At 37.8% G+C, this 57671-nt stretch carries 58 protein-coding genes, 1 tRNA gene, 1 other RNA gene and 2 pseudogenes (1 of these 62 running past the window's edge); 4 read left to right on the top strand and 58 right to left on the bottom strand.

What is annotated here, in order from left to right; all coding sequences use genetic code 11:
• The 9 genes and pseudogenes from hslO to J2Z82_RS19715 all read right to left on the bottom strand — a co-directional run.
• Window positions 1-578, bottom strand: the 5' portion of a protein-coding gene (hslO, locus tag J2Z82_RS16720) for an Hsp33 family molecular chaperone HslO (RefSeq protein WP_209481954.1). 304 nt of this gene lie to the left of the window's left edge; 578 of the gene's 882 nt are visible here — the first part of the coding sequence; it begins with the start codon at window positions 576-578; its stop codon lies off the left edge, out of view.
• An 18-nt stretch (window positions 579-596) separates the two neighbouring features.
• A complete protein-coding gene (locus J2Z82_RS16715) occupies window positions 597-1379 on the bottom strand; it encodes a type III pantothenate kinase (protein ID WP_209481953.1) in 783 nt (260 codons plus the stop codon).
• Between the two features lie 284 nt (window positions 1380-1663).
• Window positions 1664-3727, bottom strand: a complete 2064-nt coding sequence (gene ftsH / locus J2Z82_RS16710) for an ATP-dependent zinc metalloprotease FtsH (RefSeq protein WP_209481952.1) — start codon at window positions 3725-3727, stop codon at window positions 1664-1666.
• Window positions 3728-3917: 190 nt separating this feature from the next.
• Window positions 3918-4466, bottom strand: a complete 549-nt coding sequence (gene hpt, locus J2Z82_RS16705) for a hypoxanthine phosphoribosyltransferase (RefSeq protein ID WP_209481951.1) — start codon at window positions 4464-4466, stop codon at window positions 3918-3920.
• A 10-nt stretch (window positions 4467-4476) separates the two neighbouring features.
• A complete protein-coding gene (gene tilS / locus J2Z82_RS16700; RefSeq protein ID WP_209481950.1) occupies window positions 4477-5871 on the bottom strand; it encodes a tRNA lysidine(34) synthetase TilS in 1395 nt (464 codons plus the stop codon).
• Between the two features lie 88 nt (window positions 5872-5959).
• Window positions 5960-6898 (bottom strand): protein kinase domain-containing protein, encoded by a 939-nt coding sequence (locus J2Z82_RS16695; RefSeq protein ID WP_209481949.1) that lies wholly within the window; start codon window positions 6896-6898, stop codon window positions 5960-5962.
• A complete protein-coding gene (locus J2Z82_RS16690) occupies window positions 6861-7601 on the bottom strand; it encodes a VWA domain-containing protein (RefSeq protein ID WP_209481948.1) in 741 nt (246 codons plus the stop codon). Before J2Z82_RS16690 ends, J2Z82_RS16695 begins: the two co-directional genes overlap by 38 nt.
• A 601-nt stretch (window positions 7602-8202) precedes the next feature.
• Entirely contained in the window at window positions 8203-10653 is a 2451-nt protein-coding gene (gene spoIIE, locus J2Z82_RS16685; protein WP_209481947.1) for a stage II sporulation protein E, read from the bottom strand.
• A gap of 206 nt (window positions 10654-10859) precedes the next feature.
• Window positions 10860-10955: pseudogene (locus J2Z82_RS19715) on the bottom strand (DinB family protein); the annotation flags it as partial.
• Between the two features lie 211 nt (window positions 10956-11166).
• On the opposite strand from J2Z82_RS19715, the gene J2Z82_RS16680 reads away from it, so the two are divergent.
• Window positions 11167-11240 (top strand) — tRNA-Met (locus J2Z82_RS16680).
• Between the two features lie 349 nt (window positions 11241-11589).
• Here the strand turns inward: J2Z82_RS16680 and J2Z82_RS16675 are convergent.
• From J2Z82_RS16675 to metG, 26 genes are all read right to left on the bottom strand, one after another.
• Window positions 11590-11973, bottom strand: a complete 384-nt coding sequence (locus J2Z82_RS16675; protein WP_209481946.1) for a S1 domain-containing RNA-binding protein — start codon at window positions 11971-11973, stop codon at window positions 11590-11592.
• A 73-nt stretch (window positions 11974-12046) separates the two neighbouring features.
• Window positions 12047-12427: an FtsB family cell division protein gene (locus J2Z82_RS16670; protein ID WP_209481945.1), complete on the bottom strand. Its 381-nt coding sequence runs from the start codon at window positions 12425-12427 to the stop codon at window positions 12047-12049.
• A gap of 6 nt (window positions 12428-12433) precedes the next feature.
• A complete protein-coding gene (gene yabQ, locus J2Z82_RS16665) occupies window positions 12434-13042 on the bottom strand; it encodes a spore cortex biosynthesis protein YabQ (RefSeq protein ID WP_209481944.1) in 609 nt (202 codons plus the stop codon).
• Window positions 13039-13338, bottom strand: coding sequence for a sporulation protein YabP (gene yabP / locus J2Z82_RS16660; protein ID WP_209481943.1), 300 nt, complete (start codon window positions 13336-13338; stop codon window positions 13039-13041). Before yabP ends, yabQ begins: the two co-directional genes overlap by 4 nt.
• 59 nt (window positions 13339-13397) lie before the next feature.
• Window positions 13398-13655: an RNA-binding S4 domain-containing protein gene (locus J2Z82_RS16655; RefSeq protein ID WP_209481942.1), complete on the bottom strand. Its 258-nt coding sequence runs from the start codon at window positions 13653-13655 to the stop codon at window positions 13398-13400.
• Between the two features lie 5 nt (window positions 13656-13660).
• Window positions 13661-15109, bottom strand: coding sequence for a bifunctional methyltransferase/pyrophosphohydrolase YabN (gene yabN / locus J2Z82_RS16650; RefSeq protein WP_209481941.1), 1449 nt, complete (start codon window positions 15107-15109; stop codon window positions 13661-13663).
• Entirely contained in the window at window positions 15109-16689 is a 1581-nt protein-coding gene (locus tag J2Z82_RS16645) for a putative polysaccharide biosynthesis protein (RefSeq protein ID WP_209481940.1), read from the bottom strand. The genes yabN and J2Z82_RS16645 overlap by 1 nt, the downstream gene beginning before the upstream one ends.
• A 914-nt stretch (window positions 16690-17603) precedes the next feature.
• Complete coding sequence (gene spoVT / locus J2Z82_RS16640) at window positions 17604-18140, bottom strand: stage V sporulation protein T (RefSeq protein ID WP_209481939.1); 537 nt, start codon at window positions 18138-18140, stop codon at window positions 17604-17606.
• A gap of 136 nt (window positions 18141-18276) precedes the next feature.
• Window positions 18277-21801 carry a transcription-repair coupling factor gene (gene mfd, locus J2Z82_RS16635; RefSeq protein ID WP_209481938.1) on the bottom strand — a complete coding sequence of 1175 codons (3525 nt, stop codon included), beginning with the start codon at window positions 21799-21801 and terminating at the stop codon, window positions 18277-18279.
• A gap of 142 nt (window positions 21802-21943) precedes the next feature.
• Window positions 21944-22174: an anti-sigma-F factor Fin gene (gene fin / locus J2Z82_RS16630; protein ID WP_209481937.1), complete on the bottom strand. Its 231-nt coding sequence runs from the start codon at window positions 22172-22174 to the stop codon at window positions 21944-21946.
• A 76-nt stretch (window positions 22175-22250) separates the two neighbouring features.
• Window positions 22251-22811 carry an aminoacyl-tRNA hydrolase gene (pth, locus tag J2Z82_RS16625; RefSeq protein ID WP_209481936.1) on the bottom strand — a complete coding sequence of 187 codons (561 nt, stop codon included), beginning with the start codon at window positions 22809-22811 and terminating at the stop codon, window positions 22251-22253.
• 125 nt (window positions 22812-22936) lie between these two features.
• Window positions 22937-23566 (bottom strand): 50S ribosomal protein L25/general stress protein Ctc, encoded by a 630-nt coding sequence (locus J2Z82_RS16620; RefSeq protein WP_209481935.1) that lies wholly within the window; start codon window positions 23564-23566, stop codon window positions 22937-22939.
• 200 nt (window positions 23567-23766) lie between these two features.
• Window positions 23767-24720, bottom strand: coding sequence for a ribose-phosphate diphosphokinase (locus J2Z82_RS16615; protein WP_209481934.1), 954 nt, complete (start codon window positions 24718-24720; stop codon window positions 23767-23769).
• A gap of 14 nt (window positions 24721-24734) precedes the next feature.
• Window positions 24735-26114, bottom strand: coding sequence for a bifunctional UDP-N-acetylglucosamine diphosphorylase/glucosamine-1-phosphate N-acetyltransferase GlmU (glmU, locus tag J2Z82_RS16610; RefSeq protein WP_209481933.1), 1380 nt, complete (start codon window positions 26112-26114; stop codon window positions 24735-24737).
• A gap of 632 nt (window positions 26115-26746) precedes the next feature.
• Window positions 26747-27037: a septation regulator SpoVG gene (spoVG, locus tag J2Z82_RS16605; protein ID WP_092506310.1), complete on the bottom strand. Its 291-nt coding sequence runs from the start codon at window positions 27035-27037 to the stop codon at window positions 26747-26749.
• A 280-nt stretch (window positions 27038-27317) separates the two neighbouring features.
• Window positions 27318-28130, bottom strand: coding sequence for a pur operon repressor (purR, locus tag J2Z82_RS16600; protein ID WP_209481932.1), 813 nt, complete (start codon window positions 28128-28130; stop codon window positions 27318-27320).
• A 66-nt stretch (window positions 28131-28196) separates the two neighbouring features.
• Window positions 28197-29054: a 4-(cytidine 5'-diphospho)-2-C-methyl-D-erythritol kinase gene (gene ispE, locus J2Z82_RS16595; protein WP_209481931.1), complete on the bottom strand. Its 858-nt coding sequence runs from the start codon at window positions 29052-29054 to the stop codon at window positions 28197-28199.
• 588 nt (window positions 29055-29642) lie between these two features.
• Complete coding sequence (locus J2Z82_RS16590) at window positions 29643-29825, bottom strand: small, acid-soluble spore protein, alpha/beta type (protein ID WP_092506314.1); 183 nt, start codon at window positions 29823-29825, stop codon at window positions 29643-29645.
• A gap of 105 nt (window positions 29826-29930) precedes the next feature.
• Window positions 29931-30287 (bottom strand): SCP2 sterol-binding domain-containing protein, encoded by a 357-nt coding sequence (locus J2Z82_RS16585; RefSeq protein WP_209481930.1) that lies wholly within the window; start codon window positions 30285-30287, stop codon window positions 29931-29933.
• Between the two features lie 47 nt (window positions 30288-30334).
• A complete protein-coding gene (gene veg / locus J2Z82_RS16580) occupies window positions 30335-30595 on the bottom strand; it encodes a biofilm formation stimulator Veg (protein WP_092490955.1) in 261 nt (86 codons plus the stop codon).
• A gap of 315 nt (window positions 30596-30910) precedes the next feature.
• The gene (yabG, locus tag J2Z82_RS16575) at window positions 30911-31783 is read right to left on the bottom strand and encodes a sporulation peptidase YabG (protein ID WP_209481929.1); all 873 of its coding nucleotides are present in this window, start codon (window positions 31781-31783) and stop codon (window positions 30911-30913) included.
• Window positions 31784-32906: 1123 nt separating this feature from the next.
• Window positions 32907-33788 carry a 16S rRNA (adenine(1518)-N(6)/adenine(1519)-N(6))-dimethyltransferase RsmA gene (gene rsmA / locus J2Z82_RS16570; protein WP_209481928.1) on the bottom strand — a complete coding sequence of 294 codons (882 nt, stop codon included), beginning with the start codon at window positions 33786-33788 and terminating at the stop codon, window positions 32907-32909.
• The gene (rnmV, locus tag J2Z82_RS16565) at window positions 33778-34344 is read right to left on the bottom strand and encodes a ribonuclease M5 (protein ID WP_209481927.1); all 567 of its coding nucleotides are present in this window, start codon (window positions 34342-34344) and stop codon (window positions 33778-33780) included. Before rnmV ends, rsmA begins: the two co-directional genes overlap by 11 nt.
• A 71-nt stretch (window positions 34345-34415) precedes the next feature.
• On the bottom strand, window positions 34416-35621 hold the full coding sequence (locus J2Z82_RS16560) for a resuscitation-promoting factor (RefSeq protein ID WP_209481926.1): 1206 nt from the start codon (window positions 35619-35621) through the stop codon (window positions 34416-34418).
• A 240-nt stretch (window positions 35622-35861) separates the two neighbouring features.
• Entirely contained in the window at window positions 35862-36638 is a 777-nt protein-coding gene (locus J2Z82_RS16555) for a TatD family hydrolase (RefSeq protein WP_209481925.1), read from the bottom strand.
• A 121-nt stretch (window positions 36639-36759) separates the two neighbouring features.
• Complete coding sequence (gene metG, locus J2Z82_RS16550; RefSeq protein WP_209481924.1) at window positions 36760-38718, bottom strand: methionine--tRNA ligase; 1959 nt, start codon at window positions 38716-38718, stop codon at window positions 36760-36762.
• Between the two features lie 351 nt (window positions 38719-39069).
• Between metG and J2Z82_RS16545 the strand changes: the two genes are divergently transcribed.
• Window positions 39070-39348 (top strand): transition state genes transcriptional regulator AbrB, encoded by a 279-nt coding sequence (locus tag J2Z82_RS16545; protein WP_209481923.1) that lies wholly within the window; start codon window positions 39070-39072, stop codon window positions 39346-39348.
• A gap of 168 nt (window positions 39349-39516) precedes the next feature.
• On the opposite strand, the gene rsmI is transcribed toward J2Z82_RS16545, so the two are convergent.
• The 18 genes and pseudogenes from rsmI to tadA form a co-directional block, all read right to left on the bottom strand.
• Entirely contained in the window at window positions 39517-40395 is an 879-nt protein-coding gene (gene rsmI, locus J2Z82_RS16540; protein ID WP_209481922.1) for a 16S rRNA (cytidine(1402)-2'-O)-methyltransferase, read from the bottom strand.
• Window positions 40373-40666 (bottom strand): GIY-YIG nuclease family protein, encoded by a 294-nt coding sequence (locus tag J2Z82_RS16535; RefSeq protein WP_209481921.1) that lies wholly within the window; start codon window positions 40664-40666, stop codon window positions 40373-40375. Before J2Z82_RS16535 ends, rsmI begins: the two co-directional genes overlap by 23 nt.
• The gene (locus J2Z82_RS16530) at window positions 40653-41399 is read right to left on the bottom strand and encodes a tRNA1(Val) (adenine(37)-N6)-methyltransferase (protein WP_209481920.1); all 747 of its coding nucleotides are present in this window, start codon (window positions 41397-41399) and stop codon (window positions 40653-40655) included. The genes J2Z82_RS16535 and J2Z82_RS16530 overlap by 14 nt, the downstream gene beginning before the upstream one ends.
• 70 nt (window positions 41400-41469) lie before the next feature.
• Entirely contained in the window at window positions 41470-41778 is a 309-nt protein-coding gene (gene yabA, locus J2Z82_RS16525) for a DNA replication initiation control protein YabA (RefSeq protein WP_245251766.1), read from the bottom strand.
• Between the two features lie 50 nt (window positions 41779-41828).
• On the bottom strand, window positions 41829-42653 hold the full coding sequence (locus J2Z82_RS16520) for a PSP1 domain-containing protein (protein WP_209481919.1): 825 nt from the start codon (window positions 42651-42653) through the stop codon (window positions 41829-41831).
• 4 nt (window positions 42654-42657) lie between these two features.
• Complete coding sequence (gene holB / locus J2Z82_RS16515; RefSeq protein ID WP_209481918.1) at window positions 42658-43647, bottom strand: DNA polymerase III subunit delta'; 990 nt, start codon at window positions 43645-43647, stop codon at window positions 42658-42660.
• Window positions 43648-43669: 22 nt separating this feature from the next.
• Window positions 43670-44110, bottom strand: coding sequence for a YaaR family protein (locus J2Z82_RS16510; RefSeq protein WP_342453658.1), 441 nt, complete (start codon window positions 44108-44110; stop codon window positions 43670-43672).
• Between the two features lie 56 nt (window positions 44111-44166).
• The gene (locus J2Z82_RS16505; RefSeq protein ID WP_092490969.1) at window positions 44167-44496 is read right to left on the bottom strand and encodes a cyclic-di-AMP receptor; all 330 of its coding nucleotides are present in this window, start codon (window positions 44494-44496) and stop codon (window positions 44167-44169) included.
• Window positions 44465-45146: pseudogene (gene tmk / locus J2Z82_RS16500) on the bottom strand (dTMP kinase). The gene J2Z82_RS16505 and the pseudogene tmk overlap by 32 nt, the downstream one beginning before the upstream one ends.
• Before the next feature lie 5 nt (window positions 45147-45151).
• Window positions 45152-46573: an aminotransferase class I/II-fold pyridoxal phosphate-dependent enzyme gene (locus J2Z82_RS16495; RefSeq protein ID WP_209481916.1), complete on the bottom strand. Its 1422-nt coding sequence runs from the start codon at window positions 46571-46573 to the stop codon at window positions 45152-45154.
• A gap of 82 nt (window positions 46574-46655) precedes the next feature.
• Entirely contained in the window at window positions 46656-46847 is a 192-nt protein-coding gene (locus tag J2Z82_RS16490) for a sigma factor G inhibitor Gin (protein WP_209481915.1), read from the bottom strand.
• Window positions 46848-47584: 737 nt separating this feature from the next.
• Window positions 47585-47848: a pro-sigmaK processing inhibitor BofA family protein gene (locus J2Z82_RS16485; protein WP_092490973.1), complete on the bottom strand. Its 264-nt coding sequence runs from the start codon at window positions 47846-47848 to the stop codon at window positions 47585-47587.
• A gap of 70 nt (window positions 47849-47918) precedes the next feature.
• Entirely contained in the window at window positions 47919-48143 is a 225-nt protein-coding gene (locus J2Z82_RS16480; protein WP_209481914.1) for a YaaL family protein, read from the bottom strand.
• 93 nt (window positions 48144-48236) lie between these two features.
• The gene (gene recR / locus J2Z82_RS16475; protein WP_092490975.1) at window positions 48237-48833 is read right to left on the bottom strand and encodes a recombination mediator RecR; all 597 of its coding nucleotides are present in this window, start codon (window positions 48831-48833) and stop codon (window positions 48237-48239) included.
• Between the two features lie 11 nt (window positions 48834-48844).
• Entirely contained in the window at window positions 48845-49162 is a 318-nt protein-coding gene (locus J2Z82_RS16470) for a YbaB/EbfC family nucleoid-associated protein (RefSeq protein WP_092490976.1), read from the bottom strand.
• A gap of 41 nt (window positions 49163-49203) precedes the next feature.
• Entirely contained in the window at window positions 49204-50895 is a 1692-nt protein-coding gene (dnaX, locus tag J2Z82_RS16465; RefSeq protein WP_209481913.1) for a DNA polymerase III subunit gamma/tau, read from the bottom strand.
• Between the two features lie 194 nt (window positions 50896-51089).
• An RNA gene (ffs, locus tag J2Z82_RS16460) (signal recognition particle sRNA large type) lies at window positions 51090-51355 on the bottom strand.
• 67 nt (window positions 51356-51422) lie between these two features.
• Complete coding sequence (gene tadA, locus J2Z82_RS16455; RefSeq protein WP_209481912.1) at window positions 51423-51887, bottom strand: tRNA adenosine(34) deaminase TadA; 465 nt, start codon at window positions 51885-51887, stop codon at window positions 51423-51425.
• A 62-nt stretch (window positions 51888-51949) separates the two neighbouring features.
• On the opposite strand from tadA, the gene J2Z82_RS16450 reads away from it, so the two are divergent.
• Together J2Z82_RS16450 and J2Z82_RS16445 are read left to right on the top strand one after the other, a co-directional pair.
• Window positions 51950-52483 (top strand): cysteine hydrolase family protein, encoded by a 534-nt coding sequence (locus J2Z82_RS16450; protein ID WP_209481911.1) that lies wholly within the window; start codon window positions 51950-51952, stop codon window positions 52481-52483.
• 63 nt (window positions 52484-52546) lie between these two features.
• The gene (locus J2Z82_RS16445) at window positions 52547-53836 is read left to right on the top strand and encodes a glycoside hydrolase family 18 protein (protein WP_209481910.1); all 1290 of its coding nucleotides are present in this window, start codon (window positions 52547-52549) and stop codon (window positions 53834-53836) included.
• 116 nt (window positions 53837-53952) lie between these two features.
• Here J2Z82_RS16445 and J2Z82_RS16440 read toward each other — a convergent pair whose 3' ends face one another.
• From J2Z82_RS16440 to J2Z82_RS16420, 5 genes are all read right to left on the bottom strand, one after another.
• On the bottom strand, window positions 53953-54471 hold the full coding sequence (locus tag J2Z82_RS16440; protein ID WP_209481909.1) for a type 1 glutamine amidotransferase domain-containing protein: 519 nt from the start codon (window positions 54469-54471) through the stop codon (window positions 53953-53955).
• Window positions 54472-55079: 608 nt separating this feature from the next.
• On the bottom strand, window positions 55080-55916 hold the full coding sequence (locus tag J2Z82_RS16435; RefSeq protein WP_209481908.1) for a hypothetical protein: 837 nt from the start codon (window positions 55914-55916) through the stop codon (window positions 55080-55082).
• 199 nt (window positions 55917-56115) lie between these two features.
• Window positions 56116-56448, bottom strand: coding sequence for an NUDIX domain-containing protein (locus tag J2Z82_RS16430; protein ID WP_342453657.1), 333 nt, complete (start codon window positions 56446-56448; stop codon window positions 56116-56118).
• A gap of 161 nt (window positions 56449-56609) precedes the next feature.
• Complete coding sequence (locus tag J2Z82_RS16425) at window positions 56610-57065, bottom strand: GNAT family N-acetyltransferase (protein ID WP_209481907.1); 456 nt, start codon at window positions 57063-57065, stop codon at window positions 56610-56612.
• 124 nt (window positions 57066-57189) lie between these two features.
• On the bottom strand, window positions 57190-57671 hold a 482-nt coding region (locus tag J2Z82_RS16420; protein ID WP_209481906.1), incomplete at its 5' end, for a ribonuclease FAU-1 family protein.

Below are 57671 nucleotides of genomic sequence, written 5' to 3'. Positions count from 1 at the left end.
TCAAGACGAGTAATCATTTCTTCATCAGCTCCTGGCATAACCTGAATGATAAAACCACCTGAAGCTAATATTGTATGGTCTGGGTTAACTAATACACCAGCTCCTACCGCAGAAGGAACTTGCTCAGAGTTTGCGAAATAATAAGTGAAGTCTTCGCTAATCTCACCCGAAATAATAGGAACTTGACCGGTGAAATTATCTTTCAGCCCTAAATCTTTTACGACACTTATGTTTCCTTGTGTTCCAACGGCGCGCGCAACATTTAGTTTACCATGTTCATTCAAATCAAAATCAACATGAGGATTTGTGATATATCCGCGGACATCTCCCTTAGCGTTGCCATCAGCAACCATAACACCAATGGGACCATCTCCCTCGACCTTTACCGTAATTGAATCTTCACCTTTGAGCATTGCACCCATCATTGCAGTAACAGTGATAGTACGCCCGAGTGCTGCGGATGCAGTAGCCCAAGTATCCTGTCGTCGGCGTGCTTCTTCTATCGTGTTGGTTGAGGTTGCTGCATACGCGCGCACCATTCCATTGTAAGTTGTTGCTTTCACTAAATAATCCTTCATGTTGTATTCAGTCTCCTTCTAGGATTTTTCCTTTTGAATATTTCTCTTATAAATTAAATACAAGCCTTTTAATGTCAAATGCTTATCAACATAATCAATTGTCTCAGATGCATCTGAAATCAAAGTGGCCAATCCTCCTGTAGCAATCACCTTTGGCTCAGCTTTATTCTCTTGCTTCATACGATTTACTATGCCATCAACTTGTGAAACATATCCATAAAAAACACCTGATTGCATCGCTTCAACAGTCGTGCTTCCGACCACATTATGCGGGGCCTGAATTTCAATTTTAGGGAGCTTCGATGCCTTGCTGTATAATGCCTCCATTGATATATGTATACCTGGTGCAATCAAACCACCCTGATAGGCTTTATTTTCATTGATATAACAATACGTCGTTGCTGTACCGAAATCGATAATCACTAATGGTGAACCATATTCTTCGATTGCACCTACCGCATTTACAATTCGATCTGCGCCAATTTCTTCAGGATTTGGATAAGCCATATCTAAAAACGTGTGTACCGATTCTTTTCCGAGCACCAATGGCTGCAGCTTAAAATACTTTGTACACATTTTTTCAAGTGCAAACATAATAGGGGGTACAACAGAAGAAATGATTACCCCATCTACATCCGTTAATGAAATACTTTCGTGTTCCAATAAAGATTTAACAAGCATACCAAACTCATCTTCCGTCTTATAACGATCTGTCTTAATACGCCACTCATGTATTAGATTATCGTCCTCAAAGACACCTAAAACAGTATTTGTGTTTCCTACGTCGAGCACAAAAAGCATTTCCAACCAAACCTTCCCGTCTGCAGTTATTTTCTATCTTATTAATATACCATAATTCTGTAATGCAATAAAAAGCCTACGAACCTTATATTCAAAACATTGGCTGAATGAAATTCACTTCCGCCTAATGTATTCAAACTTCATCCACCTTTTTCAGTTTGCTAAAAGCAGAAACCCTTGGCTTATCGCCAAGCCTAAGTTGCCTTATACGGTAAGTTATAATTTCTCAACTGCAAAAAACAACCTCTCATTTTCATGAGAGGCTGTGCTGTATGATAGAGAACTTATTGTTTTTTATCATCCGAAGAAGTATTTGTATCATTTTCTTCTTTTTCTTCTTCGCGTTCATTTTCTTTCTTTTCTTCTGCTTTTTGTTTAGCTTCTTCATAGTTATCTGGTGATACATCGTCATCTTTTTTAGATTGGATATTAACTTTCATATCACTATCTTCTTCTGAAGCCTTTGTTTCATCTGCTTCTTTAACTTCTTCTTTCTTAGCTGCTTTATCTTTATCGTCCTCTTCCGGTTCAGGAAGTACACCATCTTCAAATAGTCCTTTAATTTGTTTAGCATCCAGGGTTTCTACATCAAGAAGTGTTTTGGCAACTAATTCAAGCTTATCTTTATTTTCCGTAAGAATAGTTTTGGCACGATCATAGCAATAATTGATAAAGTTTTGCATTTCCTGGTCGATATCATGTGCGATCGCATCACTATAGTTCTGATCGTTTTGGATATCACGGCCAAGGAATACTTCTCCACCGCCACTTGTGAATTGGATTGGACCAATTTTATCACTCATACCGTATTCAGTAATCATTTTACGAGCAATAGCTGTTGCACGTTGAAAGTCATTTGATGCACCAGTACTTACCTCACCAAAGATAATTTCTTCTGATACACGACCACCTAAAAGTCCAGTAATCTTATCAAATAACTCCGGCTTCGTCATAAAGTAACGATCTTCTTTTGGCAGCATAACAGCGTATCCGCCAGCTTGCCCACGTGGTACGATCGTAACCTTGTGTACCAGGTCTGCATCATCTAATACCATACCGATAATTGTGTGTCCACTCTCATGGTATGCAACAATGTTTCGCTCTTTAGGTGAAATAACTCTGCTCTTCTTAGCTGGCCCAGCAATAACACGATCGATTGCTTCATCGACAGCTAACATGTCAATTTTAGTTTGATCATGACGCGCTGCTACTAATGCAGCTTCGTTTAACAGATTTTCCAAATCAGCGCCAGAAAATCCTGGTGTGCGCATTGCAATTGTTTTAAGGTCCACTGTACTATCAAATGGTTTATCTTTAGCGTGTACCTCTAACACTTCTTCACGACCTTTAACATCTGGGCGGTCTACCGTTATTTGACGGTCAAAACGTCCTGGGCGTAACAATGCCGGGTCAAGAATGTCTGGGCGGTTTGTTGCAGCAATCATGATAATTCCTTCATTTGCTCCAAAACCATCCATTTCAACTAGTAACTGGTTCAAGGTTTGTTCACGTTCATCGTGTCCACCACCAAGACCAGCACCACGCTGACGTCCAACTGCATCAATCTCATCAATAAATATAATACATGGTGCATTTTTCTTCGCATTTTCAAACAAGTCACGTACACGGGAAGCACCTACACCTACAAACATCTCAACGAAATCAGAACCACTGATTGAGAAGAATGGTGTGCCTGCCTCACCTGCAACTGCACGTGCAAGTAATGTTTTACCTGTACCTGGAGGTCCTACCAGTAGTACACCTTTAGGAATACGTGCACCGACAGCTGTAAATTTACGCGGATCCTTCAGAAAGTCAACAACTTCAACAAGTTCCTGCTTTTCTTCATCTGCACCTGCTACGTCTTTAAAGCGAACTTTTTTCTTATCTTCAGTATACATTTTCGCTTTACTCTTACCAAAGTTCATGACGCGTCCGCCGCCGCCACCTTGAGCCTGGCTTAGAATAAAGAAGAAAAATAACCCTAATATTAGAAATGGAATCATCGTCGTTAGAAAAGTTACCCATCCGCTTGGTTGTTCCTCTTCTTTCACATTAAGTACACTTTGTTCAGTGGCTTGTTGTGTAATATTCGAGACAATTTCCGTATTATCAGGAATTTGGGCGACAAACTGTTCTCCTCCACCCAATTCACCAGTAATGCGTATTATTCCATTTGATGGCTGCATCGTCATTTCTTCGACGTCACCACTATTTAATACATTTGTAAATTCTTGCACATCATATTCTGTTGCTTCATCATTTTGTCCATTAAATACCCCTATAACGCCTATAACGACTAAGAATATGAGTAAATAAAAGATCACATTACGAAATATCCGATTCATTACTTACCTCCTCCCAAGCGGGAAAAACTACAAACAATATTACCATAGGAAAAAGTGCTAATACAACTAATTCCACTTACGCTTTTATATTAATTTAAGCATGCTTCATCCATATTCCATTCCGTGTAGCATATACGGAATTTATTACATTTTTGTGAAGAATATATCCCTATTGTGCCTGGCATTATTTTTATGATTCTTCTCCTCCATATATTCTCGGTTTCAACACCCCAATATACGGTAAGTTGCGATATTTCTCTTCATAATCCAAACCATAGCCTACTACAAATTCATTTGGTACTTCAAATCCAATCATATCTGCTTTAATATGTGCCGTTCTACCAGAAGGCTTATCAAGTAAGGTGACTATTTTAATTGATTTAGCTTTACGATATTTAAATAAATCGACTAAATAACTTAGTGTAAGACCACTATCGATAATATCCTCTATAATTAATAAATCCCGGCCCTCTACCTTCGTATTCAGATCTTTCTCGATTTTCACCTCACCGGATGAACGCATTTTGCCGCCATAGCTTGATACATCCATGAAATCCATTTCCAGGTGTGTTTCTGTACGGCGCAGAATATCTGACATAAATGGCATAGCACCTTTTAAAACGCCGATTGCTAACGGAAACTTACCGTCATATTCTTCAGTAAGCTGTTTACCAAGTTCAGCGCATTTTACCGAAATTTCTTCTTCTGTAATCAATACTTTTTCAATATCGTTATGCATGTTGCCCCTCCTACACATTACCTGCTTCGTAATTTAAATGAATATATGTGCCTTCTTTTGCTTGTTTTGGTGGTTGTCCTTTTTTTAAGCCGATCAGCCATAATACTTCTCCATCATCATCGGTTAACACTGGCCATGTATCTCGTTTATCCAACGGGATTTTAGCATCAATAAAAATATCTTTAACCTTTTTACTTCCTTCTAACCCTCTCCAGCTCATTCGATCACCATTTTGACGTGTCCTTATATGTAAGGGCAATGTGACACTGGCTTTATTACATATGTATTCTGTGTCACTATCCCAATCGGGGCAACCCGTAAAATTCGCAGTTACCATTATGCCATTTGGTAACTTAACTTCACCTGGGATATCTACAATTTTATGATAAGAAACAGGATGGGATTGTTCATTTGAGAAGCAAAACACTACTTTTCGATATCTTTTCCTGAGCTTTAAGCTGTCGGGAAAATCAATCTGGACATTACCACTATCACTTTCCAACAACGCAAAAAATTGTTCTTCGTGCACATAAGATAAACTTTTAGGCAATTCATTATATAGATAGTTTAATATTAGATGAAAGGCTCGCCTTTGTAAAGAACGTGGACTTGTTTTAAATGAGTCAATAGTAAAGGATGCCTCTTTATCCGTATCGGTAAATACGACAAGATCATTGACCAAATTAGCTGCTTTCTCTGCCAGAAATTGTTCATCCTCTTGAAGTGACTGACTTAGGTACTGTGTTGTTGTATGTATATTACTGTTTTTCTCCTTCAGTATCGGGAGCAACTCTTTTCTGAAATAATTTCTAGTATAGGTTGTTTGTTCGTTCGATGGATCTCTACGTGGTTCAATCCCATTGTTGTAACAGTAGTCTTCAATTTCATCTTTCGTAACACACAAGAAAGGGCGAATAATCTCGCCTGTCACAAATGACCGCTGTAACGGAATACCTGCTAATGACTTTGTAGTAGCTGAACGGACTAATCCCATCAGCATAGTTTCAACTTGATCATCACCATGATGCCCCAGTGCTAAATAATCTGCATTGAACTCAATCATTTGTTTCGCAAAGAATTCATATCGTACCTCCCGGGCGGCAACTTGAGTTCCAACCTGATTCTCCTGTTTATACGAGGGAACATCTAAAGAGGTTCCAATAAATTGTACGCCCCACTTTTCACAAATATGTTTAACAAAATCAAGGTCACCTCTCGATTCACCACCTCTTAACTGATGGTCAACAGACAGCACAATAAGCTTCAAATTCCATTTTTCCTGAATCGACTGAAAATAGTGCAGAAGTGCCATCGAGTCAGGGCCACCAGAAACACCAAGCAGGACGGTCGAATTATTTTTAAGCAATTGATTTTTTTTAATAAATGCATTAACTTTACTAATCATTGCTTGCCCATCTCCATGAATAAACTAATTTAACACCCCTTTATCCTACCATAAAAAAGCATCCTAACAAAGAGCAATACTACGCATCTTAAAGTAATAAAATTGATGAAAGGTAATAAAGTAATGCAACTAGAAAAATACCACCAGTTTCAACAAAAGTGTTACCTTTGGATACTGATTTACCCGTTCTTCTTCTAGACTTTCTTGAGGATTTTATCGTTTGTAATGTCTTTGTTATTTCGTCCTTCATCTGTCCGCTTGTCTTGTATTTGCCAAGTAGTGCATCTTTAAGACAATTCCGATACATACGTAACTGCTTTACATCGTCCAACCTTTTCAAAAGTGTTGATTTTGGATGCGAGCCTCGATCAAATCTTGTGGGATAGTATATGTTCAAAAATACCATAACAAAAGCAAATAAATCATAGCTTGGTTCTGCACGTCTTGAACCAAACCCCCAGTAACCCCGGTCATAAAACTCAGTATATTCCTTAATCGCTCTGCCGATTTGCGTTGTACCGCCAACATCAATCCAGCGAACCTTTGGCGGCGATGAAAGGACAATAAGATTCTCCGTTTTAAAATCCCCAAATACCCATCCTGCCTGATGCAGGCGCTCTAAATCGTCTAGTAATTGCAGCATAAACACGCCGACCCATTCATCGCCATTACGGTTAATAAAGCTTGACAACGGTTCTCCATGTAAATATTCCATAACATAAAAAGCATACTTTGAATTTCGCGAAATCTCCCAATCATCCACATCCAATAAACAAGGCCCAAGACGATTTCCTTGGACCTTCTTCAGCGATTTCAAAACGTTTACTTCCATTGTCATTGATGTGCTTTTATCACTTATCTTCAATGCAACTTGCTTACCATTCCTATCACAGAGATAAACCGATCCAACTGCACCTTGACCAAGCTTCTTTTTAATTACATAACGATGCTTATGCCACTTTCCACTAATAATTGTTCCTGGCTTAATATCAATTCCATGCTTCTTCCATGCCTGGTTCATCTTCATCCCTCAAGCTCCTTAGCAATCCTTTCTTTCCAAACTGATACATCGCTTCCCGTATAGCAGGACCCGTAGGCGTAATTCCCCCACTGCTTAACTTTGGAAATACTGTTGATATCGAGTCAAGTTTTGGTGACCAATCGAATACTTTTTGAATATCTTTTCGTTTGCCTGGAAAACTGAAAATACAGAATCTGTTCCTTCCAATTCGTGCATTTAAACTTATCGAAAGGTCAATTAGTGCCTCTTTTACTGTTGGAAGCTTATCATGCATGCTTGCACTCGTATCAACTAACACGAGAACTTCCAAATCACACGTTTCACCCATATCCTCCACAACCTCCATAATCTCCCCGCGTTTATCCGGTTCGATATCCTCGAGATTCTGATTTGGACCTAAAATTTGCTTTAATTCTTGATTAACAAATCCTTGTAAAGTTTGTGTCATTGCTTGTTTTGTAACCATTTGTACCGTCTGTGATAGTGACTGTTTATAGACAAGTTGACTTACACCGCCACCAGAAAGCGCAATATCTTCCACTTCCTCTAATCCTTCTGGCTGCTCAGTCTGATCATCATCTAAAATACCAATAACATTAACCGTCATACCTTGCTGATGTGCCAGTGCAGCCGTTGCAGCTGGATCCTCACCCTTGTTAGAGCAACCATCCGTAATCAATAGAATCTGTTTTAGCGTTCCTTTTTTCACTTAACATACCTCCCAGCTAATCCACTACCATCATCGCCAAAATCGTTTTAAAATATACGTTTACTACAGAACAAAAGCGCAAGCGCCTGTTCAGCGCCGTATGGACTGGACTGACCCGTGTGAGATAAAGGATACACGAAGAGCGTAAGCTACCCCACAGGACGTGGGGTAGTTCGACGTTGCCACAGGATGTGGTGGTTTTAGTCGAACATCCTTTATTTCTTATCGTAGATACGGGGAGGGAAGTCCACTAGGCGCTGGCCGGTGAGAACGCCACGTCCTGTGGCGTCACCGGCACTAGTACGTCCTGTACGTCGGAGCTGGACGTCGCTGAATCGGAAGTCCAGTTATTCGTAGCGCTTAGATTTTATAATTTCCTATACATAAAATAAAATAGATAAACTGGTGTACTGCCGGATCCTCGTTCCGTTATTTGTCTTTTTAACCTTATATTCCGTTGATTTTGTGCTTTTAGCGGAACGAGGATTCATATTGCTGATTTGTATTTGTATTTCACATTGCGAAGCCTAGCACTTATGCAGTATCTTAACTGCCATAAGAAAACTGATACTCCATAAGAGTATCAGCCTTCTAGCTCTCATTACTGTGCTTTTTCTGTATAAGACGGTATCGAAGCCCATTGTGGTGTGTTTTTAACGATTTTAGCAGCAACTACTGTCATGTCATCTTCAATTGCTCCCGACCTTGTTCGGACAACCTCCTCAAGTAGTAAATCTGCTATTTCCTGAGGATCATCCGTCTTCATTTCACGAATTTTCCGCTTAAGCCAAACATCCGTATTTTCAATATGTTTTGGACCATCAAATATACCGTCGCTCATCATAATTAAAATATCTTCTGATTTCAATTGCTCGCCAACAATATCAACATCAAATTCCTGTATAATCCCCATTGGCAGATTACTCGCCTCCACCTTGATCATTTCTTCCCCACGTTTGATAAAACTTGGAGTAGAACCTATTTTTAGAAAGCGAACAAATGCATTATGCATATTAATAACAGCCAAATCTAATGTTGCAAACATCTCATCGGTAGTTCGCAGTGCAAGGATTGAGTTGATTGATTTGATCGCAACTTTTTCTGGTATTCCAGTTTGTAAAATCTGCTGGAGAAGCCGTAACGTTTCTTTACTTTCTTCACTTGCACGTTGTCCATTCCCCATACCATCGCTAATAGCCATTGCATATTTTCCGGCACCAAGTTCTATAGTTGTATAGCTATCCCCCGAAATAAGCCCTCCACCTTTGGCAGCATTGGCAATGCCAGTATCAATAACGTATTCTTTGGCAGATCCAAATGCCAGATAACAATAGCCATTCGGAAATGGTGAAACCTCTTCCTGCTTAACAATAACCATTTCGTTTAATATGTCAGATAATACAGGTGCAATTATCTTTGCACCTTCACCATGATAATCATAAAAAGATAAAGTCATTTCAATATCTATATTACCTTTATCCAATTGATAAATATCCAGCTTCTCTAAATCAATACCCATATTTTTGAGTGTATGGATGATTTGCATTTCCTGTTTCTCATGGTGCTGGCGTTCCTTGAGAATCTCGTTAGCAAAATCCTCCATAACTTCCGATACGCCTTGTAATTGGTCAGCAACAAAACGCTTGCTTTCAAATACTTGTTTTTTCAATTTTTTATTCGCTTCAAATGATGAAATCTCTTCTTTCATGACGTCAATGACTCTTTTTGATTTGACACAATGGTTTTCAAATTCACGAATTGATTTATGACTCGGTTCATTACCTTCTGCAAGATCATCCTTCAGATTTTCCATTAGGGAATAAGTTTTATCAAACTGCTGCTCCCAGCAACGATCTTTCATAAAGCAGGTCTGGCACGTTTTCTCGGTAACCTGACTTAAAAAGTAATCTGTCTCGCGCCTGTCCTGAATATCCTCTTCTTTAAATTCTTCAGATGATATGAAACTTTTTGAAAGCGCTTCAAATACGTCGGAAAATTGCTCTACTCGTTTGGCGGTAACATTACGGACCTTTTGTAAGTATTGCTCTTGCTCGTTGGTATGTTCTTCTGTACCAGGAATATAACGTGATAATTTTTTAAACCAGCTTGCCGGTGTCAATATAAAGAATAAAATAGCAACTGATGTCTCAATAAGGGAAGGTACGATTGTTCCCACATCTACATAAATACCTACCAAAAATGTCCCTACCAAAAGTCCTAGGCTAACCCCAATTTTATTTCCTTCTTTCAACAATCCCCCTAACAACCCTGAAAAGGCAAGCAAGCTCATTTGATAGAGATTTGCAACATTTGCCAATGACAGGATAAGCCCTGCTACAACCCCTACTGTTGATCCAATTGCAGCACCACCAACAAATGCAAGTATCAATACAAAGTAACGGGACAATATTTGCTCAACGGATGCGTCATAAAATTCCCAGCCTATTGTTCCTGTCAATATCGATGCAAGCAAGATAATCATGCAAACAATTTCTTCATTCTTTAACGAAGGTTTATATCTATTTGGTGATAATAATGGAATACTTTGCATAAAGATTAGTACAAGGACAGCTCCAAGCACTCCTTCAACAACTATAAGCATCCATTCATACGATGAAAGCTGACCTGTAGCAGAATACACAAATAGCCTTGGTCCTAAAGTGGATAAGAACACAAATAGCGGAATGTACACTTGCTGTTTTTTAGCATGTTTAAATAATGCAGCCAAAAAAATAAAAACAATCATTGCTAACGTAATAAAAACACCATGAACAAGTGAAAAGCTTAATGATCCAGCCAGGACTGCAAGCATAACTTTCGGTGCCTTGTCCTTATGTATAAACCAAATGGTTGCCAAAAACGCAACAGCAAATGGTGAGACAACGGATAGTATGATAGCTCGTCCCAATAAAAAACCAACTATATAGAACAGCCATCCTTTTTCGAATAATAAAGATGTTGCCTGCGATGACATCCACTTACGAAATCTTTGCAACAGGTTTTTGTTAACGCCGATTGCTTCGGATTCCAACCTTGGAATTGAATCCATCATAGAATACCACTCCCTCTTTCAAACATTAAATCACAATATGCATTGTTTTTTTGTCAAAATAAGAGAGCAAGTCTAAAAAATCGTTCGACTGTATTCTATATGGACAAGCGGTATTCTACATAACCTTCCGTATTCTGTTTACTATTGTCTAAAGATTAGTAAACTTGGCATTCGCCTAGCCTTTGGGCGAATTGCCTTAGTTGCACTTATGCAGTAAGAAAGTTCTTATCTGCCAAAAAGACATGTCCAAGATTCCAGCGAATATTGTTGTTAAAGCCATTAGGGATTATGTCTGCCTGTCCCTCTGTGAGATCTTAGATAAAATATAAGATCCCTTGTCTATATGTTTCCAGTTGGTTTTATAGTATTAGTGTCGCTTCTCCATAAAATCACCTCATCATATATTTACTTAATAATATCTAGTAAAAAAAACGACAAACTCCTCCCTTTTTCCAAAATTACTCATTGACACATATATCAGGCTGTTGTATTATATCACTTGTGACTATTTTTGGCGGCGTAGCTCAGCTGGCGAGAGCGTACGGTTCATACCCGTGAGGTCGTGGGTTCGATCCCCTCCGCCGCTATCCTTAATAAAAAAGACCTGCAGAAGTGTTTTAAAATACTTCTGCAGGTCTTTTTTTGTTAGGCTTTTTTCGAGAGTGTTCGTTGCAAATAATCGTGAATCGGCTCAAACTGTCACAAATTTGGCTCAAGTTCACAACTTTCCCGCTCAAGTTCACAATTAATAATATCGTCGTGCACATGTTCCGCCCACTAAACGCTCAACAGCTTATCACCTCCTAGCTTTAATATAAATAAGCCTCAGCGGCACTTATGCAGTAAGTATTTAGAGCCAAAAAACAGGAATCGCTTCTACAAGCGATTCCTGTTCAGTTAATTTATATCATAGAGCATTATCATAGACAGCAGTTGCTATCCTCTTTTAGCACCTCGACCTCCACGTTTGGATTCTGTGTGCTTTTTCAAAGAGGCTAAACGGTCTTCTGAATCCTTAAGAAATTTATTCATTTTAGATTCAAAATTTTCACCGCGATCACGATTAATTTTTGGGCGTACTGGTTTATCCTTTGCCTTCTTAATGGATAAGCCAATCTTACCATCCTTTTCAACATTAATAACCTTCACCGTTACCTCATCACCAACAGTTAGGTGTTCATTAATGTCTTTAACATAGTTGTCGGCAACCTCACTAATGTGGACTAGGCCTGTTTTACCTTCACCAAGTTCAACAAAAGCCCCAAAATTAGTAATACCAGTTACCTTTCCCTGCAGCTTGCTGCCTACTTCGATTGACATAAAAAAAATGCTCCTCCTTAAAAGTTTAAAAAATATAGTTCTTATATATTATAGCTAAGCTTGTAAAAGTGTGTCAATAAGAGGGCTCCTCATCGGGAATTTTAAAAATTAATTCGCCTTCTTTTGATAGGAAATAGTTCGTCCGAGCTATCTCCAGTACATACTCTTCATTATTTAACAATTTAATCTCTTCACGAAGGTTTTCTTCCTCTTTTTCCATAGTAGTTAATTTCTCTTCCATTTGATTATATTGTTCTTGTTTTTCCTCTTGAAGTGAAATTTGTTTAAAGTGGTATGTTGCCATACTTCCAATCACAACTAATACGACAACAGAAAATAATACTAGACGGCGAACTAGACGCTGTTTCTTTCTCTTTTGTCTTTCTATATAAGCATCGTACTGTTCAACATAATTCGAATCCAATCTAGTTACTGTTTTCTTCTTTGTAGGCATTGGCAACTACCTCCTCTTAAACAAAATATTTTTCATCCATTTTATCCATTTCTTAAATATATTCTCCATTGTACTATAAAACCCTGCAATTTTGTGTAAATAATTTTGGATATTTTTTGGCAGCAAACGAAAAAGAGTCTGAAATACCCAAGATAATGGAACATAAATGAATCTAAACGTATATCGAATAATGGTGAATAGTACATTTAAGATGAACAAAAGAGACACTATCAGCAAGTGAACAATAAACTTTATTGGCGTAATAAGGAGTACTTGTACCAAATTTTTAATAAACTGATAAATCTTCTGCCCGATTCGAATTATATGTTCCAGCAATTGCTTATACGCGCTTGCAGTTGTCACCTGATAGACAGAAAAACCGAGTAAACAGGCAATAAATACATAAAAACGCAGCTCTCCGCTATTTACTCGGAATAACAGGTAGTACAGTAACATAGTCTGTGTCAGCCAGAAGCTAATTTCCATAAAATAAGAAAGAATTTTATTTTGCTTCCAGTGGATTGAAAACCTGCGATAGGTATCGTTTATTATACCCAAATAGAAGCCACCTAAAACCATAGTAAGCATGGTCAGGAATTGAACGCTAAGTGTCATTTGAATAGCTTGCTAAAGAATCCTTTAGCCTTCTCCTGCTGATGTTCATCCACATAGGAAAGCTCATATATTTTACCTTTGATAGATACTAAACCTTCCCCAACATCCAGATTTTTCAATTGTAAATTTTGACCTCGAACAATCAAGTAACCCAAAACAGTTTCTAATAAAAACTCTTCATTATCAAAACTATCAACTTCTTTAACACCGGTTATTTCCAATTCTTTTCGATTATTAATTTTCACAATATGTTCCTGCTGGACACGTGTAACACTATCTTTTTCATAGTAATTCATACATATCGCCCTCCTTATCATTATTACTGTATGATTAGAAGGACAAGTGTAGAACTATACTAATTAACTTTCTCTTCCTTGATTACTTTATAGAGCATTTCAGCCTCGTCTTTTTTAACAGCATCTTTTAAGGCGTTCACTTCAAGCGTTACCATTTTTTGTCCGAACTTGATGACCAGCTCATCGCCAACAGATACAGTTGATGATGCCTTAGCTTTGTTTCCGTTAATGGTGATTCGCCCTTGATCAGCTACTTCTTTTGCCATTGTACGACGTTTAATTAGTCTTGTAACCTTTAAAAATTTGTCTAAACGCAATTCTATCACTCTCTTCTTTTTGCTTGGTTCCAGTAGTAGTCCATTTCTTCCAAGGTTGTTTCATAAAGATCTTTCCCCTGGCTCTCCAATTGTTCCTCAATATAGGAGAATCGTGAATGAAACTTCTGGTTCGTTTGGTTTAAAGCAATTTCCGGATTTACTTTATAATACCTTGATATGTTTGCAAGTACAAATAGAACATCGCCTAGTTCTTTTTCAATTTCTGATTTGTCTTGGCTTCCAATGGCTTCTCCAACCTCATCCAGCTCTTCCTGCAGCTTCTTCCAAATATCATCTATATTATCCCAATCAAACCCTGTTTTAGCTGCTTTTTTCTGAAGTTTGAATGCTTTTGCTAAAGCTGGTAACCCAGCGGGAATACCATCCAGCACTGATTTGCGATAGTCTCCTTTTTCTTCCTGTTTTAGCGTATCCCACGTCTTATATACATCATCGATAGATTCGACAGTCTTGTCAGCAAAGATATGTGGATGCCGATGAATCATTTTATCCGTAATCGAGCGAATAACGTCATCAACTGTGAAGTATCCGTCATCCTCACCGATCTGACTATGAAGCATTACTTGCAAAAGAAGATCACCTAATTCTTCAACAATTCCTTCATCATCCTGACTATCAATTGCTTCAATAACTTCGTATACTTCTTCAATTGCATACTCTCGTAATGTTTCATGTGTTTGTTTTTTATCCCACGGGCATCCATTTGGCCCACGCAATATAGCAATTACTTCCTTTAATCTTGAAAAAGTATGGTTGAGCATAGATGCAGGAGCAGGAGGGATATAAACAGAAGTTAAATTATTTACCTCCAATGAATGATCTAGTTCCTCCAAAGGAATTGTTGTAATCTTCTCCTGATTACTGCCAGCTGCTTCGACAATCTTTACTTGGTAACTTGCAGGCAAATCCTCAAGCAATTCAAGTTTTACATTTGATGCAATAAACTGGTCATAGACCTGGCAAAAAATGATATGCTGCCGGTAATTTAACTGGCTGCGGTTAAACCCTGTTCCATCAACAAACTGAAACCCATCGATTGGGTCAATACGTAGTGATGTAAACAAATCATCCAGATAGCTTTGTCCACCAATGACTTCCACCGGCACTTCATCTTGATCCAGCAACAGTTGAACAGTTTTTTCAGCAAGCATAGGATGGCCAGGCACTGCGTATATAACGGGTGATTGATGGGACTCCTCAATTAATGAATCCACAATACGACGATATACTTCATCGAATTGTTCCGTTGTTTGATAGATTTTATCAAACGATGTAAATTTTACTCCATCATCCCGCAAGGCATTTATTACAGGGTGATTGATAGTTCGCGCAAAAATAGTAGTGCTTGTATTTGATAATTTTTTATAAATCCCGAGCGGCATCTGGTCAAGATCACCTGACCCAAGGCCGATAATTTCAATTTGGTTTCCCACTATTGTTCCCTCCCTCTATGGATTCTGGTCAAAATCGGTGCTAATGGGAGCATCGATATTTCTTGATTAGTAAATGCTTTGAACCTTACTAACAAAATAATGTAAAGAAGCGCTCCAGTTATTACGACAAATAATACATACAACAACAAACCAAGACGTGATGAATTTTCAGGTAAGAGGTAATCTATTAAAAGTATATAGAAAATCATTCCTGTTGCAGCTATGATAAATGCACGCCAATTTATATGCTTTTCAACCTTCAGTTTTGGGAGCTTTCTTTTCAATGCGAACAGCATGAGCATAGCAAGTATTGTCAGACTGAACACCGTAGCAATTGCACTGCCCATTATTCCAAACAATGGTACCAGAGCCTGATTTGTAATCCATTTTATGAAAAAGGCAACAAGTATAAATCCCGCTGTCCGTTTAATATACCCTAATCCTTGAAGAATGGATGCAGCAGTAATTGCAATCGAACTTAAGAAAATAGAAATAACTAGAATCTGTAAGCTCGCCGTACCCTTTTCGTTCTGAAATAACAGTGTATTCGCTTCTGGAAAAATAATAATTAACCCAATTGTCGCACCAACAGCTAAGTAAAAACTTACGACTAAAGCACTTTCAATATATGCGTGAAATGCTTTGGGGTCACGATCAAGCTTCCGTCTGGAAATCGTCGGTATCAATGCCAGAGCGAATGAAGATCCTAAAACAGTTCCAAGCTGTATTAAAGGCTGGCCTCGATCGAACACTCCTTTTGCCTCCATTGCATCTATATCTGACAATCCATATTCCATAAGTCCAGGTACTAGTGTGAACGTGTCGGCAAACTGAATAATAATTAATAGCATGTGATTTAATGCAGCTATCATGCCAAAGATTAATAATGTACTGATATAGTAATTCCATGGAATATCAAAATGCTGCTTCACTGTAGGCTTCATTCTTATAAAAAAGAAACCAAGTATGAGAATTGCAGCCAATGCTCCAAACAATGAAGCAATTGCTGCAGCTTGTCCAATGCTGTATACATTACTTGAATTAGCATAAATAAATACTGCAGCCAGAATAATCAGGAGTACACGAATGAATTGTTCCCCTACTTGTGAAAGAGCAGTGGGCTTCATTTGCTTCATTCCTTGGAACACGCCTCGTAACAGAGCTGAAAAAGGAACAAGCAAAAACGTAAAAGCAGCTAATTCGTATGTATCTTTTAAGTTCGCATCGCCCACCCACACAGCAATTTCCTGGGCATTAAAAAATAAGAATAAAAATATACCACAGCTAATGGAAAATAAAAGCAAAAATATGGGTACATAAAAACGGGTAAACGATGGCCTCATCCCTTGTGCTTTTAGATCCACAGTAATTTTCGATATAGCTGAAGGAAATCCGTATAATGACAAAATCAATGCAATACCAAGAAACGGATATACTTGCTGATAAATATAAAAACCCATATCCCCTGTCAAGTTCTGCAGTGGAATCCGGTAGCCGGCACTCAGCACCTTACTAATTAATCCTGCCAATGTAAGAAGCAATGCACCTTTTACTAATTTGTTGGTCTCATTCCCGTCCATGAAAAACGCCTTTCTATGGCAGTTAAGAAAGTATAAATCTTTTATCTTACTGCATAAGTACAACTAAGGCTTATCTATATTAAGGCTTGGCGATAAGCCAAGTTTCCTAACCATTTTTTAACCATTATAGCATACCAGCTATTCTACCATTCTTACTAGTACAATCGAATTCTGCGTATGAAAAGTGGCACTTGTAAGAAAATATTTTTTCTATAACAATGCCACTTTTGTTCATTCACAAACGATAGTAGGTGTAGAAGACCTACTAAGTAAAGGCTATTTTCTATAGGGTTGTTGCTTTCTCCAAGCAATGATCTTAACAAGTAGTTGATATAAACTGCGAACCAACTAGGGGAGTCCTATTGAAAGCATTTTGTGAGGCTTCCTAACGACGCAGCTGGAATATACTCGCTTTCCGTGGGCTCACCACGAGCCTTCGACGCATAGGACGTGCTAGTGCAGACATTGCCACAGGACGTGGCGTACTTAGTCTGCCTCGCTCGCAAAGAACGCTCCCTGTGGGGTCTCTTAGGATCGCTGTCCCACAGGAGTCTCGTATGTTCCAACTGCTAGTTAAGTGGTATAAGATCTTGTTTTTTAAAGTTTTAGTGAGCAATACCCAGCGGAGGAAATACACGTAGACTCCTGTGGGAGCTGAGGCCTAGATGAGACTACGCAGCGACGTAGGAGCAAGGAGGCTCATCAGCCGCCCTTGGTGCGCGAAGTGTATTTCCGTAGCGGTGTTACTGCACCCAACCATTAGTTCGCATTTTATATCAACTGCGTGGTTAGAGAGCCACAGAGAATACTATGAATCGGCTGCCCTTACTCTGTGAAGCAGTTTATAAAATTTGGACAAGTAAAAAAAAGAACAAAAACCAGTAAATTTGTTAACTGGCTTTTGTTCTTAACTACTATTCCATTTGCTTGGCCAAAAAGCTTGAAGCCGTTTCAGTACTTTTTTGTTCGACGTTACTAAGTTTTTTACCATCTCTTGAAAACATCATGACACAGCCAATCGGGTCACCATTTGCAATAATAGGGCTAATACAATACGAATCAATTTCTTCATCTTTTCCCTGGGTGATTTCTAGTGTAGCTTGTTCTGTTTCAAATACGAGTGAACGATCTTCCATCGTCTTTTCGAGTTGTTTCCCTATACTTTTATTTAAATAATCTTTTTTTGATTCACCAGCTACAGCTATAACCTCATCGCGGTCACAAATTAAGACAGGATAGTGCAATGAGTCAAATAATGCTTCTGCGTATTCCTTTGCAAAACTCCCCAGTTCATTAATAGGTGAATATTTCTTTAAAATTACTTCACCTTCACGATCAACAAATATTTCTAATGGATCTCCCTCTCGAATACGTAATGTTCGTCTGATTTCTTTTGGGATAACTACTCTGCCTAAATCATCAATTCGACGTACAATTCCTGTTGCCTTCATTATGAAGCCTCACTTTCCTATGATGATTGTCTCTGGTGTAAGTAATTTCAATGTTTACCTCAATGTGAAAAAAACACCAGTTGTGCCTATAGTATAAATCATCTTCTAAGAACTATACATCATACAGTGGGATTTTCTAATCTTCCCTATTGACCTCAGATAATTGTGTGATAAAGTTTTCGACTATTTCATAACGTTGGTGATGAGTATCACGTGTCCATTTGAATATCACTTTTAATTTGCTTCCTTCCGTCCCAAGCTGGACGTCGCGACCGAAATTATTGGCAAGCTCGAATAATTTCGACCCATCAATCTGCTGACTGCGGTCTCCATCTACAAGCAATTCGATTTTTTTATTCTTTTCACTAATCGTTTCGACTCGTTGTTGCTTCGCTAACCTTTTTAACGATGATACTACGAATAAATGCTCCACTTCTTCTGGATAATCTCCAAATCGATCGATTAATTCATCTCGTAAATCTTCAATGTCATCCGATGAATCGATTGTTTGAAATTGTTTATACATTTCAATTTTTTGTTTTTCATCCTTGATATACGTATCAGGAATATAAGCGTCAAGATTAAGTGTTAATTCTGGTTCAAATGCCTTAATATCATCGAGTTCTTTTCCATACTTTCGTGCGTCAATTGCATCTTTCAGCATTTGGGAATACATATCAAATCCTACTGAATCAATAAAGCCGTGTTGTTGTGAACCTAATAAGTTTCCAGCACCACGTATTGACAAATCACGCATTGCGATTTTAAATCCAGAACCAAGCTCCGTAAACTCTTTAATCGCTTGCAAACGCTTTTCAGCAATTTCAGTAAGTACCTTATCCTTCTGGTAGGTGAAATATGCATAAGCAACGCGATTTGACCTGCCTACACGTCCTCTAAGCTGATACAACTGACTTAATCCCATTCGATCAGCATCATTAACAATTAATGTATTAACATTTGGAATATCAACACCTGTCTCAATAATTGTTGTACTAACAAGTACATCATACTCACCTTCCAAAAAGGCAAATATAACATTTTCCAACTCTGTCTCATTCATCTGGCCATGAGCAACAGCTATTCTTGCATCATCAACAAGCATACCAAGGTCACGCGCTACACTATCAATATTTTCGACACGATTATAGAGGAAAAATACTTGTCCGCCACGTGACATTTCCCGTTCAATCGCCTCTCGAATGAAAATCGGATTATATTCCATTACATACGTCTGGATCGGAAAACGATTTTCTGGCGGTGTTTCAATTACAGATAAATCACGGACTCCTAGCATCGACATGTGAAGTGTTCTTGGAATCGGTGTTGCTGTTAGTGTAAGTACATCAACATTTGTTTTAAGCTCTTTAATCTTTTCTTTATGTTTCACACCAAAGCGCTGTTCTTCATCAACGACGAGCAGTCCTAATTCACGAAATTGAACATCTTTTGATAGTAAACGGTGTGTTCCGATTACTATGTCGACCAACCCTTTTCGAAGCCCATCCATTGTTTCCTTCTGTTGCTTTTTCGTTCGAAATCTACTTAATATACCGATATTTACGGCATGATCTAAGAACCGCTCACTAATGGTTTCAAAATGTTGCTGCGCCAATATTGTCGTTGGAACTAAGATAGCCACTTGTTTTCCATCCGCCACCGCTTTAAAGGCTGCACGAATGGCTACTTCCGTTTTCCCATAACCAACATCACCACAAAGCAGCCGATCCATTGGACGTTCTCTTTCCATATCATGCTTGATTTCCTCAATACACCTTATCTGATCGTCGGTTTCCTGGTATGCAAAGGAGGCTTCAAATTCTCGTTGCATTTCTGTATCTTCACTGAATGAATAACCTTTTCGTGCTTCACGCTCAGCATATAGCTTAATAAGGTCATCAGCGATATCTTCCACGGACGATTGTACTTTACGTTTTACCTTCGTCCATTCACTTCCACCTAGTTTATAGAGCCTAGGCTCTTTGCCTTCTGACCCAACGAATTTTTGTACTAAATCTATCTGATCAATCGGAACGAAGAGTTTATCATCACCAGAGTATTTAATAAGCATATAATCCTTATGCATGTCACTAACCTCGAGGGTTTCGATACCTAAATACTTTCCAATTCCATGGTTAGCATGAACAACATAGTCTCCAACTTTTAACTCCTGATAGTCCTTAATACGTTCTGCGTTAGAGATCTTTTGCTTTTTACGTGTACGTTTCATTTTCTTTTTAAATAATTCGTTTTCCGTAATTAATACCAATTTGTGCATCGGCATTTCAATACCACTGCTGATATTGCCAACTGCTATCGTTGGTTTAGTAACAGGAAGCTCCAGCTTACTCGAAACAACTGAATCAATATCATAGTCTAAAAAGATAGAATGAATTTTTTCAGCTCGTTTTTCGTTTGGCGCCAAAACAACAACAGAAAAGTCACCTTTTTCCCAACGTTTTAATTCATTTTGAAACAAATTCATTTGCCCATGAAACTCCTGCATAGCTCGAGAGGACAAATTTATAATATTCTGTGGTTGTGTATTCGGTATATGCCGCAAAAAAACCGACATATAAAGACGCTGTTGCGTCATGTTTTCCCATACCGTATGCCAGTCAAAGGAAAACCTACTACCTCGCACCATTTTGTTCGTCTCTAATAGGTTGCTGTACCATTCTGCTTCCTCTGAATCCAATTGTGTTGCAGTTTCTTGGATTCTGCTCATTTCATCCATAATTACCATACCGTCTGCAGGTAAATAATCTAACAAACTAGCAGGATTGTTATACAGAAAGCCAATATATTTATACATTTCCTGAAATCGTTCAAGATTCTTTAATCGTTCAATATCGTGTTCCATTACTTCAATCAGGGTTTCTTTCGCTTCCGGTTTTTTTAATTTCTTCAGCGATTCCGATAGTGCCTTTTCTACACGTTGTGCCCCCGTTACCATATCTTGTTCACTTAACAGAAGTTCAGTAGCGGGGCCAATTGTTATTTCCTTCTTTTTTTCCAAGGACCGCTGTGAGTCCACATCAAAAAAACGTATGGAGTCTACTTCTTCGTCAAATAACTCAATACGGACTGGGTTCAATTCCGTTACAGGATATATATCTATAATACCGCCTCGGCGACTGAATTCTCCAGGAGCTGTGACCATTGTTGTCCGTTCATATCCCATATCTACCAAAGATGATAGATATTTATCAACATCAATATCCTCGCCAAAGGTAAAACGTAACTGATAATCACGCCAATAACTTGCTGGCGGCAAAATACGTTTTAAGGCAGCAACCGGGGCAATTAAGATACCTGACTTTTTCTGTGACCACTCAGTCAACGCATCTATTCGCTGGCTTCTTAATTCAGGACTGGCAACAGCAATCTCTGATGCAATTAATTCATTGACAGGATACAAATGTATTTGTTCATCACCCATAAACTCTGCCAAGTCATCATACAACTGCTGCGCTTGTACAAGTTGATGTGTGATAAGTAAGACTGGTTTATGTAATGATTCATTAATAATAGATACAAGTAAACTTCTTGCAGAACCTGACAGCCCTGCAACAAGCTGTTCCTTCATCCCTCCGGAAATTCCGTTAATGATTGATTCAACATCTTCTTTTGAACGTAAATATTCATTAATCCCTTTCATTTTTCCCCACCTGCTTAAGTGCAAAAATGCCTTGGCTAGCGTTGAGCGGCATCGCCTAGCAACTAGTAGACTTTCTTCCCTGTACTTCCGTTGCTAATCGATTACTAACGTTAATGAAATAACCAAAGCTATTTTGCGTATGTTATTGTATGAAATAGTCTAACTCATGATACTGTGGATGGCTGCCAAGCGATTCTTCACAGTTTTCACAAATGGTTTGAATATGAACATCACCATTATTCTGATAGTGAATCATTTCTTGTTTATCCTCAGTTGATAATTCATTCCATCCCAGCATCGACGTATCTATTACTTGCTGATTTAATTTTCCAATTTCATGTCCACAATGTCTACATTTATAGACAATAGACATACAAAAAACCTCCTCGAATAAACATGGGGTACAATAAAGTTTATCCGAAAAGCATCTTTTTATACTATATGTGGTTTTAATTATTAAATTCATTCATAACTTCAGGAAACGACTTTTCTAACCATGCTTCACACGCATCGGCTGCTTTTTGAATACTGGAATCAACTGCTTCATGTTTTTCTTTTGGAAATGATCCAAGTACATAGTCAACTACTTGTATTGGCCCTGAAGGACGTCCAATACCAATTCTGAGCCGTTTGAATTCCTTGGTACCCAAATGTTCAATAGTAGATCTAATTCCATTATGACCGCCATGGCTGCCTTTTTGCCGTAACCGGATTTTTCCTGTTGGAAGATCGAGGTCATCATAAATCACAAGAACATCGTCAACATCAATATTATAAAAATCCATTAATGGACGAATTGATCCACCCGAAAGGTTCATATATGTTTGTGGCTGCAGGAGAATAACTTTTTCATCTCCAAGAAACTCAACCGTTGATTTTCCATTAAACTTGTCCTTCTTTAGCTTCCAATTGTGGCGATCAACTAATTCATCAATTACCATAAACCCAATATTATGGCGTGTTTTTTTAAATTTTCTTCCTGGATTTCCTAACCCAACGATACATTTCATTTTGCTACTTCCTTTATGGACTAGTTTATCTAACTTTTTATATTGTACTGTCTTTATGTCAGAAAATAAAGCAAAACCCTCCTATACAAAATAGGAGGGTTCAGATGCTTTTAATCGAAAACTATCTACTCTTCTTCATCGTCTTTCGCACCAACAAGTTCAGGTTCAGCATTTTCATCTACTTCCTCATCTGTCTCATCCAATGTATCTGGTGGTACTACCGTTGCAACAGTGGTATCTGCATCTTCTAGAAATTCATATTTACTTGCTTTTGGTAAATCAGCAATTGCAATCGTATCACCAATACCAAGTTCTGAAACATCAACAGAGATTTGCTCTGGAATATCAGCTGGTTTAGCTCTTACCTGTAATTCAAATAATGGCTGCTGCAGGACACCGCCTTCTTTAGCACCATATGCCTCACCCTCGAGACTCAATGGTACTTCAACGTCCATTTCTTCAGCCATGTTTACGATATAGAAATCAGCATGAATTAACTCATCTTTAAGTGAATCCATTTGATATTCGTGGAGCATTACATCTTCCGCTTTATCGCCCTCAATTTCAAGTGAGATTATCGCGTTTCTGCCTTCGTCACGAACAGTTTTTACTAAGTCAATGCTATTTACAGCAATCGCTTTAGCTTCCTTATCTTTCCCGTAAACAACGGATGGTACTTCTCCACTTTCACGGATTTGTTTTGTTGCAGATTTTGAATGATCTTCTCTTTTTGTTGCTTTTAGTTTTACTGCCATGTTTATCACCCTCCATTATTTAAAAACTTGGAACTTGACCAAGTTTATATGGCAAAAATCTTTCCTAGCAACTAAAGCTTTCGCCAGCTGGTAGCGATAAGCCAAATTTGCTAATCATCTCTTACTATTAAAACATAATTTTAGTAATAGACAAAATTTCTACGCATTTTTTATTCCCTTATTTTTATCATCCTAAACGTTTAATCGAATAGAATACTTACTGATTGCAATTCATGTATACGAATAATTGCTTCACCAATTAACGGCGCAACAGACAATTCGGTAATTTTTTCACTTTGTTTCTCTTCAGGAAGTGGAATTGAGTTCGTAATAATCAGTTCCTTGATTTTCGAATTATCAATTCGCTCAATCGCTGGACCTGACAAAACAGGATGTGTACAGCAGGCATAAACTTCTTTAGCACCATTTTCAACTAATGCATTTGCTGCCAAAGTAATTGTACCTGCAGTATCGATAATATCATCTATAAGAATAGCTGTCTTGCCTTCAATATTACCAACGATATTCATAACTTCTGCAACATTTGGACGAGGACGCCGTTTATCGATTATACCGATTGGCGCTTTTAGGCGATCGGCCATTTTTCGTGCACGTGTTACACCACCATGATCGGGCGAAACAATAACTAAGTCTTCAAAGTTCTTCGTTTCAAAGTAATTAGATAAAATTGGCACACCTTGCAAGTGATCAATCGGTACATTAAAGAAACCCTGAATTTGTGGCGCATGTAAATCAAGTGTAATCACACGACTAGCGCCAGCTGTCTCAAGCAAATCAGCTACAAGCTTAGCAGCAATTGGTTCTCTTGACCTTGCTTTGCGATCTTGTCTAGCATAACCATAGTATGGCATAACAATATTAATTGACCTTGCTGAAGCTCGTTTTAGTGCATCAATCATAATTAATAGCTCCATAATGTGTGTATTAACTGGAGCACAAGTTGATTGAACAACATACACATCACAGCCGCGAATACTTTCTTCAATATTAATTTGAATTTCACCATCACTAAAAGCAGAAACCGTGCACTCACCTAATGTTGTGCCAATATGGCTAGCGATGTCCTCAGCTAATTGACGATTTGAATTCAGTGAAAAGACTTTCAAAGATCGATCCTTGTAGCTAGATGCCATGAGATAACCCTCCGTTAGTTTTTATTTCTGTTTTTTATCCTTGATGCATAGCCCTCTTTATTCGTTTGTCTTGCACGTGCAACAGATAATGAATCTTCTGGCACGTCCTTCGTTATCGTTGACCCAGCAGCAACATAAGAACCTTTCCCGACTGTAACCGGAGCAATAAGGTTGGAATTACACCCAATAAACGAATCATCTTCAATTGTTGTTAAATATTTATTTTTCCCATCATAGTTAACCGTAATCGTTCCACAACCGATATTCACATTACTTCCAACCTCTGCATCGCCAATGTAGCTTAAATGAGAAACCTTACTGTTATCTCCGATGAACGTCTTTTTAACTTCAACAAAGTTTCCAATTTTTGCATCATTGCCAATTGATGCTTCTGGTCGAATATGTGCATATGGGCCAATTTGTACACGACTACCGATTTTACTATCTTTAGCGACGCTTTGTTTAATAATACTTGCTACACCAATAGAACAATTAATAATTTCACTATGAGGACCTATTTCAGCGTCAGTTTCTATAATCGTTTCTCCCTTGATAATCGATCCAGGATGTATTAAGACATCCTGTTCAATTGTAACATCTGGGCCAATATATGTGTTATCAGGGTCTAAAATTGTAACCCCGTTTTGCATATGTCTTTTATTGATACGCTTTTTCATTGTTGCTTCCGCCTGAGCTAATGCTACACGGTCATTAACACCAAGTGTTTCTTCAAAATCTGGAGTGATTGAGGCACTAACCTTCTCGTCCTGACCTCGTAAAATCTCAATTACATCCGGCAAATAATATTCACCTTGCACATTATCATTCGAAACTTTTTGCAGGGCCTGAAATAGTGCTTTATTATCAAAACAGTATGTACCCGTATTGATTTCATCAACTAGCAGCTCCTGGTCATCTGCATCCTTGTGTTCAACAATCCGCTCTACTTCGTTATTTTCATTACGAATAACCCTACCATAACCTGTAGGGTTTAGAACTTTTGTTGTTAAAATTGTCGCCTTAGCACCTTCTCGTTCATGGTGATCAAAGAGCGCTTGATATGTTGTGCTTGTAATTAATGGAGTATCTCCACAAACTACGATAGTTGTTCCCTCTTTATCTTTTAATAATTCCTCTGCCTGTATTACGGCATGTCCGGTCCCTAATTGTTCTTCCTGAATGACCAACTTGCTTTGATCTCCAATATGATCAGACACCTCTTCAGCGCCATGACCCACAATCGTAACCATTTCATCCAACTGTACAACATTTAATTGTCCTATTACATGCTGCAGCATTGGACGGCCTAATACAGGATGAAGTACTTTATATAGTTTTGACTTCATTCTTGTGCCTTGTCCAGCTGCAAGAATGATAGCATAACGGTTCACCATGAAGAATCCTCCATTCTAATTATCCATTATGAATATATCTCAAAAAAGAGATGATTTCAACAGATAGAAGCGTATGGAGATTAATAATTTTTGGAAAAAGGTTGCATTCTAGTAGATTGTTGTTCCTGATAATAAAATCGATATACTGCGAGGTAATACTTGTAATATTAGAAATTACATAAGAATTAGCATACATTTGGCCCCTATTGTAGCAGAACCATCTTTAACGGAATGAGGATCCGCTTCGATTGGTTGGCGGATCCTCGTTCCGTTATTTGCTTGAAAACACTGGTTTTAAGCATCGGGATGAATCCTCATTCCGCTATTTGTCATTTTTACCTCAAATTTGGTTGATTTTTTGCTATTAGCGGAACGAGGGTCCGTCTCACCACTACGAGAACACCTTTTCTGCTAAATAACGGAATGAGGATCCGCTTCGACCGTTTGGCGGACCCTCTCATTCCGTTATTTGCTTGAAAACCCTCACTTTATCCTTTGGTTCGGAAATAGTGTACTATCTATGTATTTCCCTGTAACTGAACCCATTAGGAAAAACACTCCTGCTTTTATATTTAATTGCAAAAAAAGAAGGCTAACCTGGTTGCAGATTAGACCTCTCGTTGATCATGTCTTTAGGAAGCGCCTGCTTCTTCATATCGCACTTCTTCTTCACCAGCACGACGGTATTCTTCTAGTACCGCATCCTGTATTTTTGCACGAGTATTAGAATTAATGGGATGCGCAATATCCCTGAATTCACCGTCTGGGGTACGTTTGGATGGCATAGCTACAAACAATCCATTATTCCCATCGATGACACGGATATCATGGACAACAAACTCCTGATCCAAAGTAATCGATGCAATTGCTCGCATTCTTCCCTCTGTGTTAACGCGGCGTAATCTTACGTCAGTTACTTCCATGATGTTTCACCACCTTTTCCCTTTTGAACTTATTATCAATAATTCAACAAAACAATGAGAATTCCTGCCTATTTTAAAAAAAAATTTAAAAAGACTAAAAAAAGCTTAGAAAACTTGGTATACGTTAAAGGAATTCTTATGAAAGCCTATTGATGCTTTCTCAGAATCCCTTATATTTTGGAGTTTAATCCTTTAGGCAAAATGCCTTAGTTGCACTTAAGTTTTTATACTTTTTTAACTGCAAAAAAAAATCTTTCGTAAATTGAAAGATTTTTTTGGTTCAGGCATGGAGATTACCAGGCAAAACCTCAATATTTTTCTGTTTAATATCTACATTGGTGATTTTAACTAATGAAGTATAATTTTCTACTACTCGTTCATCTTCTTCATCATCCGCTTCTGCCAGAACACCAATAGCTTTTACATTTGCATTAAATTCATCCAATAGGCTTGTCATCCCTGTAATTGTGCCACCGGCTTTCATAAAGTCATCAATTATACAAACGTTGGCATTGTCCTTTAAACTTCGCTTAGGGAGCACCATCGTCTGGATCTTCCGGGATGATCCGGAAACATAGTTAATGCTTACAGAAGACCCTTCCGTTACTTTTGGATCCCTTCTGACAATTACAACAGGAACATTCAAAAAGGATGCTACTGCGTACGCAAGCGGAATTCCTTTCGTTGCAACTGTTACCACTACATTAATTTCCATGTCTGAGAAGGCTGAGGCGAGTACTCGCCCTATTTGCTTAACCATGTTTGGATTACCTAAAATGTCACTCATATATAAATAACCGCCAGGAAGGATTCTCGCAGGATCCTCCAACGTATTACAAAGGTCCTGTATAAATTGCTTGCTGTTTTCTCTAGAAAGGTTTGGAATGTACCTGACACCACCTGAGGCACCAGGAAGAGTCTGCAAATGACCTATTCCTTCTTCCCGCATAACACGATCAACAATAACCAAATCTTCACTTACTGATGATTTGGCTGCATTATATTTTGAAGAAAAAAACGGTAATGACGTATGTTTCTTGGGATTCTCAAAAAAATAATTTGTTAATGAAACTAATCGTTCACTTCTTTTCATAAATACACCTCTAAAACCGAATAATTATTATCAAACATACCATAATTATACGTATTTAATCAAGTCTTAACGACGATCAAGAAGTTGAACAATATAGACTTCATCACAAAATCCCCTTAAGCCGTTATAGATGCGTTTAGCTTTACTATAGTGCTCGACAAGTCCGGCAACAGTTGGACCACTTCCGCTCATTAACACACCAGAGGCACCGGCCTGTACCATCTTTTCCTTAATATGTTGTACATTTGGGCACAGCGAAAATGTCACGGTTTCCAATGCATTACCAATATTCGCACATAAATTGGAGAAGTTTTTTTCTTCCAACGCACGAATGATTTCATTTGTGTCCGGATGTATTATTTCTTCTATATTTACTTTTTGAAAAATATTTCGCGTGGAAATTCCAATATTCGGTTTTGCTAATATTACAAAACAAGGCGGTGGTGCGGCTAATTCACGAATTTTTTCGCCATGGCCGGTTCCAATTGCAGTAGTACTATAAATACAAAAAGGTACATCAGACCCGATATCTGCTCCTAGCTCCGCTAATTCTTGTAAAGATGCACCAACAGACCACATACGATTCAGTCCACGAAGTACGGCAGCAGCATCACTGCTTCCACCACCAAGACCAGCCGACACGGGTATATTTTTTTCTATTTCAATCCTAACGCCGTAATGTATCTGGTATTTATTTTTAAAAGCAAGTGCTGCTTTATAAGCAAGGTTCCGCTCATCATTTGGAACATACTGATTATCAGCAGATACCTCAATCATATCTCCATAAACAGAATATAATTCAACACGATCAGCTAAATCTACAGCTGTCATTATCATCTCAACCTCATGATATCCATCGTTACGTTTACCAAGGACGTCAAGCGATAAATTTATTTTGGCTGGCGCTCTTTCAAATAAAACCATCTCCGTCACCCACTTTATAAAACTAACCAAATTGTATCATAAAATTTAAAGCAAAGGCGACTGGTTTGGGTGACATGCATAAGCATAAACAACTCTGAGCTGTTTTTCGATGTCCATTTCCTTATGTCACGAACCAAGGGCCATAACTGAGTACAAAAGCGCAAGCGCCTGTTCAGCGCCGTATGGACTGCGCTCAGCGCTGCGGGTGGGTCAACGTTGCCGCGCAAAGCGGCGGTCTTAGTCAATCTTCCTTTTCCCTGAGATTAGATGAACTTTACTTATCGCCAATGATGGCGAAAGTAAAGATGAATCTTATGCTTGGAAAGCGAAAAGGATACACGAAGAGCGTAAGCTGCCCCATAGGATGTGGTGGTTTTAGTCGAACATCTTTATTTCTTATCGTAGACACGGGGAGGGAAAGTTCACTAGGCGCTAGGCGCTGGCCGGTGAGAACGCCACGTCCTGTGGCGTCACCGGCACTAGTACGTCCTGTACGTCGGAGCTGGACGTCGCTGATTCGGGAGTCCAGTTATCCACTGCACTTAAATTTTATAATTTCCTAGACAGGTACAAAAATGGCAAACCCATTTAGGGTCTGCCATTTTGATTCATATTTTGCTCGGCCATTTCCAATGCACGTTTCACCATATTCCCGGCATCTCTTGACTTTATGCCGCCCCATCCTTCTTGTTTTACTGTGTCGTAAAAGCCTAACTCTTTGGCAATTTCTTCTTTCAATTGGTCCGACATCATTCCACCACGTCTAGCCATGAAAGAACATCCCCTTTCGTATAAGAGTTCCTTCCTACGACATTTGTAGCTTATGTATATATCTGCAACATACTCCCGTTATATGTATACAAAAAAGGAAATATTTTAGCTGTCAAATTGGTATTGCTTCAGTATAGATTCTAATTTTAAAGCCAAGCTTATATTACCATCAATTTTAAGTTTCCCCGTCATGAAAGCTGTCGTGCTATTTAAATTACCAAGCAAAAACTTTTTAAAATGTTTTACTTTCATTTTCAATATACAGTCCGGATCTTTTTCATCTGTATAATATATCGTTGCTACTCCGTTTTTAAATTCTAATTGGTATTGCCCATCTTCCTCATCGACTAAATGGAACTGATAAATTGCATTCACATCTTCATAAGGAGCCTTGTTGGCTTGCAATTGCTGATCAATCATGTCCCATACCTCTTTAACCGGTGATTTTTCCAATGATTCCATCTGTACTTCCCCTTTTTTAGATAAAAATATAAGCAGTAAACTTAGGTTTACTGCTCTACCATTAACGCTCTCTCTTCATTAAAGTTTAATTCCACTGTTTCTGTTAACACGTCTGCATAGCTGTATGAAACACGTTCGAATGAATTTTCATCTTGGTCTAATTCAACAATGAAAACAGAAGGATATGTTTCCGCCAAAATGCCGCATCGTTCAATTGTTTTTCTTCTACCACCATTGGCTTTGAGTTTTAATCGCTTACCAATTTGGCATTCAAGACCTTGCTTAATTTCTATTAATGTTTTAGCCACTATACTCCACCTCACTATTATTATAATATCACAAGCTTGTATAATCGTCAAATAAAACATAACATTATAACAGTATGTCATTTTCTATGTCAACAAGTAAATTCAGCTTCTCTTCCTATTATTTCAAAATGTTAACAAATTATGTATTAAATTTTGTTACATATCTTGGGATACCATTAACATAATTCCTTTAAATACGATATTCAGCTTTAAACGACACCTTAATACTTTGGAGTAAAAGCCTTTGTGCATTTATATAGCAAAAAAATATTATACCCACTGCTAAGGAATGAGCTGATGTCTCCTGCATCAGCTTCATTCTTCGGATTCATCGTCCGCAATATAAGGCATTCCCGTTCTTAGGAGACCTCTAGTTTCTACTCCACCCATACCTTTCTCGCCAGTTAATGTGTTGCGCAACGCATCCCATACACTCACTTTTTCCATAAATGGGGTATAAGCAATTTTCGCTGCTATATAGACTGGATCCAAGGCATGAATATTTATACGTGACGGGGAACTTGCAAAGTTTGCTCCTGCTCTTATTAGTGATTCAAAGTGGGATTGGCAAGCACCCGCGAATATAACAAGCTGATCTAAATGCGGTGTTTTCTGGCGTGCCGCACGAACTGTTTCTGCAAAATATTTTGAATGACGATAGGCACGGAGGTCATTTTTTACTCCTTTATTCTTGGAAAAGGCATCATGACCTGTAATGACAATGATATCAGGCTGGATTTTTTCCACTAACGGCCCAATTTCAAATGGCATTTCTTTTTCATTGACATAAACCCCGTGAACCTGTAAACCCATCCGGTTATATAAATCAATGCACTTTCTTAAATAGGTTCGATCTCCATCGATATGCAGTACTTTTGCAGGTAATTGAAAAAAACTGGATGTGGTCTGATATCCATCACTTGATTGATAATCACGTTTTTCCTTCATTAACTGATAGTCCTGTCTAAATAAACGGTAGGAAAATTCTTCTTGTTCTTTTTCTTTCTGTTTCCTTTTCTGCAGATCTCTTTCCTGGACATGCGTTAAATCGTCCAGGGAAGCATCTGCAATAAGGCGAATATCTTCGCCATGAACAATTGCAGTATCCTCTGACAAAGATGCAATACGAAATAACAAATCATGTTTATGTGATATACGTGTTACTAATTCTCCTGTTAAAAAGCCCATAAAGCCACCTCACAGCCTTCATTCGGATGAAAGCATTCCTATCATAGACTATGAAAATAAGGGCTCTTCTGTGCCATTTTAGAAAACTTCGCATTCGTTAAAAGGGATATCTTATGAAAACGTGTATTTTACTTTCTTGGAAACCATTTAACTTTGAATACAAGCCTGCAGTTATGTGGGGATAAGAAGATAATTATACTTTCTTACAGTTAAAAAAGTGCCTGGGACAAAAGTATTTAGTCAAAAAATAAAATCCGAACTATAATTCAAAATTCTTGAAATAGAATTCGAATTAGTTCGGATTTTATTGCAGATTAGATATAAACTGCGAACTAACTTAAAAAATTGCTGAGTCCTATGACACCGCTTCGGAAATACTCTTCGCTTTCCGCGGGTAACGCTTCAGCTTCCTCGGAAGCAAAAATCGCTTCCTGCGGGATCTTCAGCTGTTGCTTTTCCCGCAGGAGTCTCCATATATTTCCTACGCTAGGTGTTGCTCCCACTATATCCTGTAAATTAATCTATGCTTATCGTGACATTGCCTATTAGCCATGGGTAACACTTCACTCTAATCAAGAAACCTCTACCAGTGGAGGCAGAATACTTTGACTCCTATGAGAACACAGTACGTGTCTAAAGACCCCGGAAGAAGCGCTCTTAGTGTCACGTGACTAAGAAGAAACTGTTGAAACGTCAGCTTGAGCAGATGCCGCCTTGGTATCCGGGTCGGTGAAAGTGAGTATTTCCCTGCAGTTGGATTTAAAAAGAACTGCGCGTTTCTTGGAGTTGCTAATTTAAATGATTTAGAGTCTTTTTTATCCATCACATTACATTTGTTTATTTTTAGAATTGTAATACACAATCCAGCGAAGGAAATACACGTAGACTCCTGTGGGAGCTGAGGCCTAGATGAGACTACGCAGCGACGTAGGAGCAAGTAGGCTCATCAGCCGCCCACGGAAAGCGAAGTGTATTTCCGGAGCGGTGTTACACAACCACTAATTCGCAGTTTATATCAATAACGTATTAGATCCAACAATTGAAAATGAATGTCCTAAACATCCTATCCTGTATTATTCGTCTTTAAAGTAAAAGGTTCTAGTTATGTCCAAGCTTCTTTTGACTATTTTTCGGCAGCTTGATGAAAAGCATTAGCTAATACTGCGAATTCTTGCATATCCAATGATTCTCCACGTCTTGTTCCATCAATACCAATGCGTTCAAGTATCACAGAAATCATTTCTTTGTCATATGTATCATTAAAATACCGAACCAGGTTGTTCCGTAATGTTTTTCGCCTTTGCGCAAAGCAAGCCTGCACAATTGAAAAAAAATAATCTTCATCATCCACTTGGACAGGAGGCTCATTCCTGGTTGTAAGTCTTAGGACACTTGAATCAACATTTGGCTGTGGCATAAAAACACTTTTTGGGACATTCATTAACACTTCAGCTTTTGTATAATATTGAACAGCAATAGTTAATGATCCATAGCTCTTATTATTTGGTTTGGCAGCCATTCGTTCAGCAACTTCTTTTTGAATCATTACTGTAAAACTTGTTACAGGTAATTTATCACGTAACAATTTCGTTAAAATGGGAGTCGTAATATAATACGGCAAATTTGCTACAACATGAACCGGTTGATTTGGTTTTAGATGACTCTTAATAATTTCATCAACATTTGCATCCAATATATCCTGATGAACAACCTGGACATTTTCATATTCCTTCAGTGTATCATCCAAAATTGGCAATAAACGCTGATCAATTTCATATGCAATGACTTGGTCCGCGTGAAGTGCCAACTGCTCTGTTAAAGCTCCAATACCTGGACCTATCTCAATCGCTAGCGTGGATTTATCAATACCAACCTCTTTTATAATATTTTCAAGGATATTTACATCAATTAGAAAATTTTGCCCCAAGCTCTTCTTAAAGGAAAATCCATATTTTTTTAGTATTTCCTGTGTTCGTTTAGGGGTAGCAATTTTTTTAGTTGTCATTCTTCTCCTCCTGCAGTACTTGGTTTATCGATTGCTCAAATTGGGCTTTCGTTATTTGAAACATGGTAAGACGCTTAAGCAGCTGTTTTCCATTCGTATGTCCAATTTGAAGTAATTCACCAAGACGGTCTCTTCTGTAACTAGCTTGAGGACTCCCAATTAATCCATATGTAATCAGATCCTCCCTCGTTATTTCACTTTCCTCCAAATCCTTTAATTCATAAACATCTTGTAATGACTGTCGAATTGCTGCAATAGATGCATGTTCAATGCCAAGGCTTTTATTAGAATGCTTTGAACGGGCTTTATCACGTGTTAAAAAAGCGTGTTTGCAGCCAGGAACAGCCTTATCGATGATTTGACGAATTCTTTCACCTGGGTAATCCGGATCGGTAAAAATTATAACGCCTCGTTTAGCTTTAGCATGCTGTATTTGTTTTAGAATTATGTTATCTATAGCTGATCCGTTAGTCTCAATTGTATCCGCTTCAACAGCACGACGAATTTTAGCAGTATCATCGCGACCCTCAACAACGATAATTTCCTTTATATTCAACGTAATATCCTCTTTTCAATAATAAATAATGCTCCTACCACTTTACCATGGTAAGAGCATTTTATCATGTATTAATCTAAAACTTTAACTTTGACATTACTTCTTGTTCCATAGGCCAATGCATCAGCTCTTGTTGGCAAATGGATATCGATATGATTTCCATTAATGCCACCACCAGTATCTGCAGCGATTGCATTTCCATATCCTTCTACCCATACTTTTGTCCCTAACGGAATAACACTTGGATCAACAGAAATGACTTTTTTGTTTGGATTTGCATTTAAGTTAATTCCTGTAGCAGTATAACCTGAACATCCGACACAATCAGCACTGTATGCAGTTACTCGCATCGAATATACTTTTCCACCAGAATCATCAGGTTCATTACTACTGCTGGAAACGGTGACTAATTCTTTTTCTTCTTTCGTACCAAATGCAACAACACGGTTTTCACTTTCCTGCTTTATTTCTTCACTGATAAGTTTGCGATCAACTTCCTTGCCATTTTCTTTAATTATTTTAATCGTCTTAACTAGAAGTCCTTCATTACCTTCTTCAATAACGCGTTTTTTCCCTTTTTCAAGGTTTTTATCTTCGCGTTTTTCTGTTTTATAATCAATTTTTTCCTTTACTTCAACCGTTTCTTTTTCAACACGGACTACCTTAATAGTGGTGTTTTCGGTTACTTCACCATCTGTGTTTGCTTTAATCTTATCTGACTTATCGTAGGAAATTTCGCTTTCCTCTAATACTTGATCGACTGTTCCACCGTTAGTCCAAACTTTCTTATTCTTTCCGCCATCATTGATCGTGATTTGAAAAGCTTTATCAATAGAAAGCTCAAGTCCTTCACGAACAGCGTCTGACTTACCATGTGAAACTTCATCATGTTCCGATAAGGTCATGCTATTTTCCTTTAGGAATTCTCCGACTGTATCTACCGTTGTATGATAAGTTTGTTCTTTGCCATCTATTGTTACCGTTATTTTATTGGCTTCTTTGTATGTAATGTTCATTTCATCGTCTATTTGTGCATCCATATCATGTGACAATTTATCATGTTTACTAAACGTAATCCCTAATTCAGCCAGTAGTTCAGCTACTGTATTTGCATGTGTCTTAACCTTTTGCTTTTCACCATTTTCTGTTACTACCACTTCTGCCTTCGTTGCTTCGAATAGTGTAACTCCAGAAAATACAAACAGTGCCAATACACCAATAACAGAAATAACCAGCTTCATTTTAGACGCCGGCAACAGCTTTGAAAAAATCTTCATGCTTTTTGCCTCCTTCTACCGCGACTTCGATTATAATAATACTTGTATGCAATTTCAACGATAATCCGTTTACGGTTTGTTTACATTCAAGTTACAAATAATTACCGCTGTATAACACGCATCCCCCAAACCTTGATGTGACTTGCTTTTTTTGCGAAAAAAAAGAGACTAACATTAGTGCTAGTCTCAAAAGAATATCCATATTCATGTTCAATTATTACATTTATATTTCATCAAATTTCATGTGTTTTTTCCAATTTTAAACAAAGAAAAGGCGTTTTCTGTCGTTATTTGACTAAGTTCATCAAAAGGAATCTCCCTTAGTTCAGCTATTTTCTCCGCTACCAATTTAACATATGATGGTTCGTTTCGTTTCCCTCTATTTGGATGCGGAGCGAGGAATGGTGCATCCGTTTCTACCAATAGCCGGTCTAGCGGTACTTCTACAGCTACCTCTTTTGGCATTGTCGCATTTTTAAATGTTACAGGACCTCCGAGCGATATATGGAAATTCATATCCAGGCATGCTTGTACATAATCAACTGAATCATTATAACAATGCATTATCCCACCGATTTCTTTTGCATTTTCTTCCTGTAAAATTTCGATAATATCTTCGGTTGCTTCACGGTTATGAATGATAATCGGCATATTTAATTTTTTAGCTAATTGAATTTGCTTGCGAAAGACGTCTTTTTGAACTTTTTTCGAGGACTTGTCCCAATGATAATCTAAGCCCATCTCGCCTATAGCAACTACTTTTGGATGTGCAGATAACTCTTCAATCCAGGCCAAGTCTTCATCTGTCATATCAACCGCATCCACTGGGTGCCAGCCGACTGCTGCATAGATTGTTTCATATTGTTCAGCTATTTCAATCGCTGGCGGAATTGTTTCACGATCAAATCCGACCACTACCATATATTTCACCCCAGCATCAAATGCCCGCTGGATAGTTTCATCACGATCCTCAGAAAACTGTGCTGCATTCACATGGACATGTGTATCAAATAGCACATTAATCACTCCTTTATTTAGAACACTTGGCTTATTAAGCCACTTATGCAGTAAGAAAGGTTTATTTTTTAACTGCAGGTAATAGAAAAGGCCATACTCATTGAGCTGACCTTTTCCTGCTTTACTTTACTACAGAACCATTCGGCAGTGTCTGTTCAACTGAAGCAAGTACTAATTTCCCGGCATTACCCTCACCACAGAGAATCATTCCTTCTGACATTTCTCCACGCAGTTTAACAGCTTTCAGGTTCGTTACACAGATTACTTTTTTCCCAATTAGATCTTCAGGTCTATAATGCTCTGCAATTCCTGATACTACTTGACGTTTTTCAGTCCCGATATCCAGCTGTAGCTTTAATAGTTTATCGGCCTTTTTTATCGTATCCGCTTTAAGAACTTCAGCAACACGCATATCAAGCTTCATAAACTCATCAAAAGCAATTTCCTCTTTTTGCTCTGGTGCTTGTCCTTCAGCCTGCTTTTCTTCTTGGGCTGGTTTTTGCATCATTGCCTTTATCGTTTCTACTTCTTTTTCTACTTCTAAACGAGGAAAAATAGGTTCTCCTTTTTTAACAAGTGTTCCTGTTTTAATTTCTCCATTTAGGTGAACACTTTCCCATTCTTTCAACGAATCATCTGTTACACCTAGTTGTTTGAAAATTTCTGTAGGTGCTTCTGTCAAGAATGGCTGAAGCATAATTGCCACTTTACGTAATGATTCAGTAAGGTGGGCCATAACATTGCCTAAACGATCTTGTTTCGATTGATCTTTAGCTAATACCCATGGCTCCGTTTCATCAATATATTTGTTCGTACGGCTTATAAGCTGCCACAAGGAAGCTAACGCAACTGAGAATTGCATATTTTCCATTGAATCTTCCACTTTTTCAATTGTGTCTTTCTGTAACGCTTCAAGTGATTGTTCAATCTCTGTCTCAGATTCCTTGTATGCAGGTATTTCCCCGTTGAAATATTTCTCAATCATAGCAACTGTACGATTAAGTAAATTACCAAGATCATTTGCTAAATCATAATTTGTGCGATCCACAAACCCTTCAGGTGTAAACACACCATCAGATCCAAATGGAACTTCACGAAGTAAATAATAACGTAATGCATCAAGACCATAACGATCCGTTAATTTAATCGGATCAACAACGTTCCCCTTTGACTTGGACATCTTACCGTCTTTCATTAAAATCCAACCATGGGAAAAAACTTTTGTTGGCAATGGCAGATCCAATGCCATTAACATAATCGGCCAATATATCGTATGGAAACGAACAATTTCCTTACTCATCAAATGAACATCGGCAGGCCAAAATTTCTGATATAAACCATCATCATCCGTGCCATAGCCAAGTGCCGTGATATAATTTGTAAGTGCATCAATCCATACATAAATAACATGCTTCGGATCACCGGGTACTTTTATGCCCCAATCAAAAGTAGTTCTGGATACCGCCAGATCCTCTAATCCTGGCTTAATAAAATTATTCAGCATTTCATTTTTTCGACTCTCCGGCTGAATGAATTGCGGATTTTCTTCATAAAATGCAAGAAGTCGGTCGACATACTTACTCATCTTGAAAAAGTATGATTCCTCTTTTACTTTTTCGACAGGACCGCCACAATCCGGACAATGCCCATCATCCAATTGACGCTCTGTAAAGAATGACTCACATGATGTACAATACCAGCCTTCATATTCATCCAAATAAATATCACCTTGTTTTAAAAGCTGATCAAATATTTGTGCCACAACTTTTTTATGACGCTCTTCTGTTGTACGGATAAAATCATCATTTGTTATTTTTAATTTTTTCCAAAGATCCTGAATACCACTTACAATTTCATCAACGTATGCTTGTGGTTCCATATTTTTTTCTTTAGCTTTACGCTGGATTTTTTGCCCGTGCTCATCAGTTCCTGTCAAGTACATTACATCATAGCCGCGTAATCGTTTATAACGGGCAATCGCATCTCCCGCCACAGTTGAATAAGCATGTCCAATATGTAAATTACCACTTGGATAATAAATTGGTGTGGTTATATAAAATGTATTTTGCTCATTTGGCATTGTTCCCTTACCTCCTCAATCACTAATTCTATTGTAGCGATTTTATCATAAGTTTTCCACTCACGTGACATAAACGTTTCATTTAATTAGTATTGCCAATTGAGTTATTTAAAATAAACGACAGTTAACTAAATCATTAACTAATTATACAGTTAACAAAATTTTCTAATTTGTTTTAATTTAGACTAAAAATCTGTTGACACTATTGACAATGGTTGGTAATATATATTTAATATACATGTCGAAACATGCCGAAAAAAATTTATTAAAGTTAGTAATAGAAAAGCCAGACATCCCTATTAGTAGTTGGTGTGTCACGTTTTTCTATCCGTTAGAGGGGGAGAATGGAATTTGAAGTCCACAGGAATTGTACGAAAGGTTGACGAATTAGGACGAGTAGTTATTCCTATTGAATTGCGCCGCACACTTGACATTCATGTAAAAGACGCTTTGGAAATTTATGTTGATAACGATAAAATCGTATTACAAAAATACAAGCCGAATATGACTTGCCAAATAACTGGAGACACTTCTGATGAGAATTTATCATTAGCAAATGGTAAAGTTGTTCTTAGTCCTGAAGGAGCACAAGAACTCATCAATGAAATTCAATCAAGATTAAACAAATAATATGTGATAAAAGTGGCTGACGCAAATCAAATCGTCAGCCACTTTTTTAATGCTGTTTTGTTAAGATTTAACATTAGCAAAACAAAACGGATGTAATATACGAAGACTCCCTCCGGAAAGGTTGAGATACCAGTAATTAGGTGACAACTCTTTTAGAAAGCAGTCTTTTTAAGTATTATCAACATGGAACGCCTGATATACATCACGTTTTGCCATATTTCTTTCAGTCGCTGCTCGTTTAATTGCATCCTTACTTGATAGGCCTTCTTCGTCTATATAATGTGTTACATGATCAATAATGGAAAGGTGACTCCACCAAAGTTCATTTTCAACGACAGATACCTCACTTGTCCCCTCTACTACCAGACAGAACTCACCTTTAAGCTCTTTCTCTTCAGCCCATAACAGGAGTTCTTCCACTGTTCCACGTGCATATTCTTCAAACTTTTTAGTAAGTTCACGTGCTACAACTATTTGCCTGTTACCAAGCTGCTCATGCATTACTTTCAGGGTATCCTTTAATCGATAAGGGGATTCATAAAAAAGTAACGTTGCTTTTAAAGAACTTAACTGTCCCAGCTCAGTTGCCTTATCTTTCTTTTTCCGTGGTAAAAAACCATAAAAATGAAATTCAGCCGAAGGTAATCCTGATCCAACCAGCGCGCACAATGCTGCATTCGCTCCAGGTAATACTATAACTGATTGATCCGCCTCAATCGCTGCTTGAACTAATTCATATCCCGGATCTGAAATAGCCGGCATACCAGCGTCACTTACAATTGCAACCAACTCGCCATTATCAATACGATCAAGCAACTGTTTTTCACGACTTTCTTTATTATGTTCATGATAGCTGATAAGCGGAGTTGATATTTCAAAATGACTAAGCAGTTTTCTCGTGTTTCTTGTATCTTCTGCTGCAATTACAGCAGCACTTTTCAATATTTTTAATGCCCGGAAGGTAATGTCTTCCAAATTTCCAATTGGGGTTGGAACGACATAAACAGCACCCTGAACCTGTTTGTCAAAGCTTTTCTGTATGTTCATATTGAATCACTTCTTTCAGCTTGTCCCGAATTAATTGAAATTTTCCCTTACGTGTAAGCTGTTTGACCTGATATTCCTTTTGTAATGCTTCCTCTTTTGTCGAAAACCTTTCCACAAATACAACTTGAAAAGGGCCTCGACCTCGTGTGTACTTAGCACCTTTGCCCTGTTCATGCATCGCTACCCTATGCTCCAAATCGTTTGTATAACCGGTATATAGTGTATTATCTTTACATTTTAAAATATAAACAGTATGTTCATTGGCGTCCATAAATAATATCCTCTGCTTCCTTCGTATACGTATTATCATCGTTATAAATATATAATGGTGAAAGAGTAGTTAAATCTGATTTTCCATCTCGGGTTGCCTCAATTAAAAGCATATTCGCATCTCTTCCCCGTTTAGGGTAAACAAATTGTATGCGTTTTGGCTCAAGCCTGTATTTACGGAATAACGCAATAATATCCACTAGCCTTCCTGGCCGATGTACCATTGCGACTTTCCCCCCTGGACGTACATGTAACTTGCAAGCCTTAACGACATCTTCCAATGTACAATAAACTTCATGTCGTGCAATTGTTAGGAATTCATTTTTATTGTGCTCAGTTTTTTCTGGTGTACGAAAATATGGCGGATTGCATGTCACCACATCAAATTTACTATGACCTAATTCAGCCTGCATTTCCTTTAAATCACCTTGAACCATCGAAATTTGTTCACCTAAATCATTTAGTGTAACATTCCGCATTGCCATATCAATTATTCTTTCCTGAATTTCCACACCAATTATCGATGCGTTTGTACGCCGGGACAGCAAAAGAGGGATAACTCCATTCCCTGTACACAGATCCAAGATATTTCCTTTCTTAATTGGTACGTATGCAAAATGCGCAAGCAGAACAGCATCAAGTGAAAAGGAAAACACAGTAGGACTCTGGATAATATGCATCTTCTCGTTTGCTAATAAGTAATCATGTCGTTCATCGTCATATAATGGTACCATTTTGATTTCCATCCTTACTATGTTAGAAAAGCTGCCCCTAATTGCTAGAGACAGCTGTTCCAACTATTTCTTATTTCGTTTTGTTCAGAAATAACAGACAGAACAAACAATCCTCATCCTGGCGCGGACTACCAAAATGAACGTTACAAATATGAAATCCCTCTTCATAAAGTCTCGCTAGGTTGTCATATCCCTCACCAGGAATATCTTTTGAATGATCCACTATCTCGTCTTCTTTAAAATCTTCATCCGTACTTTCTAAACGATTACGTAAATGATGATTCTCCATTGCAAGACGATGATTTTCTTCTAAAAGATCACTCAACCTGCCTTTTAAATCTCCTAGCTGTTCATATAACTCACCTATCTGCTTTTCCATATCAGATACCTGATCAAAAATTTCCCGTTTCTTCACGCCTTTTCACCCCACTAGTCTGTGGCTTGCGCAATTATTCCTTCATCAATTAGTTCATCTAATGTATATTCAATGACACGTTCTGCTTCAGGCATTTCTATGTGAACGATTCGTTCTAAGATGTTTAGGCCTACTACTTTACCAGTACCATATGGTGTGGTAATAGCCTGCCCAATATCAGGTAAATCACGCTTAGCTGTTTCGTAATCATCATTTTCATACTTCAAACAGCACATGAGTCGCCCACATAAGCCAGAAATTTTTGCAGGGTTTAATGAAAGGTTTTGATCTTTAGCCATTTTAATAGAAACTGGCTCAAAGTCCCCTAAAAACGTGGAGCAACAAAGCATTCTACCACATGGTCCAATACCACCTAACATTTTTGCCTCGTCACGCACACCAATCTGTCTAAGTTCAATTCGGGTTTTGAACTGCGCAGCAAGATCTTTTACTAAGTTACGAAAGTCAACTCGACCATCAGCCGTAAAATAGAAAATTATCTTATTACGATCAAACGTAAATTCTACTTCCACTAGATTCATATCTAGATTATGCTCGATGATCTTTTCCGTACCAGTTTTCAAAGCTTTATCAGCAAGCTCCTGATTTTCAACAACGGTACGTTTATCTTTCTCATCAGCTATTCGAATAACTTTCTTCAATGGGAGAACAACATCCTCCTCATCGACTTGCTTGTTCTTGATAACAACTTTTCCAAATTCAATCCCACGAACCGTTTCCACAACAACATAACTATCTATTTCTATGTTGCTATCTCCCGGATCAAAATAATATATTTTACCCGCTTTTTTAAAACGGACTCCTATAACTTCAATCATTAAATCACCTCTGTATTTGAACGGTAAGTTGTTCCATTACCAGTGTTGGATTAACATTCTGCTTCAATTTGCGTTTAGCATCAAGAAGCTTATTTAAGTTGGCTAGTAATTTTTCCTGTGAAAAGAACATCACGAGCCCTTCTACTTTTTCGTCATCCTTTGCAAAGACTACCATTGCTTCTTCTCTACCGATATGAAAATAAAGAATATCCTTAAAAGCTAGCATTAATAAATCCAGCCCTTGTTCTTGCTGTTTTCTTTCCTTAAAATGCGGCATCCAGTGATTATGAATAAATAAAAAAACCTCATCTGGATTCTTGGAGAACATTTCTATTAATTGTACCATTAATTTTCGCGCCTGCGCAAACCACTCATCTCCATTCAAGGCGATTGCATCATCCAAATTATTCGTCAAAGCGCTCATTAGAATTGCATTTCTCTCAGACATTCCAGAATCTAGTAGTTGCTTTTGAAAAGCTTGCGGATTTAACGGCTGCAAATCAATTACCTGACAGCGTGAACGAATAGTGGAAATTATGGACTGGCTATTCTCAGTAATCATAATTGCAGTAGTCTTCTTGCTGGGTTCTTCCAGAAACTTTAATATCCGATTCGCTGCATTTGTTGTTAACGTATCAGCACCTTTGATGACATATACTTTCTGACTGGATTCTAGTCCTGAATACGTAAATTCTTTTTGCAGATGTTCAATTTGTTCTTTCTTAATCGATTGTCCATCAGGTTCGATCCAATGCAAATCTGGATGATTTCCTGAATCTATTCGTTTACACTCATTACATTCCTGGCAAGGCTCCACATCAATCTTATGGGTACAAAAAAGAACCTTTGCTAATAATAAACCAATTGCTTCTTTCCCTGTTCCTCGTTCGCCTTGTATTAAATAGGCATGCGATATGCGGTCTTTTTTAATGCTATTGGTGATAATTTTACTCGCTAATGGCTGGATATCTGCTACTTCAGACCACGTCTTCATAATTCCCCGTCCTTACTATCCGTTACGTATATAAATTAACCAGTAAACCCTTTATCTCCCCAATAAGGCCAAGCAGATCTACTGTCTTTTTTTCCTGATTCATTATATCTTCAGTTAATTCAATTAACTTTTCGTCGACTTCCTTAACGATTGCCAGTTTGCTGTTGTTACCGTCCATGCTAAAGCTATGCGACTTCTGCAAGTCAAGTCCATTATATACTGTTTCCTGTAAAAACCCTTTGACCATCCGTTTAAACTTCACCAAATCCCGAAAAGAACGAAATCGAGCAAGCTTATCTCCTTGAAGCGTAATGTTTTTCATTAATTGCTGAACTTCTTGCTGCTTTAATTTATGTGTTTGGGACTGAACCATTCCATCAAAGGATGGGCGACCATCTGCAGCTGCTTTCTGGTTTTTAGTTGTCGTGTCCATTTGTGACGGAAGTTCCTGATTAATTTTCACAGGATCAGCCCCTTTCTATATAGTGTATCTTTTCAGCAGTTCATAGATATTTGTTCTTAGAACTGCATAAATGATTCAATTGGCAGTATAAATACTGTTGCACCACCGACTTCGACTTTTACAGGTTTTGGGATATACGAATCTGCATTTCCGCCCATCGGTGAAATAGGTGCTACCATTTGTTCACGTTGAGAGCAATTATCCCGGATTATATTTAAGGCTTCATCGACATATTCATCCTCACAGCCAATCATTAAAGTGGTATTGCCTTCTTTCAAAAAACCACCAGTTGTTGCAAGTTTTGTTGTCTTGAAGTTTTCCCCGCCTAAAGCATCAGTAAGACGGTTGGTATCTTTATCCTGAATAACAGCAATAATTAACTTCATTATTCTTACCTCCCTTACGATTTATTTGTTAAACGGGAAACTATAAGATTCATTGCATCTGCTTCAACTTGTTCGAAAGGCTGATTAGCATTTATGACTTGGATTCGCTCAGGAAATTTACGCACAAGCTTTTGATATGCCTGATAGACTTGTTCATGAAAATGAATATTTTCCAAATCCAAACGGTTCCTCTCTCTATCTTTATTCGCCGAAATTCGCTCTAAACCTTTTTTTGGTTCAATATTAAAAAATATTGTCATATCGGGCATACAATCCTGAATGGCAAATTGGTTAATCGTAAAAACTTCATCCATCCCAAGACCTCTTGCGTAACCTTGATAGGCTAAACTGCTATCAATAAAACGGTCGCATAATACAATTCTCCCACTTTCTAAGGCTGGTAATACCTTTTCAGCCAAATGTTGTCGGCGTGCGGCTGCATAAAGTAGAGCTTCGGTTCTTCCGTCCATTGTTGTATGGGTTGGGTCGAGAATTATTTTTCGTATCTTTTCTGCTATATCAATTCCACCAGGTTCACGTGTAGTTAGAACATCATAGCCCATCGTTGTTAGTTTTTTTCCTAGAGATTGGAGAATAGATGATTTGCCTGCACCCTCGCCACCCTCAACTGTTATAAAATATCCGCTCACGTAATTTACTCCTTTATATTTAGAACGCTAATTCCATTCGTTATATCACGATGTTGTATTTCAACACCTTGTTCTGATAGATGTCTTATTATATTGATATGTTTATCTGTAATCCGTTCACCTTTTAAAATAAGCGGTATTCCAGGTGGATATGGGACAATCGCTTCTGCTGCAACATATCCGGATGATTTATTAAGTGGAACTTTTAATGTATCAAGTTGCTGTATTGTTTGATAAGAAACAGCAAGCTCATGAATACGATCTGTAAAAAGATTGTCTGCCTCTATTGTAGCATGATTTGGGCAAATTTTTAATTGTTCCTTTATTCGTTTTACTGCTTTTTTTAGATGATTGATATTTTCAAATGGAGCGAGACCATGAATTAATAATACCTGATTATGCGTAACAAGTTCCGGATAAACATGCTGATTTTCAAGAATACTTGCTACACCTTTTGCAGAAACCCCTTCTTTTAAATGCAGGGTTATTTTTAGTTGATCGTTCGCTGAAAGTATATCCCATAGTTCTGGAACCTCAAGTATATCTCGAACCATTGCAACACTTTCCATAATGTTATCTATATCTTCTACTTTCATTGTTGCCAGAAATGATCGTGCAATATCCAAAGATGCCATTAACGGATAGGATGGGCTGCTTGATTGAATTAACTGCAAATAATGCGTAATCTTTTCTTTTGATACAAGCCCTGAACGAAAATGTAAAAAAGAACCCATTGTCATAGCTGGTGCCATTTTATGCGCGGAGTGGATTACTACATCTGCTCCTAAATCGAGCGCTGATTGCGGAAAAGCATTATCAATTGAAAAATGTACACCATGAGCCTCATCAACAAGTACTGGTATATTATATTCATGCGCAAGTTCAATCGATTCTTTAATCGGAAATGTTTTACCGAAATAATCCGGATAGGTCAGTACAACTGCTTTTGCGTCGGGATGCTGTTTCAGTGCATCTTTTAGCGTAGTGCTGCTTGGGGCTGTATAGCGATCAGCTGAATTATTAAATTCAGGTGCAATAAAAACGGGTCTCGCTCCACTTAATTCCAATCCATTGAAAATTGATTTATGACTATTGCGCTGTACAATTACTTTTTCATTAGTTGAACATGTTGCTAATATCATTGCAAGATTTCCTGCAGTACTTCCACCTACAAGAAAATAAGTGGCATCCGCCCTGAAATATTCAGCTGCAAGATTCTGCGCTTCCGCTATCACGCCATGTGGGGAGTGTAAATCATCAAGGCCGGGAAGTTCAGTCATGTCCAGCTTTAAAATAGAATTGAAATAAGTTTGGGCATTTTCCGGGAAGATTCCTCCGTTCTTATGACCTGGCACATGGAAGGAAATAGGGTTCATTTCAGCTAACTGTTGAAGTGCATCAAGTAACGGTGTTGCATTTTGTTTCATATAACATTCCATCCTCTTTATTCATCTTCTTTTATCTTAACAAAAAAGGCCTCTGCAAGTATAACTGCAAAGACCTTACTATTTATGAATATAATGTTGGTTGATTCATATTTTTTAATTTTTGTAGATAATAATGATATTTTTCTTCTCTTGGCTCCGTGTGAATCATATTTCTTTCGCATTCACAACAGATAAATAGTTTGTATAAATGAATTCCTTTTTCTTTCTCCTCTTCACAGATACCACAGCGTTCATTTAAAATTACTTGTTTCATCTCCCCACCTCCGTTAGCTTAGTATCTCCTAATCTAACGAAATATATACATAAAAATCTTTGAAACATCGAAACTTCTTATTCATAACTATATGTGCTGTTAGCCTGTATGTTTCCACATTTCAGAAAATATTTCTTACATATTTCTTTTACCTTTCCCTGTAATTCATAGATGATTGTCCAAATCCCATAATCTGATCTTATTATGCTAGTTTTAAGTCGCAGTTGATATAAAATGCGACGTAACTGCGAGAATAAAATCTATAAACTCTCGCCCCTCCGTCCGGGGTCGCTACGGGCGGATGCTTTCCGCGGGCAACGCTTCAGCTTCCTCGGAAGCCAAAACCGCTTCCTGCGGGATCTTCAGCTGTTGCTATTCCCGCAGGAGTCACCGCCCTCCGCTCACCCGGACTAGTGTAGTGCTGTCACACATTTATTCTATAGCGAATCCTACTCCAGTCAACAGCGGAGGAAATACACGGAGACTCCTGTGGGAGCCGAGGCCTAGATGAGACTACGCAGCGACGTAGGAGCAAGGAGGCTCATCAGCCGCCCACGGAAAGCGTAGTGTATTTCCGAAGCGGTGTTATAGCACTCAACAATTTTCAAATGTTACTTCGCATTTTTTAGCCGTTATAAAATGATACAAGATCTCATACTGCAACAACAATCCTAGCCCACAAACTAAAAACGCACGTGGATTCATAATAGATTCCACATGCATTTAATGCTTATTGTTTATATAACAAATAGATGAATAGCGGCGAGCGAGGTTACACCAAACAATCCTAAAAACCCAGATATAACTACGGTAAATAGATTGATAGGAATATGCAACCCGATAGCTCCTCCGAATACATTAAAGAAAAATAAAAACAAAATGCCAATTCCCAATTTAATGGTACTGCTTCCAATAAAGCGCATTGGTTTCACAGGAGCACCTACAAATAATAGGATTACTATTAAAGCAACCATAATTGATATTACTATTGTTGAACCCAAGTCAAATCACTCCTTTTACTTGTCCCTTTCTACTTACATATGAAAAGGAATCAAGAAAAAGAACTTAAAACTATTTATTATATCGAATTGCACTAATTTTTCTTCGTCGTGCTTCACGTAATAAAAACATGTACTTTACCTGTGAAATGTTCTCCCTATAATAGCCATCTGCTGTTGGTTCAATACTTTTTTCGACAATTGACTTGATTTGTTTCCACTCTCGCTCTAATGTAAAAATAGAATCTAATAATTCCTCATCTACTGTGCGCTTCATCTTTTTGCTTTTTCTAGCCATGTTGTCACCTATCTTTTAGAAAACTTGACTTACCGCCTGTTTTGGCGAAAATCTGTTCTCTTTCTGCTTGTTGGAATTTTATAGCTTGTAGTGCTACAAATCTCTTCTTCCCTCTAATGCTTTTGATAAGGTTACTTCATCAGCATATTCTAAATCTCCACCGACAGGTAACCCGTGTGCGATTCGGCTTGTCTTGATTCCTGATGGTTTAACAAGCCTTGAAATATACATTGCTGTTGCTTCCCCTTCGATGTTCGGATTTGTTGCGAGAATTATTTCTTCTACTTCTTCATCCTTTAACCTATTAATCAAATCGGGCACATTTATATCTTCTGGCCCAATACCATCCATCGGTGATATTGCACCATGAAGTACATGATATTTGCCATGGAATTCTTTCATTTTTTCCATTGCAATAACATCCTTAGGATCCTGAACAACACAAATAATCGACTGGTCTCTTGAGGTATCCTGGCAAATAGAACAAGGATCCTGATCCGTTATATGACCACAAGTCGAACAATGTGTTAGTTCACGCTTAGCATTAACTAGTGATTTTGCGAAATCCAATACATCATCATCTTTCATATTTAACACAAAAAACGCCAGCCGAACAGCTGTCTTAGGTCCGATACCTGGCAATTTTGTAAAACTGTCAATCAATTTGGAAATCGGTTCTGGATAATACATCAAAGTGCCTCCTAGAACATTCCAGGCATATTCATTCCTTGTGTGAATTGTCCCATAGTTTCATTTGTTTTGTCGTCAATTTGCTTTATAACATCATTTGTCGCTGTAAGAATCAGGTCTTGTAACATTTCCACATCATCTGGATCAACTACATCTTCCTTGATTTGAACATCAGTAATTTCCTTTTTACCGTTTGCAACTACAGTAACCATGCCGCCACCTGCAGATGATTCAAAACTCATTTCATGTAATTCTTCCTGTGCTGCCATCATTTTCTTTTGCATTTTTTGCATTTGCTTCATCATGTTACCCATATTTCCACCTTTCATGGAAATCGCCTCCTCAAAATTTATTAATCATGCAAGCTTTATTAATCATGAACTTCCAATAAGTCATCACCAACAAGTTTCCTTGCTTCTTCAACTAACGGGTCCTCTTGCTGGCCTTCCTCAGTGGTTGCTGCTTGTTCTTGCTTACTTATATATTCATTGCGTAATTCCTGCCAATTATTAGCTGGAATTGGAATGATTGTTAATTTTTTACCAGTAGCACTAGTCAGCACTGATTCAATAGTCTCCCGATTATCCATAAATAAGGAACAATGAATTTCATACTTAAATTGAACCACAAGTGCCTGATCTGATGCTGCTGCAGGCTTGCTATCCTGAATAGTTGCATGTGCAGGAGCACTAGTCGTCTTCAGTTTATTTAAAAATGAAGCCCATTGTGATTGCACTTCTTTTAATGCTGGTTTTTGCGCTTCCTGAAGTACATGTCGAATTTTTTCATATGGAACTTTAAAGCTATTCTTTGTTGTTCTTGGCTGTGATCGTCTTGGCTCGTTTGACTGGGCTTGACGACCTGTATTTGCAGGGGCTTCTTTTAATGTTGTCAGTTCTTTTTCTAAATACTCCAGCCTGCTTAATAGTTTTGTAATGGCCTCTGAATCAGCAGCGCTATTTGATTCATTTTCCCTATAGTCTTTATTCGTAATCGTAAGTAAAGCAATTTCGATAAATACTTTTGGGCTGTTTGTCCATTTTATTTCCTGCTGACATTGATTAAGCTGCATAATTGCATCCTGAATCCAATCAATTGAAACACTCTCGGCAAGTTGTTTAAAACTATCATCGATGATCGCCCGTTCCAGAATACCTTCTAAGTTTGGCGCGCTTTTGTAAAGCAATAAATCGCGTGAAAAATAAATGAGGTCATATACAAATCGTGCTGGATCTTTTCCGTGTTGAATTAACTCATCCAATAATGATAAGGCACTTTGTACATCTTTTTCATGCATTGCTTTAACAATATCTGTTAGTATTTCCTGCGAGACACCACCAGTAACTGCAAGGACATCTTCCAGCTCAACCCCTTCCTCACTATAGGAGATTGCCTGATCGAGAATACTTAATGCATCACGCATACCACCCTCTGCAGCTAACGCAATTGTTTCTAAGGCTTCCGGTGATACGGTTATCCCCTCTGCCTCAATAATTGACTGCATTCGTTCGACAATCGACTGACTCGAAATCGGTTTAAAATCAAAGCGCTGGCACCTCGAAACAATCGTCAGTGGTATTTTATGCGGTTCGGTTGTTGCCAAAATAAACACAACATGCTTTGGAGGTTCCTCCAATGTCTTCAGCAATGCATTAAATGCATTCGTCGAGATCATATGAACCTCATCAATAATGTATACCTTATAAGGTACCGAGCTTGATGCATACCTTACCTTATCACGAATATCACGGATATCTTCAACACTTGTATGTGATGCAGCATCCATCTCGATTATATCAGAAATGGAACCATCCTGGATTCCACGGCATGAAGCACATTCATTACATGGTTCTTTCACAGGGGCATTTTCACAGTTTATCGTTTTTGCGAAAATCTTAGCAGCACTCGTTTTCCCCGTCCCACGTGGCCCGGAAAATATATACGCATGCGAGAACTTCTCCTGTACTATAGCATTTTGCAAAGTTCTAGTAATATGCGATTGTCCCACAACATCCTGGAAGTTTCTCGGACGCCATACACGATATAAAGCCTGATAGCTCATAATGAACGTTCCCCTTTGTGAATTCTATCTAAATTATACTCGATTATGGGGGTGAATGTGAACCTTAACGTATAATTCATTTTATTTGGTAAAATTAAAGTGCTAAATCGTTCATTTTCATTGATAACATATTAAGAATAAAAAGGCTGTATCAAACATCACAATGGATATTGATACAGCCTTTAATTATGTAACCGTGCACCCACTGTCGATAAGGCGTCCCTAAGCGTTACTCAAGTTCATGGCTCGGCCTAGGCTTCCCCGCGGCACACTGAGATAACCACTTACTGCTGCTTCCTTCCGGATCTGACAGAATTCATGGGTCTCTGTTGCGCAGGACCTCGGCGTCAACACCAATCCCTTAAGGCAGACCCTAAAGTCGTCTTACCTCGAATGGGAATTCAGCCTCGCTATAGCGGATTGCGAGTACAGGGCACCGCTACCTCCCCACTTAGCACGGCAATAATAATTATAACGATTTTACAGTAATAATGCAATTAGAAATTGATGAGATTATTTGGAAGTTATTATTTTTTCCTTTTTCGCAAATCCTTAAAAAAATCAGTAAGCAGATTTCTGCATTCCTCCTCCAAAATGCCACTTGTAAGTTCAACCTGATGATTGAAACGTTCGTCATCCAGTAAATTCATCAACGTACCTGCACAGCCTGCCTTTTTATCAATTGCACCAAATACGACACGCTTAATTCGTGATTGCACAATAGCACCAGCACACATCGGACAAGGTTCAAGTGTCACATATAACGTACAGTCCTCAAGCCTCCAACTGCCGATTTTTTCGTTCGCCTTTCTTATAGCAACAAGCTCAGCATGGGATAAAGTTTCCTGTGAAGTTTCGCGTAGATTGTATCCTGTCGCAATAATTTCACCTTTAAATACAATTACAGCTCCTATAGGAACCTCACCAATTTCTTTTGCTTTTATCGCTTGATTTATTGCATCACGCATATATATTACATCATCCAAATCCATACACCTCGCAAAGTTTGAAATCACCAATATAGGAAATAATGAGAAATAGAAAGGAGTCTCCTATGAAAACCTACATTGATAATAGCGCAATTATATTTATTGATATTATTAACAATTTTAATTTTGACGGCAGTGAAAAACTACTCAAGAACACTAATGAAATTTTACCACATTTAAAGCGCTTAAGAAGTTTTGGCAAAAAAAGTAATATACCAATTATCTATGTAAATGATCATTATGGCTTGTGGCAGGCAGACTTTCGCAAAATTATTAATCATTGTGAGAATAAATTCAGCCAACACATTATCCACGAGCTAAAGCCAGATGATGATGATTATTTTCTAATCAAGCCACAGCATTCAGCCTTTTTCCAAAGTCCACTACATGCCTTGCTAAATGACCTTGGCAAAACCAATTTAATCCTGGCAGGAATTGCTGGAGATATATGTATTTTATTTACTGCAAAAGATGCCTATATGTATCAATACTCTATGCATATTCCTAAGAATTGTATGGCATCCGAAGAAAAAGAAGGTAATGAGTATGCTCTATACTTAATGCGTTCCGTTATGGATGCAAACACTGAACCAATCTAAAGGTATATCTGCCCCATCCCCCTCATAAAGTGTAAGTAGGACGAAATCGTGGGAGGGATTTTTGTGCAAATTCATGTTGTACAACAAGGGGATACACTAAATGCAATTGCAAATACATATGGGGCTAACCCTAGTGATGTCATCGATTCCAATGAACTGGATACACCAAATAACCTTGTTGTAGGTCAATCACTAGTAATTCCTATTGCTGGTGAATTTTATGTTGTTCAGCCCGGTGATAGCTTGTATTCTATTGCTCAAAAATTTGGTATGTCATATCAGCAATTAGCTCAAATAAATAATTTACAGGTAGGAAGTATATTATCTGTTAGCCAACGCCTATATATACCTGCCAGACAAAAACGCGAAATTACCGTTAATGCTTATATTGAGCCAACTGGTGATGAAGTTTCAGAAACATTAATTAACTCTGCAACCAAAAATGCTCCATACCTTACGTACCTTGCCCCTTTTAGCTACCGGGTGAGTCGTGATGGAACCCTTACAGCACCACCACTTGATAACTTTAAGCAAATTGCAGATGCCGAAAATGTATCACTTATGCTCGTAGTAACTACCTTGGAAGAAGGATCTTTCAGCAGAGATCTAGGTCATATCATCGTAACCGTTCAGGCAGTACAAAATACGCTGCTGGACAACATTGTCAATGTAGCAAATGAAGTTGGATATAGTGATGTTCACTTCGACTTTGAATTCTTGCCGCCAGAAGATAGAGAAGCGTATAATAATTTTTTACGTAAAGCAAAGCAGCGACTTTCAGAAGCCGGTTTATTAATGTCGACCGCACTAGCACCAAAAACCAGTGCAGAACAAGAGGGGGCATGGTATGAAGCACACGACTATGCGGTACATGGTGAATTAGCGGATTTTGTAGTGTTAATGACCTATGAATGGGGATATAGCGGTGGTCCACCAAGGGCTGTATCACCAATAAATGAAGTCCGTAAAGTAGTTAACTTTGCCTTAAGTGTAATGCCTGCAAATAAAATCTTATTAGGACAAAATCTATACGGCTATGACTGGACATTACCTTATGAAGAAGGTGGCGAACCTGCTGAAGCACTCAGCCCGCAACAAGCAATTGCCAGAGCCCGCGAGCAGAACGTAGCTATTGAGTACGATACAGAAGCACAGGCTCCATTTTATACGTATACAGATGACCAGGGAAATCAGCATGAGGTATGGTTTGAAGATGCCAGATCAATTCAGGCGAAATTTGATTTAATTAAACAATTGGGATTGCGTGGAATAAGTTATTGGAAACTTGGATTGGCATTTCCACAAAATTGGATTCTGCTACAGGATAACTTTACTATTGAAAAACTGGAATAAAAATATAAAGAAAAATAAATCCGAACTAATTCGAATTCTATTTCAAGAATTTCGAATCACAGTTCGGATTTCACTTTGACTAAAACACTTTTGTCCTAGCCCTCTTGTTCGTTTTATTATTTATCTAAAAGCTTTAATGACTCCCGATTAAATGCAGGAATGTCATCTGGCTGTCTGCTTGTAACCAGTTGATTGTCGCAAACAACAACCTCTTCATCTTTTACATTTGCACCGGCGTAATCCATATCCACTTGAATAGATTTAAAACCTGTAGCTTTGCGTCCTTCTAATGTTCTAGCTGTAATTAATAGCTGAGGACCGTGGCAGATTGCTAATACCGGTTTTTTTACATCCATAAAGTGTTTGGCAAAGGTCACGAACCGTTCATCGGCACGTAATTGATCAGGTGAAAACCCACCAGGAATAAATAATGCATCAAATTCTTCCGGATTCACATCATCAATTGATTCATCAATGATGACAGTTGCCTCGTTATTTTTACCGGTTACTTGTTTTCCTTTTTCCTTTTCTATAGTTACCACTTCATGTCCAGCATCCTTAAATTCTTTTGCTGGACTTGTATATTCTACATCCTCAAACATATTTGTTAATACTGCTGCTATTTTTTTACCCATTTGTGATCCGCTCCTTTTAAGAAGATGATTCATAAATGAGTATTCCCATTTTATCCAAATTAAAACAACCCCGCCTCATACTAATGGGGTTCACTTGTGAGGTGCAACATCACAAGTGAAATCTCACCTATAATCACATAACCGTTAAATTTACAGTAAAAAATAGATTAGATAGTTCTCCAAGCCGAGATACTGGCCATCACATTCAAATGACTCCCTAATGATAAACTCTTCTAATCCTGGTAAAGACATGTTAGAATTCAATTGCACGCATCTCCTTTTGTAGATTGTTTATTGGTCTAAACAAAGTCTAACAAAATTAGGAGATTGCGTGTTTTCTTTTATCAGAATTCTTTCTGTACCCCAACATATATTTAGAGCCTATTTTTGAGCCCTAAAAAAGGGTGCCAAATAGTAACGGGTTCCATTATGAGGTGCGGCAAGCGAAATCTCTTAGTAAATCGCAAAGGAAATCACAACCAAAATCACAAAAAAATCGCATTATTATTCACAAGAAAAGGAGCTTGAATTCAAACTCCTTTATTATTGGACGATTATTTTCTTATTCAACTAAAGCCCATTAGTTGAACAAGGTGTGTTGGTAATAATCATATAACCTTATCAATAATTTTCTCTACCCATATTGGATTTTCTTCAATATCTAATTTATCACAAAGAGAACCATGAACTTTTCTAAACTCATGAACTATACTTTTCATAACATTTTTTATTTCGTTTTTATTTCTTCCGCATTCCCAGCTCTCAAGGAGAGTTTTCTGCCAGTTCTCCAACTTACTTCTGTTTCCTTCATATTTAGCCCAGTCACTAAAAGCATTTGGTTGAACCCCTGCATTCATATACCATGCAGTTGCAATTGATAACCGTAAACTATCGATACAATTCAAAGCATAATAATACTCGTTTCTCATAGCTCTTCTATATGCTTCATGTAAATGTGCAGAAAACTTTGTTCGCCACAACTCAAATTCATCAAACGATGGTTCATAGGTTAGAGTCATTGACCTTTTTAGAATTCCTGCTATCATGTCATCTTTATCTTTAATAATTTTTATATTTTTCAACCAAACAGAGGGACGAATATCATCAGGCTTATAATAAAATGTATCTACTTTAATGAAACACTCATAGTGAATAACAGTATAAATCGAAAATGGGTTCATGTCTTCAAAATAGAGGACATTTCCCCATCTTTGAGGACGCTTTTTTTTGTTTGAAATGTATTCCTCAATTTTTTCAGGTTTTACAACTACTCTAAGGTCAATATCTGAATACAAATCCGTATTCTCATTTCCAATGGAACCACCATAAAAAAGTGCTAAAACATTATCATCGTTTAGAAAATCATTTTCGATTGCTTTCATAAGTTTTTTTCGATAATTAGGTAATTCTAAGTCTCTTTCTTCATGATTAATTACAAATCCCACTCATTAAAAACCACTCCCTATTTATTCATATACAGATACTATTCTATAAAAACAGTCTATTATCCTTCTTCATCTATTCTGCGGCTATAGTTGAACAAGGAGTGCAATTCCATATTCAAGGAAAGCACCCTTTACTTGAATATGCCTTGAACATTTAAAGCAACTTCTTTAGGTTTAACATCAATAGATGGTAATTTATCTAAATCAACCCACATAGGCGAATATGTTCGTCTATGTACACTTCACCTTCTCCAGTTCCGAATTCCCCATCAATTATTTCAGATAGAAAAAAATATTGGGTTCCGTTGTATTCGACCTTTGAAATGCAGTCTTTCACCTTAACTTCTACGCCCAATTCTTCCAATGCTTCTCTTTTCGCTCCATCTACTGATGTTTCGCCATTTTCTATTCCACCGCCAGGAAACACATAATAAATATTTCCTTCTCTAATTCTTTTAATTAATCCAACCCTCTTATTTTCTACAATTACTACCGAAGCTCTATCTCGAAATACCGTAACCCCCCTAACCAAGTCTTATTATAGAATTCTGCTTCATTAATTTAAGTACATCTGTTCACATACTTGTTTTAACATAAGATTCCAATGATTCCCCAAATACAAAAATAGGATCGCCGTAAACGACGATCATTTGTTAAACTCTTGCACCCTTTAGTTAAGCAAGACAAATAATTTTATATCTCTTTTATCATCATAACATTTGTAGTTTGATAGCCTAGTTTCTCATATAGACCTCTTGCTACTTTGTTATGACCAAAAACGTGAAGTCCTATTTTCCTTAAACCCAATTTTTTACCCATTATTTCAATTTGACTCATTGCTTCCTTACCATACCCAAGTCCCTGATATTTTTCTGAAATCCTAATATCACGGATAAATCCGTTCTCGTTATTCTTTTGTTCAAGCCATACTGCTCCAATTGTTTGACCTTCATTTAGAATAGAATATAAGAAATTATTTTCAGTGGTCTCACCTTTGGGCAAAAGTTTTTCATATTCCTCTCTCGCCTTACTAATAGACTCTTCTTCATTCCAATTATTAGATAAAACTTTTTCTTTAGCATAATTTTCTACCGCTGATTTAAGATATATTTGAAATTCCCCAGTATTCATTAACATTAAAGTAACCAATACTTCCCCCCCTAAAAATATACTGACTCTTCTTGAACAAACCTGCTGCGTTGATTCAAATAAGAATAGGATCGCCAAATTCGACGATCCCTTGTTAAACTATTGCACCCGTTAGCGCAATAGTCTATTGAAGTTTTTCAAATAAAATCTTTTTATGTTTGTTTGCTAGTTTCAATAAACCAAATTCACCATTTTTAATTAGTTCAGTTACCTTATTTGCTTCATTCCAAGCTAAGTTGTATTGATATTTTGTAATCACACCACTTATAAAAGCATCCTGAAGCTCATCAGCATCAAGATGTATGATTTCCCCTGATGGTAGGACTACAATATCTAAAAATAGGTCATCCATCCAAGGTACGTCATTTTCCATTCCGTTTTGAAGGCAAATATCTATATACCATTGAACAATTTCACCGTTTGCATTGAACATAGTTGTGACTGTGTGGTGGGCTTCTAAAGGGTATTGATGAAGCCACATATAGCCGTTAGCAACAATACAAACTTCCTTCTGCCTATATCTTTTTGATAGTGGCTCAGTCACTTCAATTAAATGGATTAAAGTTGCATATCCATAAAAGTCATTGGAATTAAAAAATGACTGTG

Source organism: Virgibacillus litoralis (genome assembly GCF_017873675.1).
Lineage (GTDB): Bacteria > Bacillota > Bacilli > Bacillales > Amphibacillaceae > Lentibacillus > Lentibacillus litoralis.
Note: the sequence above shows the minus strand (reverse complement) of the source record. Positions and strands in the feature narration are given on the sequence as shown.

Excerpts from the sequence above, each read along its gene's own strand:
- holB (WP_209481918.1), bottom strand. The coding sequence starts at position 43,647 with ATGAAGACGTGGTCTGAAGTAGCAGATATCCAGCCATTAGCGAGTAAA.
- recR (WP_092490975.1), bottom strand. The coding sequence starts at position 48,833 with ATGTATTATCCAGAACCGATTTCCAAATTGATTGACAGTTTTACAAAA.
- spoVG (WP_092506310.1), bottom strand. The coding sequence starts at position 27,037 with ATGGAAGTAACTGACGTAAGATTACGCCGCGTTAACACAGAGGGAAGA.
- J2Z82_RS16535 (WP_209481921.1), bottom strand. The coding sequence starts at position 40,666 with ATGGACGCCAATGAACATACTGTTTATATTTTAAAATGTAAAGATAAT.
- hpt (WP_209481951.1), bottom strand. The coding sequence starts at position 4,466 with ATGCATAACGATATTGAAAAAGTATTGATTACAGAAGAAGAAATTTCG.
- dnaX (WP_209481913.1), bottom strand. The coding sequence starts at position 50,895 with ATGAGCTATCAGGCTTTATATCGTGTATGGCGTCCGAGAAACTTCCAG.
- rsmA (WP_209481928.1), bottom strand. The coding sequence starts at position 33,788 with ATGACAACTAAAAAAATTGCTACCCCTAAACGAACACAGGAAATACTA.
- spoVT (WP_209481939.1), bottom strand. The coding sequence starts at position 18,140 with ATGAAGGCAACAGGAATTGTACGTCGAATTGATGATTTAGGCAGAGTA.
- J2Z82_RS16560 (WP_209481926.1), bottom strand. The coding sequence starts at position 35,621 with ATGAAGATTTTTTCAAAGCTGTTGCCGGCGTCTAAAATGAAGCTGGTT.
- metG (WP_209481924.1), bottom strand. The coding sequence starts at position 38,718 with ATGCCAAATGAGCAAAATACATTTTATATAACCACACCAATTTATTAT.
- J2Z82_RS16470 (WP_092490976.1), bottom strand. The coding sequence starts at position 49,162 with ATGAAAGGTGGAAATATGGGTAACATGATGAAGCAAATGCAAAAAATG.
- ispE (WP_209481931.1), bottom strand. The coding sequence starts at position 29,054 with ATGGTTTTATTTGAAAGAGCGCCAGCCAAAATAAATTTATCGCTTGAC.
- tilS (WP_209481950.1), bottom strand. The coding sequence starts at position 5,871 with ATGATTAGTAAAGTTAATGCATTTATTAAAAAAAATCAATTGCTTAAA.
- tadA (WP_209481912.1), bottom strand. The coding sequence starts at position 51,887 with ATGGATTTGGATGATGTAATATATATGCGTGATGCAATAAATCAAGCG.
- yabP (WP_209481943.1), bottom strand. The coding sequence starts at position 13,338 with ATGAATTACTATGAAAAAGATAGTGTTACACGTGTCCAGCAGGAACAT.
- J2Z82_RS16715 (WP_209481953.1), bottom strand. The coding sequence starts at position 1,379 with ATGCTTTTTGTGCTCGACGTAGGAAACACAAATACTGTTTTAGGTGTC.
- J2Z82_RS16670 (WP_209481945.1), bottom strand. The coding sequence starts at position 12,427 with ATGCCTACAAAGAAGAAAACAGTAACTAGATTGGATTCGAATTATGTT.
- J2Z82_RS16645 (WP_209481940.1), bottom strand. The coding sequence starts at position 16,689 with ATGGACGGGAATGAGACCAACAAATTAGTAAAAGGTGCATTGCTTCTT.
- J2Z82_RS16615 (WP_209481934.1), bottom strand. The coding sequence starts at position 24,720 with ATGGCATCTAGCTACAAGGATCGATCTTTGAAAGTCTTTTCACTGAAT.
- yabG (WP_209481929.1), bottom strand. The coding sequence starts at position 31,783 with ATGGGCTTTTTAACAGGAGAATTAGTAACACGTATATCACATAAACAT.
- pth (WP_209481936.1), bottom strand. The coding sequence starts at position 22,811 with ATGAAATGTATCGTTGGGTTAGGAAATCCAGGAAGAAAATTTAAAAAA.
- yabQ (WP_209481944.1), bottom strand. The coding sequence starts at position 13,042 with ATGACACTTAGCGTTCAATTCCTGACCATGCTTACTATGGTTTTAGGT.
- J2Z82_RS16530 (WP_209481920.1), bottom strand. The coding sequence starts at position 41,399 with ATGGTACCATTATATGACGATGAACGACATGATTACTTATTAGCAAAC.
- J2Z82_RS16675 (WP_209481946.1), bottom strand. The coding sequence starts at position 11,973 with ATGTCAATCGAAGTAGGCAGCAAGCTGCAGGGAAAGGTAACTGGTATT.
- J2Z82_RS16450 (WP_209481911.1), top strand. The coding sequence starts at position 51,950 with ATGAAAACCTACATTGATAATAGCGCAATTATATTTATTGATATTATT.
- purR (WP_209481932.1), bottom strand. The coding sequence starts at position 28,130 with ATGAAAAGAAGTGAACGATTAGTTTCATTAACAAATTATTTTTTTGAG.
- yabA (WP_245251766.1), bottom strand. The coding sequence starts at position 41,778 with ATGGAAAAGCAGATAGGTGAGTTATATGAACAGCTAGGAGATTTAAAA.
- J2Z82_RS16520 (WP_209481919.1), bottom strand. The coding sequence starts at position 42,653 with ATGATTGAAGTTATAGGAGTCCGTTTTAAAAAAGCGGGTAAAATATAT.
- J2Z82_RS16490 (WP_209481915.1), bottom strand. The coding sequence starts at position 46,847 with ATGAAACAAGTAATTTTAAATGAACGCTGTGGTATCTGTGAAGAGGAG.
- glmU (WP_209481933.1), bottom strand. The coding sequence starts at position 26,114 with ATGGTGAACCGTTATGCTATCATTCTTGCAGCTGGACAAGGCACAAGA.
- J2Z82_RS16695 (WP_209481949.1), bottom strand. The coding sequence starts at position 6,898 with ATGAAGATGAACCAGGCATGGAAGAAGCATGGAATTGATATTAAGCCA.
- J2Z82_RS16585 (WP_209481930.1), bottom strand. The coding sequence starts at position 30,287 with ATGGAATCATTGGAAAAATCACCGGTTAAAGAGGTATGGGACATGATT.
- J2Z82_RS16440 (WP_209481909.1), bottom strand. The coding sequence starts at position 54,471 with ATGGGTAAAAAAATAGCAGCAGTATTAACAAATATGTTTGAGGATGTA.
- ftsH (WP_209481952.1), bottom strand. The coding sequence starts at position 3,727 with ATGAATCGGATATTTCGTAATGTGATCTTTTATTTACTCATATTCTTA.
- mfd (WP_209481938.1), bottom strand. The coding sequence starts at position 21,801 with ATGAAAGGGATTAATGAATATTTACGTTCAAAAGAAGATGTTGAATCA.
- J2Z82_RS16480 (WP_209481914.1), bottom strand. The coding sequence starts at position 48,143 with ATGGCTAGAAAAAGCAAAAAGATGAAGCGCACAGTAGATGAGGAATTA.
- rsmI (WP_209481922.1), bottom strand. The coding sequence starts at position 40,395 with ATGAACATACAGAAAAGCTTTGACAAACAGGTTCAGGGTGCTGTTTAT.
- J2Z82_RS16590 (WP_092506314.1), bottom strand. The coding sequence starts at position 29,825 with ATGGCTAGACGTGGTGGAATGATGTCGGACCAATTGAAAGAAGAAATT.
- fin (WP_209481937.1), bottom strand. The coding sequence starts at position 22,174 with ATGTCTATTGTCTATAAATGTAGACATTGTGGACATGAAATTGGAAAA.
- J2Z82_RS16620 (WP_209481935.1), bottom strand. The coding sequence starts at position 23,566 with ATGGCAGTAAAACTAAAAGCAACAAAAAGAGAAGATCATTCAAAATCT.
- J2Z82_RS16505 (WP_092490969.1), bottom strand. The coding sequence starts at position 44,496 with ATGAAGTTAATTATTGCTGTTATTCAGGATAAAGATACCAACCGTCTT.
- spoIIE (WP_209481947.1), bottom strand. The coding sequence starts at position 10,653 with ATGATGGATTCAATTCCAAGGTTGGAATCCGAAGCAATCGGCGTTAAC.
- J2Z82_RS16495 (WP_209481916.1), bottom strand. The coding sequence starts at position 46,573 with ATGAAACAAAATGCAACACCGTTACTTGATGCACTTCAACAGTTAGCT.